Here is a 57,671-nt window from a genome sequence, read left to right as displayed (position 1 = left end):
CAACCACTTATGTGTTGTTTCAATCAAAAATGGAGATTCTCTGTGCCCTTAATGAACGAAACTTTTTTTGATGAGTCATTTGTGCTTCTCGTATAGTTAAAACTCTAAATAGTTCGGATATCATCGAATAACTAATAAATTAATTTATTACTAAAAAATGGAAATATGGTATTATATTTTATAAAATTAATTTGTTTATAAGGGATTTATGCATGTCAATTTCATTTCCAAGTTTTAATTTTTATTCTAATCAGCTTGCAGAAAAACTTCCCAATAGTTCGGGCAAAAGAAAAAAGCGCATTGAATTTTGCCCGGAGGATTCTTCCAACCGGTATTTAATTGCCTACGATAAAATTATTCGTGCAAATGTAACTCCTCAGCTGGATTTTTTTGCAAGAAAACGATTTTTTTTGATCCAAATATCTGATACGGAATACGCAAAAGTTAACAAAAATAGTTTTCTTAAGCGATTTGGAATTAGTAAAGAAACATTTAAAGAAAATAATTCTAAGGAAAAGTTAGCAAAATTAATTTCTTCCCAAATTGCGCAAGCAGAATCCATTCACCGCATATTTGGGCAGCTCTCTCCGAAGCAGATGAGCAAGCTCAAATCTGATTATGTGATGAAAGAGCTAAAGGACGATGCTGTGTTTTTGGGATGCGAAAAAAATGGCCTGCGTACAGGACATTGTTTATTAAAAACATCCACTGGAGAAAAATTTGAAGGCACTTATGTAGATGGTAAAGTTCACGGGAAAGCAAAAATGACTACTTCTCAGGGAGACACTTACGAGTATACTTATAAAAATGGTGCTAAACATGGAAAAATGAAAGCGACCTTGAAAAATGGAACTGTATTTGTTGGGGCGCATAAGGACGATGTTTTAGTGTATGCAATGATTTCTCAATACGAAAAAAAGGCTAAAGGTCATGTTGTGCGTCTAGTGGATGGCTCATATCAAATAACCACACCAGGGGGACTCTCAGGTATTTATAGAGGAACGCTTGATGTCTGGGGACGTTTTCAAACAGGCCATATAAACTTCGGAAATGGGGCTCGCTTTGAAGGCTCATTTAAAGACTTCGACTTTTTGAAAGGAGAGTTTTCACTTCCTTCAGGCGAAAGTTATAAAGGAGATTTTGATGGATCTGGAAACTATGCTGAAGGACTCATGACATTTGCTGATGGATCTTCTTTTGAGGGAAAGTTTTTCAATAATAAACCTTTCTTAGGGATCAAACAAATCCCAGATGGTCGGGTCCAGGATGGTCAGTTTAGAGGAGGTCTTTTTTTCCATGGAAAGCTCACAGATAATGGTGTTCTTGTTTTCGAGGGACGCTTTAACGAAAATGAGCAATTTGAGAAAGGAACCTATTACGCTACAGACAGAACGATTTATCAAGGTCTTTTTGAAGGCGAACACTATACTGAGGGGACTATTTCATATCCCGATGGAATCAAATTTATTGGAAAATTTAGTCATTCAGAGCCTATATCTGGGGAGATGTTATTTCCTCCTGAGCATCCGCAGTTTGTAAGATTTGAAGGAACCCTTGAAGATGGAAAAATGCAACAAGGAACGTTACTATTTAAAGACGGTTACAAATACGTAGGCCATATAACGGATGAAGTGTTTGATAGGTAACAATAGAAAAAATATGAACTTGAAAAAGGCAAAGAGTAAGATCTTTGCCTTTTCTATTTTTATGACCTGATAGTTTATATATATAATTATTGATATCATATATTTAAAGATGTATTACAAATAGGGAATAATAATGCATATTCTTCCATTGGATTTCAAAATCCTTCAAAATGCAGCAAAAGTGCCTGCGCCTGGAAAAAGTAAAAAGCGGATTGAATTTACTGATCTGAGCCATTCAAAAAGCTATTTAATCGCCTACGATTCGATTCTCAAAAGTAAGGATGCTTCTTCTCCCAAATTAGGCTATCTTTCTTCTAAACGATTTTTCTTGATTAAAGTATCCGATTCTGAATATGTAAAAGTGAACAAAAATAGTTTTTTAAAAAGATTTGGAATTAGCAAAAGAGAATTTTCAAAACAAAAAAAACTTCATCACGGAGACATAAATCCTGTTGTTGTTGCCCAGATTGAAAAGGCCAAATTGCTAGAAGAACATTTTGGTTATTTGACGCCTACCCAAAGGTCTAAAATTAGGCCCGATTATGTTATTGAAGAACATACAGATGGAAGTGTTTTTTTAGGGCATAAAAAAGATGGAGAACGTTCCGGCTATGGTTTTTTGAAATTACCAGATGGTAAAATGTTCGAAGGTCATTTTAAGGAAGGTCAATTCCATGGTAAGGGATTTATGAGTGATCCTAAAGGGGATAGATGCGCTTATACGTTTAAGAATGGTCAAAAGGAAGGAATAGCCAAAATAACTTTTGCAAATGGGAATATTTTTTTAGGAAAATTTAAAGCGGATCGTATGATTCAGGGGAAAATGACTCATATTCATGGAAAAAAACTGAAGGCTAAATTTACGATGTATTCACCCGCAGAAGGTGTTCTCGAGATTTCTAAAGCTGGCCGAATAGATCGCTTTAAAGGGACATTTGACGAATGGGGGTGTTTAAAAGAAGGCTCATTGATTCTTTTCGATGGAAGTGTATTTAATGGAAAGTTTGAAGGATGGGAACCACATGATGGGCATCTTAGGTATCCTCCAGGAAATTTATTTATTGAATACCAAGGGAGCTTACAGCCAGATGGAAAATACGACCGTGGAAAACTCACATTTCATGATGGGAGTATTTTTGAGGGTCTGTTCGAGCAAGGTCGCATAAAACAAGGTCATCTTATCTATGCAGATGGAAGGGAGTTTAGTGGGACCTATGACAGGCGGGGATATTGTGAAGGGCTTCTATATTTTCCAGATGGAAGGCTATTTGCGGGACAATGTAAAAATGGCGGAGCTCCTCTAAAGGGCTTTATGCAATTTCCTGAGGGACATCATTTGATCAGTTACAATGGAACTTTTCGTCATAACGAGAATTTTCTTATGGGCAAGGTCTCTTATCCAGATGGCAGCTGGTATGATGGGCTTTTTGATGAGCAAGGTGATTATAAGGATGGTATTGCTTTTTATAAGGTCAATGATGAAAGCCAAAATGGTATACGAGCACAAGGCGAGATGTTTTTTCCAGATGGGCGTGAACTTTTTGAATTCGATGGGACTTTTTATGAAGATGGCAGGATGAAAATGGGGAAACTGGTATTTGCAGATCATCGCACATTTATTGGCTTGTTGGATCAAGCGGGGAATATTATTCAGGGTAAGATGACTTATCCCGATGGTCGAGAACAGGAATTCTTGGATGAGTAAATGGCAAAGGTTTACTAAATTAATAATCATTTATTGGAATTAATTCATAATTATGTTATACTTATTGAATTAATTTGTTTAAATGGGAGATCCATATGTCAATTTCACCTCTTAATATTTCTTTCCATCAAAATACGTCTGCAGAGAAGCTTCTAAATAGCTCAGGTAAAAGTAAGAACCGAATTGAATTCACTGATGCGGGAGGTTCTACAAGATATTTTATCGCTTATGATTCAATTATCACGTCCAATGTGGCTAAGCCCCCAAAATTAGGATTTTTCGAGAAAAGAAGGTTTGTTTTATTAAAAACAAACGATAATGAATATGTAAAAATAAACAAAAATAGCTTGCTAAAACGATTTGGAGTTAGTAAACAGGCATTTGCTGCTCAGGAAAAACTATCAGGGGACCTAACTCAATTTATTTCTTCTCAAATTGCAAAAGTTGTAGCTATCGAAGAAACATTTGGCGTCCTTTCTCCCAGGCAAATAGCTAACCTCAAATCAGATTATGAAAAGTTGGAACTAAAAGATGGATCTGTATTTTTAGGACATCACAAAAATAAGGAACTACTTTCCGGGTATGGTTTTATAAAGGACCTTAATGGAGAGATATTTGAAGGGACCTTTAAAAGAGGGCTAGCCCATGGTAGAGGAAAATTAACAAGTCCGGGTGGGATTTACGAATATACTTTTAAAAATGATGATAAATATGGGAAGGCCAAAGCTACCTTAAACGATGGAAGTGTATTCGTTGCGAAATTTAAGAAAGACCGATTAATTCAAGCTGTAATGACTGCTCATAAAGGAAAAAAAGTCAAAAATGTGTTCCACGCTCGAGTTCAAAAAGACGGGGAAACGTATCACCTTCAAAATAAGGGATATAATGCCTTCTTTAAGGGGACATTTGATAAATGGGGACGTCCAATAGAAGGAGAAATTGTCTGTCCAAAAGATGGTCAGTTTAAGGGGAAATTTAAAGATTTAATGCCAGATAGGGGAGCTTTGCAATTCGTAAACGGCCCGATCCAAACATTCGCCGGTGAATTTGAAGATACTCAACCGAGAAGAGGAACATTATTTTTCAAGGATGGCTTTAACTATACAGGAGATATAACGAGTGAAGCTTTGGGAGGTAAAATAACCTTGTTAGATGGAGTTCGGTATGTAGCATGTTCCGATCAAGAAAAAAACTTTCAAGGAACTTTTGAGTATCTGAATGGATCTAAATTTACAGGAAGATTTGAACGTCAATATCCTTTAGAAGGTAAGATGCAATATCCTGAGGATCACGATATTGTGGAATTCGTGGGCACATTTGAAGGTGATATACCCAAACACGGAACAATCATTTTTAGAGATGGCTTAAAATTTACAGGTGAAATAACTGAAGAAATTCTCAATCGAAAAGTATAGAATTCTAAAAAGTGAAGAAAAGGCAAAGGATGATCACCTTTGCCTTTTTTAATTTCTTTTATTGGGGCTTCATCCAAGGAAAATACAAGACATCACGGATAGAGTGCTCATTTGTTAAAAGCATCACTAAACGGTCAATTCCAATACCAATCCCACCAGTTGGTGGCATACCTTGGTGAATAGCTTCGATGAACTCTTCATCAACAGGACTGGCTTCTTCATCCCCAGAATCTCTGCGTTTTGATTGTTCATCAAAAAGTTTTCTTTGCAGTTCCGGGTCATTCAGCTCGGAGTAGGCATTGCAAATTTCTCCTCCCAAAACAAAACTCTCAAATCTTTCAATTAATCCTTCTTCATTCGCTTTTGGTTTGCACAGAATAGCAGTCTCGATTGGGTGATCCGTTATATGATGGGGCTGAATCAAATGTTGCTCAACAAATGTTTCAAATAGTGCAGCGATCAGAAGACCTCTTGTGAGGGGGGTAATTTTTTTAGGATCACATGTTTCACTTGCCAAAAGCATTTCACGCATTTCTTGATCAGTAAGATCGTCAGGATTGATTTTGGCGTACTCGATTAAACTTTCTTTCATCGTGAGACGTTTCCAAGGAGCTTTAAAATCGATTTTAATCGGTTGTTGTGTCTCGAGTGAAAGTGCAGGTACTTCCGTTGTTCCGTAGAGGTGGAGGGCCATTTTCTCGAAAAGATTCTCACAGAAAACCATCATATCTTTGTAATCCCAATAAGAAGCATAGGCTTCCATTAATGTGAATTCTGGATTGTGGCTGCGGTCAATCCCTTCATTACGGAAAACTTTTCCAATTTCGTAAACGCGGTCTATTCCCCCGACAATCAATTTTTTCAAAGAAGGTTCTAACGAAATGCGCATGAACATTTCTTGATCGAGAGCGTTGAGTTTAGTCAAGAAAGGACGTGCTTCTGCACCTCCATACACACTTTGGAGGATGGGGGTTTCAACTTCAGTGAAGTGGGCATCATCAAGGAATTTCCGTACAAAACGGAGAATCTGTGTGCGCAGAAGGAATGTATTTTTTACGTGCTCATTGGCGATTAGATCAAGCCATCTTTTTCGGTATCTTTGTTCCTTGTCACTTAATCCAGCATGTTTATCAGGTAGAGGAAGGAGTGTTTTACAAAGCAGAGTCACACGTTTTGCAAAAATCGTGAGTTCCCCTTTATTCGTATGGAAAAGATTTCCTTCAATACCGATGATGTCGCCTAAGTCAATTTTCTTTTCAATAAATTTAAAGGGACTTAAAGCTTCTTCTCCCTGTGGTGTGTAACCAGTCACTTGGGTGAGATCGCGATTGAACATGATTTGTATACGTCCTGATGCATCTTGAATATGACCAAAAGCATTTTTTCCCATAGCTCTAAATAAAATTAAACGTCCAGCTACAGAGGCTGTTTGAGTAGATCCAGCAGCCGCATCCTCACTGTGACCAATTGCTGAATGGCCATAAGTGGTCTGGAGTTTTTGTGCTGTATCTTGAGGTTTATAGGAAGCTGGATAAGGATCAATTCCTAATTCTCGAATTTCTCCAAGCTTTCTTTTACGATTTTGATATTCTTCATGCTGGAGATACTCAGGTGTAATCGACATAATCTAACCAAATATTCAACGATTTTCTATGTTTTTAATGGATTCAGAGCTTTGATAATCATCTGATTTGACAAATTCAAGGCGTCCATAAGCATAGAGAGTAGAAGCAATAATAGCAATCATATAGATAACCCAGGTTAGGATAAAATATTGCGTTTGTCGAGTCGCATTTTTAAATTGCATAATCCAATGATGTCCCATAGTCCTTTCTCCCTATATCTTCAAGTAATCTAATTATGTCAGTCGAGATTAATTTGTGCCAAAACATTTTTTCATGCTTGCAGCTTATATCCCAGATCGTCTAATATCTTCCATTTAATAAATACATCAATCTGCACCGATAGCTCAATCGGATAGAGTACCCGGCTTCGAACCGGGTGGTTAGAGGTTCGACCCCTCTTCGGTGCGTTTTTTATTCCTGTTTCTACGTGACAGAAAAAATCTCAATTTTAGCACATACAGAAGAATCCTTCATCCATGCTATTGCTGAACGCTTAGGCAAGGGGCGTGTGCATGCTTCCCTAATTTATCAAGAATTTTTCCGCTCAGGCAGTTTAAATGCTGCACATCCTGCTTTTAATAATGCTCAAGAAATTCGCACTGCTATTCTAGAAAATGTGAGTGTTTCCCAACTTTCATTGGGAGATCGGAAAGAAGACGGAAAAACAGGAAAATTTTTGGGTAAAACCGCTGACGGTTTGGAAGTCGAATTTGTGCAAATCCCGATGCAGTCGGGTGGAACATTGTGCATTTCTTCGCAGGTCGGCTGTCAGATGGGATGTGCTTTTTGTGAAACTGGCAAAATGGGGCTTTTACGCAATTTAACAACTGAAGAGATTGTTTCACAAGTTTACCTTGCTAAACACCACAATCAATTTTCGTTTCGCAATCTTGTTTTTATGGGAATGGGTGAGCCCTTAGATAATTTTGATGCTGTGATGCAAGCAGTCCGCATATTTAATGATCCAAAAGGGTTTGGGTTTGGAAGACGGCGAATGACCATTTCAACAAGTGGATGTGTCGACGGAATTGATAAACTTGCAAATCTGGGTGGACAAGCACCTAATTTGGCCGTTTCAATTAATGCACCTACAGATGAATTACGCAATCGACTCATGCCCGTAAATCGCAAATACGATCTTCAAACACTATACGAAGCCATGCAGGGCTATTGTACAAAAACGGGACGGCAGATTTTAATTGCCTATGTCCTTTTGCAAGGACAGAACGATCAGATTGAGCATGCTCTTCAACTGTCGGAATATTTGAAAGGATTGAATGTTAAAATTAATTTAATTCCTTACAACCCACAAAGTCGCGATCGCTTTCAAGCTCCTGATTTAAATACGATTGAAGCTTTTACCCAATCTTTGCGTCAAAAGGGATATTACACTTTGCTGCGTTTGACAAAAGGGCAAGATATCATGGCAGCCTGTGGGCAGCTAGGGAATTTAAAGTTACGTAAGCAAATCTTTGAAAATCAAAAAAATGCTCTCATAACATTTCCTACAAATTCTCACTAAATATTGATTCTTAAAGGTTAAACACTGGAAAAGTCTTATCACGATCTGTCGATTACGGGCCTGTTGTATGATTTGCAGCAACAAAAACTGTTTGTGCAGGCGGAGTCAGAATCGAAAAATAAATTTTTACTAGAATTTAGCTCGGTTGAAGGTTGGGGGCTAAGCCCATTTGAAAATCAAAATATCCTCTTCGACTTATATGAATTTGATATAGATCGACTTCCAGAGCAGTTAAAAAATAACTGTCATATCCCCAGAGAATATCTAGAATGTATGAGATCTGACGAAAAAAAACTGTTTTATCTTGAGTCATCGGTTGGTATGAGTGGTTATGTCATAGCGACTAAGCTTTCGCATTTAGAGCAAGTTTTGGAGCCCATATTGATACAAAGACAACCCTTGTGTTAGGCAATATTACATATGAAAGTATCACAAGAAAATTGCATGAAATTAATCCTAAATAAATTTCCGGATTTTCTTCCTCTTTGGACTGCTTATAAAGCTGAGGAAGATGAATATTTTAAAACCTCTCTATGGGGGGAAATGAGTGAATTTTCTCTCTATATATGGACATTGCTTGGTGCTAAAACTTTGGATCCAGCACGGGTAAAAGAAATTTTCTGTTACATGGAAGAGCTTCTTGTGAATGGAGACGATGATGTGCAAAATGCCATATGCACCTGTTTTTTAGAGAACATTCTCAATGTAACTCCTGAACAAGTTGATCCTAAGCAATTTGTTTCCCATTTAGGTCCAGAATCGCGCAAGTATTGCCTTGCTTGGGATGCATTTACAGGGGTTAAAACGGAAGGTCTTGATAAGTTAGATGTCCATTAATGGGCTATTCCGTGTATAGTTCCTCCAAAAAATCTCTTATATCAGGATCCATTTCTGGATCTAAGTCATTAAACCACTCTCCTGTGGCTTCCCACCGCTCAAGATATTCTTTTTTATCTTGGTCTGTTAAGGACTTCCAGTGGGCTTGAAAAACAGTGTGCATATAAGATTCACCACCAAATCTCCAAAAAATATCTCCCGGTGGGATTCCTGGATAAACAATCCATGGAGGCCTGACTTCATTTGATGGATTTTCAAAATGATTTTTCATTAGTTTAACTTCTTGATTAGGATGAAAGCAGAGTCTTTTTGTGATAAGATATTAAGAGAGAGCAGGTAAGTGTGCAAGTTGTTTTTTTTATCCATTTGGATGGGGGCGGAGATTAGATAACATATGGCAAATCTTTGAAAATCAAAGAGGTCCTCTCATTTCATTTTTATTGAATTTTCTCCAACTTTCTATTTCTGATTAAAAAACGGTTACCTCTTTTCAATATTTGTTCTAAAGGGTAGACTTCTAAATAAAGAGAGTTGATGCGCACTTTAATCTTTTTTAACAGGAAAATCAAAGTAGAGGTTGCTTATGAATCGCAGCAAAGTGAAAATAGATGAATCAGTACAGCCATACAACATTACCGTAACAGGTCGACATGTCCTTGTAACTGAGGCAATGAAGAACTATGCGATCGAAAAAGTCTCTAAAATAGACCGTTTAAGCCATCGAATTATTGATGTGATAATTACAATGGATATTCAAAAACTTGAGCACCGCGTTGATATCGTTTTAAAAGTAGATCATATTAAGATTAAGAGTCATGCAGTTTGTGACGATATGTATGTATCTATTGATAAGGCGGTTGACAAGCTTGAACGGCAACTATTGAAATATAAAAGTCGAATTAGAGATCATCAAGCTAAAAAACTGACTGTTGTCGATATGAAAGTGAATGTTTATCAGGCACCAGGTCAAGAAGAATTGAGCGATGTTAACGAACAAATCGAAGATGAAAGTCAGCGTCGTCTAGAAGAAAATTATAAACCCCGTCATATTCTCTCTAGCGAAACAATTCCGTTAAAAATTTTGACGAATGAAGAAGCCATTATGAAAATGGAATTGTCCGGTGATGCATTTTTAATCTTCCGTTCAGAAAATGATATGAAATTAAAAGTCATTTATCGAAAAAGCGATCAAAATTACGGGATTATTGAACCGGAAGCTTAAGATTAATGGCATCGGAAAAAATTTATTGTCCTATTCGTCAAGAATGGGTTGCAGCTTTGCCTGAAGAATATGTCAGGCAGTCACTTATTACTAAAATGATTCGTCAATTAGGATTTCCTGTTGGATTGATGGGGGTTGAAAGAGAATTAAGTCTCATGCCCCATCTGTCTCAGGCGAAGACGATTCCCGATAGAAGAATAGACATTGTGTGTTTTGGGCAAGGCATCCATCCTGCGCATGCCTTGTATCCTCTACTAGTTATTGAGTGCAAGGCCGTGAATCTGAGCACAAAAGTTATCAACCAAGTCACTGGCTACAACCATTTTTTGGGAGCCTATTTCATTGCCGTAGCTAACCAACATGAGATTAAATTTGGTTGGCAGAATGCTTTGAAGAAAGAGTATGCCTTTATCGATTTTATTCCCACCTACCAAGATTTACTCAAGTCATGCCAAGGACTTCTCAATCCACCAAATAAATAACTCCGTCCTCAACATGAATGGGGATTTTGCGTGCATTTTCACCAGGCATATTTTCGCAGTAACCTGTTTGGATGTCAAATTGCCAACCATGCCATGGGCATGTGACGGCCCCATGTTCTATACAGCCTTCACCAAGCGGGCCCCCATATGTGGACACGCATTATCAAGGGCAAACACCTCACCATTTAATTTGAAAAGCGCAATTTGCAATCCTTCAGGTCCTTCTACGATGATGGATTTCCCCTCTGGTATGTCTGAAACCAAACCAAGTTTGGTGCAATCCTGATTAATGTTTTTTTTGATTGTCATAATAATGTAAAACTCATTTTAGGTATGTCTTTAAAATCATACCAATAATACGATTACGCTGCATTACCTTTGTTAAGTGAGTTAAAAACCATGATCACCTCCCACAATTCCTACTGAAGATTCTGTGAAATAGTAGGTTGTTGTATAAGGATTCGAGGATTGGACGGTTAGCCAGCCAATATGGTCTCCAAAAAAATCTTTTAAATCTACATGTTTGCTCAAGTCCAAAGTGAGAAATCCATTGGCAGGCAGATCGAGATGATAGACAAGTGTTTCGGGGTCCTTTTCGCGGAAAAACGTTAGAGTGAGCTTAGCGGTTTGCTCATATTCTACCTGAGGTGAAGAGTTCATGATCCACACGGTTGGGCGTGGTTGATCTGCCAGAAAGGGTAGCCATCTAAAAGTACTGGGTTTCCCTTCATATGCAGGATTAAAGGGTTGAAGATTCACGCAAATATTGCAAGGAAGTTGTTTTTGAGTTGAGCCAATATCCAATCCAATTTTTATACGTGAAGGAATAGGGTGATTAAGAATTTCATTTGCATATAGCCTAGCCGCTAGATTTTCTTGAGGCGCAATGTTTAATTCTTCGCATAAATCTTTAAGAGAAATTTTGATCAATTCAGAAGAGGGAGATAAAACTTCTGTGGTTGGATTTTTTGCACCCAACAAATGACCTTTTTCGTTATAAATCTCTATTCCGACAGAGAAGTGGGTAGGGGAATAAATCGGATAAAAATACACATTGGTAAAATGTTTGGTATCGGCACACACAGGAATCATCAAAGAGGCTGGGTGCCAACCGGATTTGGGAGTAAACCAATAGTCTGTTTTGGAGACTGCTTTTTCGCAATCATAATATGTATGTGTAATATTTAAAGCTTGAAAACGGTGGTTCCAATTTCCTGCAACCAATCTTGGAAAAGCCCAGTTCACCTTAAAATAAATTTTGGCTGTTCCAACATCCCCTTTTAAAAAATGCTTCAGATCGCACAATCGGGCTGGAAAGCAAAAAAAAGTTTGATAAGGAGCTAAAGAACCAAGTTCTAAGGTATGCGTTAATACTTCTTGGTCACGATTATAAAATTCCATAGTCACAGTGTTATTTTCGCAAGCTGCCGCCCCATTGATAAGGGTAAAAAAAGGCTCTTGATCATCTTTGGCGTAAATATTAAATCCGGATTCAGGGACAGCGGTTTGAGAATTATTGCGCAAGTCGTCAAAGTCGTTATATACCCTCTGGGCTGTATGCACGATTGTGCTAAATTGAGGGCCGTAGTAGTTGATATCAACCGCGGGATAGGGAAAAACAAGATTTTGGGTGGAAAAAAATTCAATTTCGAGGCTTCCCATAAAATCATCTGTAATGGATAAGCCTGCTAAAGCTAATTGATCGTGGAGCTCGATCCGATAGGTTTTGGACTCTGTAATGGACATCGTGGAGCGAGAAAGAACAGTCCCTTCTGTTGAACGTAATGTGATAACACAGGCGATTTCTTTAATATTTCGCTTCAGAATCCAATATCCCATAAACAAAATACGAGAAGATATTCCTTCAGCCTGAATGACTGGAAAAATTGCAGATGAGCGATAAACAGGCTTTGAGGGGATTGTGTTTTGAACGGCAGGTTTTGCCTGTTCGAGATGGGCATAATAGCTACGCATATGTTTATCTCCTTTCTTTAATTTTATTCTTTTTCCTTAGGAAATGCAAATATAGATCCCGCATTAAGAAATAAATTTAAGCAGGAAAATTGCAAAAAAATACATTTTCAACACAGCGTTATTTCACAGTCGCTGGCGATCGTGTTTGACTCCAAAGAAGAAGTAAAGTGCATTTGCTATCCTTGACCAACGTTTTCTTCTTTCTATCAAGGTGATGAATTCACTTTTAGATATACATCTCGTTATGCTTCTGCGTTTTAAAACATGGGCAATACATTCCATCTCTAAATTTTAAACCTTGATTAAGAATCTATCTTTCTTTTTAAAATAAGGATGTAATGCCTTTCTATAGAAAGGGTAAAATCAATAAAATTTAGGATTATTTATGCACGCATACGACGCTACTTCCTCCTCTACTGCCAATCCTTTAAAAGCCTTTTATCAAAGTGCTAAGAGGTTTTTTAGAAAGAATAATGATCGAATAGAAGAAGATACTCACTCAGTAAGTAAACGCTCTTTGGTTCCAAAAGAACAAGAAAATAAGCGTAAATATAGGACATCTAGTGCCATTTTTTTTGATAAAACTAACGAAACAGGTAATCCTGTTAAGGAAATCAGAGCGGTGAGTGTACGTTCGTTGAAACCAAAAAAAAATTCTCTCCAGAATCCTAGAGTCCATAGCACACCTTCTTTTGAGGAAGTCAGGAAGGAAAAAAATACTTTTTCAGGAGAAATAGAAACCGTTGAGAAAGACCTCTTGAATAACAGCGGTGCATTGCGAAATCGTAAATCGAAAGGTGTCAGAGTCGATTCTGATCAAGACAAGAAGGGCATAGAGCCTAGTCTAAAAGAAATGGAAATGGCTAGCGGGAAACCTTCTGGAAAGCGGATTCGCTCAGCAAGATTTAGTCATAGAACTTTGAGTGAATATTTCCCAGGAACCAAGAAAGAAGAAGAAACTCAACTAGATGGAGACGTTCGAACAGCTAGTGAAGGTGCTTTAGGGACGAGAAACCTGAGTCGAAAATTTAGAACATTGAGTGGCTATTTCCCGGGAATCAAAAAAGAAGTGGAATCTCAACAAGACGGAGAAACCCGAGCAGCTAGTGAAGGCGCTTTAAAGACCCGAATTCGATCAGCAAGATTGAGTCAAAGATTTAGAAGATCATTGAGTGGATATTTTCTTGAGGTCAAGAAAGAAGAAGAGGAGCCCCTTTTTTTTGAAGATGATAACTCAAGGAAAGAATATGAAATTTTTAAAACTTATGGATTGCAAGAAAAGCTCAAGTGTTTAGAAAAAATTTTTGATGAAGAAAAAAGCAAGCCAGCAAAATTGCGGTTCTTGTCTTCAAATTTTCGAGCTCAGTACGTCAACGTATCGATGGGACTATCGCCAAGAAATTCTCATGAAAAATTAAACGCCGCCTACAGAGAATTTCTCTTAAAAAAAGAGAACAATCGAAAGCCGCTTTAAAATAAAATACGCTCTTCTTCAAGCCCTGCTAGTTTGCTTGCCAATGTTTTCGTAGTTATGTATCCTCCGAGGGTTAACTATCGAAAATCCAATCAAATGAAAGCAGGGCTTGTTATGAGTATTGAAAGTAGTCTTCCAGATTTTTATTTCCATCTTAAAGAAAATAAACCTCTCCTATTCTCAGGAAAACGTTGGCAGGCTCCCCATGTTATTATCCGTTATTTATTACCCTTCTTAGTCGCTTCAAAAGCAAACATTGGCTTAAAGCTTTTGCATGCCATTGATCGATTCGAATTGCAAGGTAAGTGGAGACAACCGAAAGAGAAAACAATTAATGATATGCAGATGTATATTGAATGTGTTCAATTAGTCGTTAAACAACTTAATCGTTTGAATCCTAAAGAAAAAGAGCTTCGAGAGGAGCTTAAAATGCGTGTGGATATCTTGAAAGAACGCTTAGGGCAAGGAAAAAAAATTGATGAAACACGTGCGAATGCTTGGTACAAAAAATTAGAGGGAAGAGTTGAAGAATGGGCAAAAAATCGATGGAATACTCAAGAAAAAGATTTAACAGCCTCCCAAAAAGCACAAATTGAAAAGCTGAGACAGCATCCTTTATTAATGAAAAGGATTTTGCATTGCGATGCCCTATTTCAACGATTTGTGCACTGGAATTTAACTTATCAATGCGGTGGAGAAGACAGCATAGAAATTTTCCAAAGTCTTCCAGGATTAACGCATAAATTGATGAAAAGTGAACTCCATCGCCCTATTGGTTACCACGGAGGACTAAAACTTGAAAAAGATAAAACTGTATCGTTAAGGGCATTGCTTGAAAATCACAAAGGTAAATTGGAGCAAGGGAAAGTGAATCTCTTGTCGCCAAAAGAGAAATATCGATTTAAAAATGGGTATGAATGCTCAACAGCTGAGATTCTCAGAAATTTTTCAAAGTTTTATTGTCGCGGAAACATTCGTGAAACACATTTTGTTTACGAAGGTGATGGAATACAAAATTTCAATCCTTATCAGCATGGCAGCTGGAATCCTGAGAGCAAAGATTGGAAAAAAATTGACTTAACAGATGCTCATTATTACGAACATTTGCCAAAGTTTTACAAAAAATATGACAAGGAAGCGCTTGAAGAGAACTATCATACGACGATAAAGGCTGGCGAATGGTTGGTCGTTTTAGAAGCAGGAAGAGATTCCAATAAAGTGGAACCAGGAAATTCGCATGCCTGGATTAAAATTTTTAAACCTACAGATGATGATCAAATGGAGCTTTTGATGGCTTTTAGCCAGGCAGCTAAAGCGAATACGAATTCAATTTTGAAACAATTAAAAATTTTTATGGGGACAGTGCTGGCTGGAATTTGTATGCATGAACCACGCATTTATGACCAAGAGCAGCAATTTGGGGGACAAGGATTCAGTATTCCAGAAGAAAAAGCGGATGTTTTATTAGATTCCGTTAGACAGATCTTGCAAAAGGCAGAAAAAGAGCAGCTCTATTATCAAGTTGTGGGAAATAATTGTTTCCAGTTTGCTGTTGACTTTACCCGAAATATAGTTGGAAAGAGCCATTTTCAAAAAAAATGTAAGGAGGAAGATCTTAAAATTTCAGCATTGGACTTTCCATTTAAAATTATTCAACCCGCGCAAGCATATCTGAAAGGTCAGTCCCGTCTAATTCAAAAATTTTTCTTGGATTTTTTTGCGTCGCTTTTCGGATGCCATCGTGTATTAGAAATACGAGCTGGAAATGAGGTGCAAAAAATTTCAGTCGCTTCTCATTCCACATTTGCAAAAAATGGGGAGGTTTATGCCCCTCATCGTTTCATCGAATTAAAGCAAGGTTCCTTTATTTGATTTTAACACTCTTATTCTGAGTGTGTTTGCAAATATAGAGGGGGTTTGATATGGTGAAATTAAATATTTTAATTAGCTTTTCACCCCCACAGCCGGCTTCCCATGAAAAAAGAAGATCCTTTAGACAAAATGCTCAGTCAATTTACCCAGCTATTGGAATTAATTGAGGAGACCAAAAATAAAAAAGTCGTTGATGATTTGCCTCCTGATCTTGAAGATCGATTAAAAAGACTTGAAGTCGGGATCAATCTCCTTAAAAAAATCAATGAACAGGCAATGAGAGAATCTGGTATTACTGAAGAAACTCTCTTAGAAATGCAAAATAATCCTCCTCCGCGACATTCAAAAGAAGGCATCACCCTTGAACGTGCTAAAAAACTGCGTGGAGTTGTGCAAGAGATTGAACAATCTTATAAAATAGCGTATCAAATTGCTAAGCGTCGTGAAGAAATTTATGGAAGGAAAAAAGGCGCTAAGAATATTGCAAAAAATCGCCAAAAAAAATTCAAACGTCTCGGTGGTGACAAAGACTGGGTTCCACTTTAACTAGAGGTATAGATCAATGACAACGCGTGATCCGATTTTTCAAAAAAACCTGGGAAGATGGGCAAAATTTTCTCCAGAAAAAGCAAAACGCTTAAAAGACTATACTCAACGCTCCATGTCGATTGTGGCTAATCCAAATCAAGAATTAAATGCACTTTTTCCCGTCGGGGAAAAAATGGTTCCTTTGCACTCTACGGAAGATGCCAAGAAAGAAGCCGCGGATTGGTTTAAGTCATTGGAATTAGAAGATGAGACGGTCTTATATGTCTATGGTGTTGGATTAGGCTATTACTATCAGGCCGCTCGCGAATGGCTAAGAAATAACGACCAACACTACCTTGTATTTTTTGAAGACAGTTTAGAGGTTTTGCATCGATTATTTGAAACAGACCTTGGAACCCAGTTATTGAGCGACAAGCAGGTCTTTTTATTTTATTTTGACAGAGTAGATGAAGAGGATGAAGAGATCGATAAGCTCTTTACCACGCTTTCATTTCTGGAATATAAAATTTCTGCCCTTGAAAGCTATGAAACCGTGCGAAAACCCATCTACCAACAACTTAGAGCTAAAATTCGGTACTACATCAATTTCAAAGAATGCAGCGCCATTGAGTATATGAATTTTGGGCAGTTTTTCTTTCGGAATTTTTATAAAAATATTTTGTCGTTGCCGGATTCGCACTTAGGAAATGGACTTTTTGATCAATTTAAGGGAGTCCCAGCCATTATTTGTGGAGCAGGCCCTTCTTTGGAAAAAAATGGGGATTTAATTGCCGGATTAAAAGATAAGGCTCTGATTCTTGCCGGAGGGACAGCCGTCAATACCTTGAATGCCAAAGGAATTTTGCCTCATTTTGGGGTACAAATCGATCCTAACTGGTATCAAATGACACGCCTCATTATGAACCAATGTTATGAAGTTCCTTTTTTCTATCGAAATCGTTTTTATCATAATGCGTTTAAACTCATTCATGGAGATCGCCTCTATATTACTGGTAGTGGCGGATATGAGATTGCCAATTGGTTTGAAAAGCATTTAGGCATCGATGAAACACAAAATGTTTCGGAAGGACACAATGTCGTCAACTTCAGCCTTGCCATTGCCACAGCTTTGGGCTGTAATCCTATTATTTTTGTGGGACTGGATTTGGCCTATACCGAAGATAAATCTTATGCAGGGGGTGTAATTAGCCATCCTTTACATGATCGTAAGCAGCACTTCCAGACAAAAAACAGTATGGATGAGCTTATGGTTCGAGACGATATCAATGGAGAGCCTGTTCATACTCTTTGGAAATGGATTGCAGAATCTGTGTGGTTTGCAAGATTTGGATTGAGTAATCCCAATCTTACGTTGATTAATGCCACAGAGGGTGGTATTGGCTTACCGGGGATTCCTAATAAGACTTTAAAAGAAGTTTCGGAAGAATACCTTCAAAATCAGTATGATCTCTCAAACTGGATTCAAGGGGAAATTCAAGAGCATCCGATGCCTCCAACGGTCACGCGTGAAAACATTGAAAAAGTTATTAATGAAATGCGTGACAGTTTAGAAAAATGTCTTTGGTATTGCCAGGCTTTAAGTTTGGAATTCAACAGTCAGGCTGAGAAAATCAAAAATAACGAAGAGGTTAATCTCGATTTTCAAGATGACAAAATGATCGCTAATTTGCAGGCTTTGAATGAAGAGCCTGGCTATATCCACTTACTCCGTGTATTTAGCGATATGTACTTGCAAGCTTTTACCAAAAAAATTGAGCTTATTCGAATTCAAAGTGCAGAGGATGAACGAAAAGCCAATTTAAAAAAGGCCGAGCTTAATACGATGCGCTACCAATTTTTAGCTGAAACGGCGCGCGTGAATCTTTCACTGATTAAAAAAACCTTTGAAAGAATCTTAAGAAATTCCTCAAGAGACATTAAGGAACCCGGAGAGCCAGCTTTAAGTAAAGATTTTTCTGGTGATGTCTATACTTTTGAGAAGGGAGTCATCAAGATCGTAGATTTGGAATTAAAGCTAAATATCGAAGAAAAATTACCTGATGGGAGCTATCAAACGCAGAAAGTGGAATATCCAAATGGCCAGGTAAAAAAAGAATGGACTTGGAGAAATCATCTTTTGGAAGGCCCTTCCTCTTTTTACAGTGAAACGGGCGCACTATTAGGTCGAGATTGGTATGTGAAGGGAAAAAAACAAGGGAAATCCAAATGGTTCTATGCCACAGGTGCTTTACATAGCATACAGCGTTTTAAAGATGGTTTAGAAGAAGGGACTCAGGAATACTTTTATCCGAATGGGCAACTCAAAACGCACTTAGATTACCGGCAAGGTAAGTTGCACGGCGATGTAAAGCTCTATTTCTCAAATGGTCAGCTTAAGCGAGAGCTGCATTATGAGAATGGTAAGCGCAATGGGGTCGAAAGAATGTGGGCTCCGGATGGAAAGCTTGAGATTGAAGCGCATTTTCAAAATGATCAACCTGTCGGAATTTCGCGTGAATGGCGTGAAGATGGTCAACTGTCCAAAGAATATGCCTATGATGAGAACTCCAAAAAGTTGTACGCCAAGCAGTGGGATAGCAAAGGAGTTGAAATCGCCTCGCAAAAAATCAATCGCATGGATTATTTCGACCAAGTTGCCATCCAAACAGATGTTCTTACGCAATCGTTAGATAATGTTTTACAGCAACTCAATCGCTTTGTTCCCATTGTCAGCCAAGACAAAACAGTTGGATTAAAAGATGAAAGTGCGAAAGATATTCAACACGATCTAGAAGTTGTTCAAAAAGAAATGGAGCATCTGAAGAAAGTCGGACAAGATATGCTGGCTGAATCAGGCATAAATGTGGAAGGAGAAAAGGAGCAAATTTGGAAAACACCTTCTTCTAAAAAGGAAGTTGAAAAAATGCTAGATGAAGCCACCTCGAGAATGGGTGAAGAGATGGGAGAGCTTATGCAGCTTCTTCATGAAACCACTTCTCTGATAGCACATAAATTTAAAGAAGCTGCAGAAAAGAAAGAAAAAGAAGACAAAAAGTAACCTTTTAGGAAGTCAATAACATCAATTGCGTTAAATGCAATTGATGTTATTGAGTGGATCTTTATGCAACTGACTCTTTTTGAAAAAAATCTCGCCCTCTTCGCCGATACCCATCCTGAGGAAGCTCTCAGACTTAAAGATCTATCTTTAGCAGAAATCGAATTACGCCCTACCTGGGCCGGAGAAAGCAATCTCTACAATCAGGAAAATCACTTTTTTTATCATTCCAAACAAAATGCAAAGTGGGAAGCCAAAAAATGGTTTGAGAGCTTGAATTTAGAAGGTGTTCAGGCTTTATTTGTTATTGGTGTAGGTTTGGGATACTATTACTTGCCTCTTATGGATTGGCTTAAAAGGGATCCTGCTCGATTCGTTATTTTCATAGAAGATGATTTACGCGTATTTGGAAGGTTGCTTGAAACTGAAATTGGCACAGCTATCTTGACTCATCCACAAGTTGTTTTAAAATACTTTGAGACACCTACTGAAAGGGGATGGGGAGCTTTTCGAAGCCGGTTTAATTGGGTTTTTGAGGCATTTGCTTCTGCGACAGTGACAATTTCTGGCCTAAAAGAATATGCCGAAAATCGGAGAGCATTTTGCTTAGAGGTTAGCAATCAAATTTTGATGAATCTTGCCGAAAAAAAAGAGTTTTTAGACTATTTTCGGTTGGAAACACAGAAACAAGTTTTCACTAACTTTTATTACAACGCGCCCTACGTCAGTGAAGTTGGATGGGCACATGCGCTATACGGGCAATTCAAAAATGTGCCTGCGATAATTTGTGGAGCTGGTCCTTCACTTTCTAAGCATTTTGAACGTTTAAAACAGATGCATGATCAGGCAATCATTTTTGGAGCTGGTTCTGCTTTAAACGCGCTCACAACAAATGGGATTACGGCTCATTTTGGAGCGGGAGTTGATCCAACGGAGATTCAAGAAAATCGCATGCGCACCAATCATGCTTTTGGCGTGCCTTTTTTTTATCGGATGCGTTTTAATGCAGGAGCTTTTCAAGAATTACCTGGCCCCGCTTTGTATGTGGCATCTGGTAGTGATTATTACAGTACAGATTGGTTTGAAAGGCAGTGGGGGATTCATTCCCCAAAACAAATCGAGGCAGGTACCAGCACAACTCATTTCTGCCTGAAAATTGCCGAAGCCTTAGGATGTAATCCGATTATTCTCGTAGGAATGGATTTAGCTTATACACAAGGTAAACAATATGCGGAGGGTGTTCTAGTGCACCCAAGTTCGGGAAACAAAGAACGAGAGCAAATTTCTCGACTCAAACAGGAACAATGGGTCAAGGTCAAAGGGATTAAGGAGTCAGAGGTAAATACGACCTGGAATTGGATTCAGGAGGCGGCACTCTATACCGAGTTTCTGTTAGAAAATCCAAAGATACAATTAATCAATGCTACAGAAGGGGGGATGTCCATTTGGCAGATTCCTAATGAAAGTTTTGCCGATGTTTATTCCAAGCGATTAACCAATCAGCTCAATTTAGAGGGCCGTATCCAAACTCTTGTTCAAAATAGCCTGAAACAGCCTATTGATATAGACAAAGTTCTTACTTCGCTGAAAATATGGTCAGAGTATTTAAGACAGGCCATTAATTGTTGTCAGGATATCTTAAGTATTTTAAATGCAATGCGAGATGCAGTACTTTTTCAGAAATCTTCTTGGGATGAATTGCACACTCAATTTGATGCATGTCTATTTCAGCTTAAAAACGAGCTTGTTTACAAGGAATTTTTCCATAAAATCGATGAGATTTTTACCAAACTTAGTTTGCGCGAAGAGTACCTTAACCAAAAGCGCGCAGATACTGAGAATAAAAAAGGAAAAAAACTCAAGTTTGTTCAGTTAAGAATCAAACGATATACATTTTTACTAGACCACCTCCAAATTCATCTGGAAGGCTGCTTAAAAGGGATAGAGTCTTTTTTAGATAATCAAAGGATCCTTCAAAAAAAAGAGCCCCATTCTTATACTTCCCAGCTGCATGATCATTCTCACTATGAGGTGAAAGAGGGGATTTTACGCCTGGAAGATCCTGAGCTTAATCTCTTCATTCATGAAATTTTTGAGGCAAAGGAAGTGGTTTTTTCAAAAGAGACCTGGAAAGATGTGTCATATTATCAAGGGGCTCTTTTGCATGGACCTTCGCGTATTTATGACTCTTCTGGAATACTTTTTAGCGAAACATGGTATGTGCATGGTGTGAAGCAAGGAAAAGCGAAAGATTATGACTTATCTGGACAACTTTGTCGACAAAGGGGCTATAAAAATGGGCTATTGCATGGTCTTCAACTTGAATTTTATCTTCCAGGCATATTGAAAAGCCAGCTTATGTATGTTGAGGGAAAGCTTGAAGGCGAGGCCTTGTTTTTTCACAACAATGGAAGATTGCGCAGAAGATCAGAATTTCAAAATGGAAAAGCCAATGGCATAGAACAGTATTGGGATGCAGCTGGAAAGCTCATCATTGAATCGACCTATCGCCAGGGGATCTCAACAGGTATGTCGCAGAGGTGGTATAGCAATGGACAATTAGCCCGTTTGGTTGTCTATGGAGATCAGGGAGAGCCTGTGGAAATAAAAGAATGGGATGAGAAGGGATACGTGAAAACATGACACAAATGATGGAAGCTCTTAGACGTTTTGCCGAAGATTGTGCACAGACACATTTCCAAAGGCTTCCACACGAAATCATCATTGAAAGAGCTGTCGATTTTGTGGAGAAAACGGAAGTTCAGCCACGAGTTTTTAGAATTAAAAATCTGCATAGCAATCTGCTTTTTGTGGTGAAGTTTTACCCATCCGAACGTTTTGATATCACGATGATTGAGCACTTAGCTGCGGCTGGAGGAATGCTGGGTCAATTGAAATTGCAAAAAAGCGTTATTAATTTACCTTTTGCTATCAGTCAATGTATCGAAGGTCAAACCATGTATTACCTCATCGCGTTTCCTGCTGCTGAAGGGCATTCTCTTTGGTTTTATCTTGAAAATGGGGATGCAGATATTTTACATGTAGCCATGCAAAAAATGGCCCTATCGCTTGCAGAGTTGCATTTAAAAGCGCTTAATGTTGCGGGAGAAATATCTTCCACATATGCATTGCAAGAGGAACATGCTTTGCGATTTTTTCAAAAAATGATGAAAAACTCTCCAGAAGTGCTTCCTTTAGACGTGGCGACCATTACAAAACGGTTCCATCAGTTACGTATAGAGATGTTAGCCTTTCCCTCTCCTACAGGATGGATTCATGGAGATGCGATGATTCACCACTTCTTTTATGCAATTGAAACGGATAAAATGACTCTCATTGATTTTGATCGTTTTATTTTTGCCATTCTCACGGATAAAAAAATGGGAGGGCCGATTGCTTATGATTATGCCTTTGTGATCAATTCCTTGTGGCAATTAGGCATTTATGCAGGAATTGATCAAAAAGTATTGCAGAGACTTGAGAAAGATTTTACAGGAACTTATCAAGCCCATATGGGAAATTTCTTTCCTTCCGAGCAATCAATCCGTTACTATTCCTTTATTTATTGTTTAAAAAAAGCCTGTTTAACCTCCAAACGACTGGCGCATTTTAGTCACGAAAATTCGACTTTTATTAAATTGAATCATATGCTCCAACATCTTGTGAATAAATTATGAATTTATATCAAAACATTGAACTCTGGTCTCAGACAGAGCCTCGTATTGCGCGCTTACTTGCCTATCAAGAGCCACAGAATGTGGAATTTTGTGAGTCTCAAAATGGACAGCTCAATTTAAAGAGAGGGGAGCTCCATTACCATTCACCTCTGAACCCTCTTGAAGAAGCTAAAGGATGGTTTTCAACAATCAATCAAAAAGATGTACGCGTATTGTATGTCTACGGTGTGGGTTTGGGCTATTATTATGAAGCTGCTAAAGAATGGCTTCATCTTGATCCGCATCGACATTTGGTTTTTCTTGAAGATGATCTAGAAGTTATTTATCGGCTTTTGGAAACAGAGGGAGGTACGGCTCTTCTTGAAGATCCACAAGTCACATTGCATTATTTTGAAGAATTAACAGAAAAGTCGGAAGTTTTGGATGCCCTCTATTGGAATTTTGTGCTGGCTAGATTGCAAGTTTCAGCTTTGTTGCTTTATCAAAATGCGCGCCAGGAAAAGTATATAGAATTGCATCACAAAATTGTCTATGATGCCACGGTCAAAGATGCTTTGGTTGAAGAATATCTTTTATATGGGGCAGGCTTTTTTAAGAATTTTTATCCAAACATGCTGATGCTTCCGGAATCTTATTATGGTAATTGTTTTTTCGGCAAATTCAATCAAGTACCCGCCATTATTTGCGGGGCAGGGCCTTCTTTAAAGCATTCTTTGGAAGCATTGAAAGGGCTTTCTGATCGTGCCTTGATTTTTGCTGGTGGATCGGCACTCAATGCGCTGGATGCTGCGGAAATTACTCCACATTTGGGTGCAGGGATTGATCCCAATGCTGAACAATATGAGCGGTTAAATCGACACCAAGGTTATGAAGTCCCTTTTTTCTACCGCAATCGTTTATTTTACGGAGCTTTTCAGCAAATTCATGGTCCTCGGTTATACATCACAGGGTCGGGAGGCTATGATATTTCAGAATGGTTTGAAGAAAAATTTGGATTAGACACCACCTTTTTTGATGAAGGACATAATGTGGTCAATTTTTCTACTCAAATTGCACATGCCATGGGATGCAATCCCATCATCTTCGTTGGAATGGATTTAGCTTATACAGATCTACAAGCATATGCAGATGGAGTGTTAAAAGATGCCCAAGTGACTCCACAACAAATTGTCGAAACAGAAGATTTTGATAATGCCGCCTTTTTGAAAAAAGACATTTTTGGAAAACCCATTTACACGATGTGGAAATGGGTAGCGGAGTCTGATTGGATTGCAAGTTTTGCCGAAGAGCACCCCGAAACGGCCTTCTTTAATGCAACTGAAGGAGGACTTGGTTTTGAGGGCATTCAAAATCAGTCTTTGGCTTATATTGCAGAGAAGTATTTGAAAACAAGATATAATCTAAAAGATCGTATTTTTGGTGAAATTCAAAACAGTCAAATGCCTCAAGTCACAGAGCTGGCTGTGCGGGAGGCAATCGAGGAAATACAAACCAGTTTAAGAAATTGTGTGGAGCATTTAGACATATTAATTCAAGATGCCCAAGAACTAAGTGAAAAAATCGAGAAAGGGCATGAGGTTCCCCACCAGATGCAAAGCGGGCGAGCAGCCCTCGCCGAAACCGATTTGGCCGAAGAACCAGCTTATGAATATATTTTGGCTATTTTTAATGAGGTCTATTCTCGCATGCTCAATCATGAAGTGCGTTTGCTCAAGCTTTCCAAGGAGAACGAATGGAAGAAAAAGCAACAGGTTCTTCATATTTCAATGAAAAAACTTACGTTTTTGAAAGATGTGGCAAGCGCAAACCTAGAACTGATGTGCATGGGATTCAAAGAAGCGAATCGGAAGGCGGAATAATGGAGAACTATCAATTTAATGAAACGGAATTAGTAATTCAGGATTCTGAATTGCAGTTAGATATTAAAGTCGAATTTCGTCCTGTTTTAATTCCCAAGAATCCAGTTCCTGGACAATACGTGCAAACGCATACCATACAGATGGATCTCAGTGGTGGATTTTATTTGGAAAAAGACCAGGTGCGAGATGGACAAGCTCTTCTTTTATATCCTGACGGAAAAAGTAAGATGGAGTGTTACTATCTAAAGGGCTTTTTACATGGACCCTCAAGTTTTTTTTCTGAGACTGGTCAGCTTTTAGCAAAAAGTTGGTTTTATGAAGGAAAGCAAGAGGGTAAAAGTTTTTGGTATTATCCTTCAGGTCAACTTTACAGCATTCAGCGCTACCGAAGAGGGCAATGGCATTTGTTACAGGAATATTATTATGAGTCAGGAAAGCTGAAATCCAGCATTCATTATCAAAATGGTCATCTAGATGGGGAAGTGCGTCTTTACTTTTCTGATGGAACTTTGAAAAGGACAAGACAATTTTCTCAAGGAAAAAAACTTGATTAAATACATTAACAAATTGCCAAAGATTTTTTTATTGAAAGTTAATGAACTACTATGTTTTAATTAGTTCAAATTAATTTAGACCTATTTATTGGTTGGTGTCTCTTATGAAAAGCTTCTAATCGATTAGCAATCTATTGCTATTTTTATACTTGCAGTTTTAGCTGTTTTTTCATAAGAGGTTGAATTCAAAATATCTCACTTCTTATTTTTCTTAATCTTTAGAAATTCAAATGGACATTTTGAATATGACACACCAACATATCGTTTATTCCTCCGGAAATATAAAAGAAGTTTGGAAGACTTCTTTACCTCTCATGTTTTCGTGGCTTTCCGTAGTTTTAATGACCTTCGTTGATAGGCTTTACCTCGCCCATTATTCAACCGATGCGTTAAATAGTACGGTGACTTCTGGTACAATTGCGATGGCTTTTACTTATGGACTCCAAACCCTTTGTGAAATGGGTGGCGTTTTGGTCGCTCAATATAATGGAGCCCAACGCTACGACCAGATTGGAAAAGTCATTTGGCAGGTTCTTTGGATTACGCTTGGCTCCTTCGTCTTTTTCATTCCACTTTCCTTTTTTGGGGGGGATATTTTATTTGGCAATTCTAGTCAGGGGGCTCTTGAAAAAGAATACTTTTCTAAGCTTGTTTTATTCGGGCCTGCTCTAGGGTTGATTGGATCCATTTCTGGTTTTTATATTGGACGAGGATTTACCGCTGTCATCACGAAAGTTGTGATTGTAGGAAATATTTCCAATATCTTTTTAGACCCTTTATTTATTTTTGGATGGGGGGATTTTCAAGGAATGGGTGTCAAGGGAGCTGCTTTAGCGACAGGAATCAGCTGGATTGCCCAAGGTTTAATTTTATTGGGGTGTTTCTTAAGAGCAAGTAACCAAAAAATATTTAACGCTTTTGCTTGGAGAATCGATTTTAAACTTCTCTGGGACTGTATTAAAATCGGATTGCCCACAACATTATTTATCGTTCTTGAAATTGGCGGATGGGGTGTTTTTTATATCATGATGCGCGATGCAAGCCCAACACACATCCTCGTTGCAGGTATTTGCCAAAGCATTCTCATTTTATTTGTCTTTGTGGGGTGTGGGGTTCAAAAAGGGATTGCTTCGATTGCAGGTAATTTAATTGGGGCTAAAAAAACGGAACATTTAAATCAACTGATGCGATCTGGAGTATGCATCATTTCTGGTTATTTTTTGTTTACTTGTATTCCATTAATTTTATTTCCAGACTTCATTATTAGCTGCTTCTTACATAATCCTGAAAGTCTTGAAGGGGCAAGTCAATTGGCTGATTTAGAAAGCCTTAGGCCTTTACTCCGTTTTGGCTTGGTTTGCACATGCATTTATTTGTACCTCGAAGATTTACGCATGGTTTTTTCGGGTATCCTTTCCGGTGCTGGGGACACATTCTTTTTAATGGTATCAGGTGTTATTGCAGTTTGGTTGTTTTTATTGCTTCCTTCTTATGTGGGGATCGTACAAAACCACGTGTCTGTCGAGATGGCAATGGGAATTTGGGTTTTTTATAGTTTTACCGCTTTGCTTATTCCGTTATATCGTTTTTATTATGGGAATTGGAGAGAGCGCAAAGTGATAGAAGCTGCCTAGTGTTCTTTTAAAAGGTTGCTGGTTCTTTTTCTAGCGGCTTTTTTTCAATTCCCTAATAATAACTTGTTAGAGAATTATATCTATTTCATCATTAATGATTTTAATTTAGCTGTCCGAAAACGGCTAGTTCTATTTGATGCAACGCATTATAATAAAAGAATGGAACAAGAAAATTACCAATTATATCGAGCCTACTTAGCGAGAGATCCTCGTTTTGATGGCGTATTTTTCATGGGCGTCACATCGACAGGCATTTATTGTCGACCGATTTGCACAGCAAAAACACCCAAAGAGGAAAATTGTCGTTTTTTTAGAACAGCAGAAGCTGCTGAAAAAGCAGGCTTTCGACCTTGTTTACGATGTCGGCCTGAAATGGCTCCAGGCCATGCTCCAATTGATGAGGCGCAACGAATCGCTAATCTGATCGTTTATCATCTTGAAGAAAGCATGCTTGAGGAAGAGCACGGATTGGAAGAGGTTGCTGCTTTTTTTCACCTAAGTTCTCGGCACATTCGACGTATCATTCAAAAAGAATATGGCGTTTCTCCTATGGAGCTGGTTTTAACACGCCGCTTATTGCTAGCCAAACAATTAATGACTGACACATCCCTGTCAATTACCGAAATTGCCTTTGCAAGTGGATTTTCAAGCATTAGACGTTTTAATGATGCTTTTCAAATTCGCTATAAAATGAATCCTTCCCAATTGCGCAGGGCCATCGAGGAGAGGCCTGAAATGGCGGGTGTGGATACGTTGATTCTGCAATTGACCTATCGTCCTCCCTATGATTGGAAAGGGGTGATCAATTTTTTGCGTGTTCGTTTGATGAAAGGGGTAGAGCACATTGAGGGTGATCGGTATTTGCGTACAATTCAGCTTGGAAAAAATAAAGGCTGGATTCAAATCTCTCATGCGGAAGAAAAACAATCTCTGATTTTTGAACTTTCGCATTCCCTCTTGCCCATTTTACCGGCTTTGTTAGGAAGAATACGTAGTGTCTTTGATCTGAATGCCCGCCCAGACGTGATTTCTACACATCTGAGGCAGGATAAATGGCTAACCGAAGCAGTTAATGTTAATCCAGGCTTACGCGTTCCCGGGGCATTTGATGGATTTGAATTAGCTGTTCGCACAATTCTTGGACAGCAAATCACCGTCAAAGCAGCCACGACTTTAGCTGGACGCCTAGTTCAAGCTTTTGGCGAAAAAATTCAGACACCTTATCCTGAATTAAAACATCTCTCCCCAACTCCTCAGCGGCTTGCCATCGCCACTGTTGATGAGCTTGCCAGCCTTGGGATCATTCAATCTCGTAGTAAAAGTATTATTCACTTGGCGGAAGAAGTTGTATCTGGGCGTTTGCAACTGGATGCGGATGTGCATCCTGAAAAAACGATGCAAAAGCTTGTCCAAATCCCCGGAATTGGAAAATGGACGGCACACTATATTGCGATGCGTGCCCTACACTGGCCAGATGCTTTTCCAAAAGAAGACATTGTCTTGCGCAAATGCTTAGGAAACGTCACAGCTTCTCAAGCAGAAATCCTATCTCAGTCTTGGAGACCTTGGCGCAGTTATGCCGTTTTGCATTTATGGCAAAATTCTTCTATCTAAACTTCTGAAAATTAAATTTACTGCGTTGCTTAAAAAAATCAAAAGAAATATCAATAGCTTTGGTACTTTCGATAGAGTGAATATTCCACACCTAAATAATTGGGGTTTCTTGTGAGTTTTAAACGTCCTTCATGGATGTATCTTTGCTTCTTTTGCTTTATTTTTCAGATAAACGCTTTTGAATTAAATGATTTAAGGCTGGGGGTGAGCTACCAGACTGGAAGATTTATCCGTATTGATCGAGATTATTTGGATTTTAACGTGTTTTTGCCTGTGGAAATCAAAGATTTGGATGTTTTTATTGATTTGGACGGATATCGATTTAATGATGGTAAATGGGGCGCTAGTACTGGTATCGGGATTCGAAAAGAGTTATCTGATGGGTGTGTACTGGGTTTAAATGCATACTATGACTATCTGAGAGGGCGGGGAAGATTCAGTTTTCATCAGGTGGGAGTCGGATTTGAAATGCTTAGCGATTGTTTTGATGTTAGAATCAATGGCTATTTACCTGTTTCTGAAAAAGTACATTCGCATCAATGTCTTTCTTTTCACTATTCTGGAACGGATTTTCATGCCAGCCGCTGTAAATTAGAATATGCTTATAGAGGATTGGATGCTGAGATAGGGAAACCTTTATTAACGTATTATGATTTTGACTTATATGGTGCAGCGGGCCCTTACTATTTTTATCGGCGAAATTTCAAGCATTTTTGCGGAGGATACGCGCGCCTCGAAGTGGATTGGAAATCTATTTTATCTGTTGGTGTGCAAGCAAGTTATGACAAGTTTAATGCAATACGGCTACAAGGGATTTTTGCGGTTTCAATTCCTTTAGATTTTTGTAAAATAGGTGCGATCTGCGAAGACTCGTCCCTTTTCTTGCAAAATGTGAGGCGTAATGGGGTGATATTAACAGATCACTGTTGGGATTGGGAATGGAATTGGTAAAAGAAACGGATTATTCAATTAAAAAGCCAGGCTGAGGATTTCAGCCTGGCTTTTTTCTGATTAGGAAGAGTGAGGCGCTTTTTTGCCTTCACGTGAGCGATAAGGAGCTCCGGATCCAGATGAGCGTGATGGGGGACGACGACCTCTATCACGGAATCGATTGTTAGAATCTCTTGAAAATCCACCTCTTTTTCTCTTTTGATGAGAAGAGCCACCTGATCTTTCAATATCTTGGGGGTGAATCCCAATATGCTCAGGACCTTCGACTTTTTTATAGTCTAGTAACAATGAAAGAAGGTTTACGCTAATTTCTTCGAGAGACATTTCTTTTTGTAATTCTGTCAAAAGGGCATGTGCTTCTTGATCAAAATGACGTTGTTGAACTTTCTTCAAAAACTTCTCTGCAAATTTGCGTTTAACGTCTTGAAGAGTTGGAATGGATTGATACTCAATGTTTCCACCGTGTTCACGGAAAATGTGTTTTAATCCGCTTACTTCACGAGGATTCAAAAGTGTAATTGCAATCCCTTTATTTCCGGCACGTCCTGTACGGCCAATGCGGTGAACATAGCTTTCTGTTTCGTATGGAAGATGGTAGTTATATACGTGAGTGACGTCTAAAACGTTTAAACCGCGTGCAGCAACGTCTGTGGCAGCCAATATTTGAAACTCATTCTGTCTAAAGCCATCAATAACACGCTGACGTTGAGGTTGTTCCATATCTCCATGCAATCCTCTTGCACCATAACCACGGCTTGTTAAGAAAGAAGAGACGCGGTCAACATCTTTTTTAGTTCTGCAGAAAATAATCGATTTAGCTTCTTCTTGCGCATCAAGTAAACGCACGAGAGCATCATCTCTTTCTGATTCATGAATCACATAGCAGATTTGCTGAATGTTTTGGCTAGCTGTCTCTTTTTTTGTGATTTTAATGAACTCTGGTTCACGCAAGAATGTCTTTGCTAACTTCTGAATAGGAAGTGGCATTGTTGCGGAGAATAAAAGTGTTTGTCTTTCTTTTGGCAAGAATGTGAAGATTTCTTGAATGTCTTCTAAGAAACCCATATTCAACATTTCGTCAGCTTCGTCAAGAACGACGATAGGAGGAGAAAAGTGACTTAAGCGTCTGGATTTAAGAAGATCTAAAAGTCTTCCGGGTGTTGCTACAACGACTTGAGCTCCCCGTTCAATTCCATCAATTTGACGTTGGATAGATTGTCCGCCATAAACAGCGATTGTGCGGATGCCACAATATTTGCCTAAGCGATAAAGTTCATCACTCACTTGCACTGCAAGTTCACGTGTAGGAGTAATGACGAGAAGACCGACGCCAGCTGCTTTGTCTAAGCGATTTAGGGAAGGAAGGCCAAAAGCGGCTGTTTTTCCTGTTCCTGTCTGCGCTTGAGCAACGACATCTTGTCCATTGAGAATAATGGGGATAACTTTTTCTTGAATTGGGCTAGGTTGCGTGAATTTAGCTTCTGCAATAGCTTTCAACAAGGAATCATTGAGGCCAAAATCGGTAAAAAGAAGTGTCGATTGAGGGGTTTCTGAAGATGTTGTGTCATTCATTTTGTAACCATTTTTCCTTTTAGGTGGTTTTTTACGAGGCGTAATATCTCCTCCTCGCAAAAGGAGTTGCGCTTCCTGTTTGAACCTCTTGAGATCAAGGGACATCTGGACTGACCCGTTTAATTAACGAGTTTCTTGTGAGAATTACGATTTATTTAGATGCAAGAACTAATCATACAAGGTTCTTTAATTTTTTTAAATACATTTCTTGTGTTTTATTATTAAAAAATTAATTAAATCAATCGTTTAATTGATGAATTAAATTTCTGAATTTGAGCAGAGGTTATCTAGAGGATAGCTAAAATCCAATTTGAAAAATCATGGTTGCCAAGGGAGCAAGCTGAATACTAACTCCAACTTTTTTTCCGTGTGAGTCAACGTGAATATGTGGATTGAGATTATGCTTTCCCGATCCCCCATATTTTTCATGATCTGTATTAAAGCATTCTGTTATCCAGCTGATGTTTTGTAGGTGGATAAAGTAATCGGAATGATAGGCCGGTGTAAAATTATGTATGCACAGCAGCGCGCCTTGGCTACTTTTACGCAAATAACAAATCACGCTATTTTTCGTATCATTAAAGTCGACCCATTCAAAGCCGGTATGGTCGAGATCTTTTTCCCATAATTCTCGCGAAGAAAGATAAAAGTGGTTGAGCTCTTTTACCATTGTTTGGATTCCTTGATGAGAAGGGTACCGAAGGAGATCCCATTCGACTTCCTTTTTGCAAGACCATTCGTTCCATTGACCGATTTCGGCACCCATGAAAAATAACTTTTTGCCGGGTTGACACATGGTATAACTGAATAATAGACGTAAATTGGCAAATTTTTGCCAAAGATCGCCGGGCATTTTCCCCAGCAGGCTATTTTTTCCATGTACCACTTCATCATGAGATAAAACCAAAACAAATTTTTCAGTGAACGCGTATAAAAGCCCAAAAGTGAGGTCATGGTGATGGTGACTTCTGAAAAGCATGTCTTTAGAAAAGTAGCGAAGAGTATCATTCATCCATCCCATATTCCACTTGAAATCAAAGCCGAGTCCATTTTGTTCAACGGGATAGGTGACTGCAGGGAAAGCGGTGGATTCTTCAGCGATGGTATAAACACCAGGGAAAAATTTATGAACAATAGAATTTAAGTGTTTGAGAAATTCGATGGCGTCGAGATTTTCTTTTCCACCGTATTGGTTTGGAATCCATTGTTGCGGTTCGCGTCCATAATCTAAATAAAGCATGGAGGCCACGGCATCAACGCGTAGTCCATCAACGTGCATTTTGTCGAACCAAAATAGGGCATTAGCAATTAAGAAATTAGATACTTCATGTCGGCCAAAATTGAATATGTGGGTGTGCCAGTGGGGATGAAAGCCTTGTCGAGGATCGGCATGCTCATAGAGAGAGGTGCCATCAAAATTTCCCAGAGAAAAATCATCGGTTGGAAAATGGCCTGGGACCCAATCGAGAATGACACCGATTTGATGCATGTGGAGATGATTGACAAACCATTGAAAGTCTTCTGGTGTTCCAAAACGGCTTGTCACAGCATAAAAGCCGGAGACTTGATATCCCCAGGATTCATCTAAGGGGTGTTCTTGAATGGGCAAAAGTTCGACATGCGTATAACCCATTTCTTGGCAATAACGCGCGAGTTCAACAGCTAATTCTCGATAATTGAGAAAATAGCCATTTTTTGTTTTCCATGATCCCAAATGGACTTCATACACATTGAGGGGTTTTGGATCATTTCTTTTCAGAATGCGTTGTTCCATCCATTGTTGATCTTCCCATTGAAAGCGATCCACATCGGTAACCATAGAGGCTGTTGCGGGACGTAACTCACTCCTAAAAGCAAAAGGATCCGCTTTAATTTTCAGCTCTCCGGATTGAGTACGTATTTCGAATTTATACTTTTCTCCTTCTCCAATTCCAGGGATAAAAATCTCCCAAATTCCTGATTGACCCAAAACGCGCATCGGATTGGTTCGACCATCCCAATGATTAAAGTCTCCTACAACAGATACAGAGCGGGCAGATGGTGCCCACACCGCAAATTTGGTACCTTTATGTCCTTGATGCTCGGCCAAACGAGCGCCCATAATTTGGTAGAGTTTATAGTGAACTCCTTTGCTAAAAAGGTATTGATCCACTTCGCCAATGGTTGGTGCAAAAGTGTAGGGATCGCTGCCGCTTAATCCATTTTGGTGAAAGACTTCATAATCTGTTTGTTGGAGTGTATTTGGCACTTTTAATTCAAAAAGACCAGCTTGGTGGATCTGTACGGCTGGAATGATTTGATCTTGAATTTTTAAATGGATTTCCTTTGCACCTGGTCTCCACAATCGAATGACTTGTTGATCCTCTGAAGCTTGGTGTAGTCCTAAAAATTGGTGGGGATCAAAGGCTTCTCCAGCAAGTAATGAATCAAATTGAGTGTGGGTAAGGGGAGATGTGTGCGTTTCCATACTTTTTCCATTTGCTTAGCTTAAGTCGCAGATTAGCTTATCTCTGAAAATTATCAAAGAGATAAAGTTGATCTTGCTGGACATCAAGAGGAGCGTGGCAGGAAATGAAGGTTCCTTTTTCAGCATGAAAAGTGCGCAATCGCATTCTTTTTAATTCGCTCTGCAATGAAAAGTGCAGTGTTTGTGTTGCGTTAGCATGTAAGATCACACGACGTAAAGTTTTTTTACTCCATTCAAAATGAAGCTCGCCGATCCCTTCACAGTGCCACTGAACAGCTCTTCCACTGTGAAACTCCGGGGGTAGGGCGGGCAGTAAAGAAAGGGTGTTTTGTTCAACCTTTAAAAAAAGAGAGCGAATGAACTGAGCTCCCTTGGTCAAAATCTGAAGGGGAGAAATGTTGGCAGAAACGGGCGGCAGCTTAAACCCTTGGTGTTCAGAATCGATCGAACGGGGAGAGAGAATGCCTTCCAATCCGGCAGCAAAAAGAGGGTAAAATGCTTCCAGAATTTTTTCAGGGGGATGTTGATGAACCGCATTTTCGCAATTCAGCAATAAAGAAGGGGTTTGGTCTTCGTTTAGATTCAGTGAAGGAAGTAAAGAAGCGAGTCGAAACCAATGGGGAAAAATTTCAGTAAAATTTGCCCGTCTTTTAACCAAATCCCAGTCCTGTGCTTTATGATTGCCAAGTGAGAGTCTTTCTAAAGAAGAAGCCTGATTAACTTGATCTGGGCAATTGAATGTGATCTTATTTGTTTCCGATTGGCAATCAAATGAAGGGGAAAATTTTAATTCAAAGCCTCTTGTCTGAATGATTTGAATCGAATCATTCTCAATAAAGATATGATATTCAAAGTACCCTTCGATGGCGTGTCCCCAAACTTTTATTTCTCCCTTTTCCAAATCTTGCTGAACTGTAAAATCTTCCACAGGACCTGTTAAATGTAAATTTACATGCCCGATCGATTGGGGGGAAGCACTTGCGAGAGAATCAATTTGTATGCAAGTTGGAAAAATATGAAATCGCAAGGAGGTGCGAGGAAGTAGGCAATAGGTGCCAGGAAGGTGTGAAAAAGGGCGTAAACGTTCAGCAATAGAAATTTTCATGTGATTAGACTTTGCGTACAAATTTTCCAATAAGGCCTTGTGGTGTGTTTTCAACTAAATCAACTTCGATAAGCTCATTTGATTGAAAATCCCCTGTGATCCAAACATTCAAAAAGTTTTCGGTGTGGCCAGATATTTCGCCGGGACGAGAAATGTGGCCAGATTCAGTTAGAACAGTCATTCTTTGACCAACGAAACGTTCTCGTAATAAGTAAGCTTGATGTTCAGCAGAACGCAACAGTTCCTGTTTACGTTTTTTAATGACATCTGGAGGAACTTTATTAGGCATAAGGGCTGCACGTGTGCGTTTACGTTCGCTATAGGGAAACATGTGTACTTTAGCAAATTGCACTTCCTGCATGATTTCCATAGTTTCTGCAAAATCTGTTTCAGTCTCACCCGGAAAGCCGACAATGATATCCGTTGTAAAAGTAAAGTTGGGGTTTGCTTGACGAAGGCGATCAATCGTATTTAAAAAGATTTGTCGTGTGTATTTGCGATTCATACGCTTTAAAACAACATTAGAACCTGATTGCAGAACAATATGCATAGAATGACATGTTTTAGCTCCGTTTAAAACAGCATCTGCCAGTTCATCATCAATTTCGTCGGGGTCAATTGAGGAGATACGCAAGCGTTTTAGGCCAGGAACTTGATCGACGGCTCTGACAAGATCAACTAAGCGATGAGGAGGCATTCCTTCGGCTGGGTTTCCATCAAAATCGCCAATATTAATTCCTGTTAAAACAATCTCTTTAAACCCATTGGAAATGAGGTCCTTGACTTCATCGATAATTTCAGGAATGGTACGAGAACGAGAGCGCCCTCTCACGTAAGGGATAATGCAATAAGTGCAGAATTCATTGCAGCCATCTTGAACTTTCACGAAGGCTCTTGTGTGGGCATCAAAATTTTTGATTGAAAATTCAGGAACATCTTCCTCGGGAAAGAGGGTTTGAACGAGCTGATCTTTCTCTTTGTTAAGAACGACGTGTTCAACACCTTTAATAGAGGCAAAGATTTGAGCATTTTGCTCAGCTGCACAGCCGGTCACTACAATTTTTGCTTGTGGATTCTCTTTCGACAATTGTCGGACATCATGTTTGCTTTGTAAATCAGCTGTTTCAGTTACTGTGCATGTATTGACGATGCAGACATCTGCTTCTTCGTCTTCTCTTGCGGGGCGATATCCTAGCGCAATTAATTGATCTTGATAGGCTTGCGATTCATATTGATTCGTTCGGCAACCTAAAGTTGCGATCTTAAATGTTTTTTGGGGAAGAGAGGATTCGTTCATTAAACTAAAATTAATTAAATTAAAAAGATTGTAGCATAGCAGAGATGAATTGAGGACGCAAGCAAAATTAAAAGATCTGGCTATCTCCTAATATCTCGGTAAATAAAGGAAATTATTTTTATGACTTAGTAAACATTGAGATCAGCAAAAAGTGTCACGCTTTAATTTATAAAAATATTTGTGTGTGTAATGCGTGTTAAGATTAGTTTATTAGCATTGATGTTTTTTGTGTTTGTTGTTATTTTTTTGAAAAAATATGCCAAAGCATGATTATACAATTTTTCTCATTTAACAACTTAATTAAGCACTTTTAATCAACTTTATTTTAACTATTTCTATGAATCCTTTCATTCCAGCTGTGCAAGCTCTTTTTGATGCTGCTCAATTTACCAAAATACCGCCTGTACATGAATACTCAAATATTCCCGACAGTCATCAGGAATCTACCGTTGTTCCTAAAGATCATTATCACGATTTTGAACCTTGCGAACTTCCGGCCGATCAAATGATCGCGATTTTTAAAAGCTTGGGTAGAATTGACATGTATGGATGGGTTACTTATGCATATCATACAGATTTTAATTACGCAGATTTGGTTCTTGAAACGAATGAACTAAAAGCTCTTTTTGATCAGCTGAATTGTCAAATACAAGTGCGTGGGCTAGATTTTAAAAAATTTACTATGACTACACTGTTTGGTCACATTGTTCAAAACTTAGAAGCTCATGAAATCCAGATTTCCTATATAGGAAGCGGGGTAAAAAAGAAGATACTTGGAGAAGCTTACTTTGTAAAAATCTTAAGACTTTTTACAAAAGACCCATTAATAAATTTGGATGAAGACACACTATCTGAACTTCAAAAGAAAGACTGTGATGATGACTATCAATTTATTTTTATAAACCAGAAAAACAAAAATATTTTAAAAGCATCTACTAGAGAAGTTGTAAACTTTCTACAAACTCAAGTGAAAGATGCCCGGTATAAAGAGTGGGTTCAAAGCAGGAGCTTAAAGCATTTTCATGTTGTCGACTCCCAATTTTCATTAATTTCTTGGGTGAACAAATACGATGTTTCAAATTCCGGGATTTCAAAGGAAGTTGATTGTGATCTGTCGTTTGTTCTTATTCCAGATGCCTGTTTTTTAGAATCTGAATTAAAAATATCGCTTAATCATTTTTTAAGAGATGGAGTAATCAAAAAGCTTAAACAAAGCCGATTCATTTGTCCGAGTGGAGGTCATTATATCCGAAATGGTGAAACGATTTCAGATGATGGTTTACAAGGACTTTTTGATTTTTATACAAAAATTTTGCACATTCACGATTTAGAAAAATTGAATAAACACAGCTTTTCCAAACTCATTTCCCTGATTTCGATGGGAAGGCGAGATTACGGTTTCGGTGTCAAATATTCACAACAAGATGCGAAAGGGAGAAAAAGTTTATCGTGGCAAATTGTCGATCGGTTTATCAAGGGAAAAACAGAAGAGATCACACTTACAAATGCCCTTCAAATTTCACATTATTTGAAAAACCATTGTCCAGGGGATGAGAAAATGGCCATTGCAATGGCTAGTAATGCTTGTCTGTGTCTTAGCGAACACGTTTCCGGAAAAACTTTAAATACCTTTTATAAAAGCATTCTTTCCCATCCTTGTCACCAAGATTCTTTTTCGGCCTTTTCTTTGATTGATGAGGGTGTACGATTGGGAATTTCTTTTCTTGATGTGATGCAAATTCATCAGTGCTTTGCCTTGCTGGCTCTCGGTGTTAAAAATCCGCAGTTTCAAAATCCTATGATGAAGGTTTTTTTAACTAAGTATGAAGGGATTCCTGCTATTAAGATCCAAGAAGGCATCAAATCGATATTTGTTCGATTTGATCCAATAAAGGGTTACAAAATCTGCTTAGAACTCTTATCAAAAGAGGAAAAAATCGATCGCTATTTGGAAAACGTTTTTCGAGTTTATTTGCCGAAGAATTATTTTGTTCCTTCACAAGGCTCCCAGCTTTCTAGCTATGTCAAGCACATGGAAATCTTATTAATTCCTTTATTAGACGAAATCTGTAAACAAGCATCTGCTAAAAGTGCATTTGAAATGATCCTAAATTACAACTTATTAGCAGCATGCCAAACATGCAATCCGACAGCCGCTGATCTTCAAACACTTATCAAGTGGTTTCCAACCGTGCATCAGTTGAGTCATGAAGAGGGGAAACAGTTTTTAGAATTTCAACTTGAAAATATCTTGGCTTACTCAGCAATTGAGCCGTGGGCAAATCTCTCTACAAAACTTTTTGGAAATTTACATGCTCAAGAAAACTATTTCTCTGCTTGGATTGAAACTTTAGCTTCAATCGGCGATCAACGTCCTAAACGTCTTGCTGTAGACGTTTGGAATCTAGACAGATCGAAGATAAATTCGATGCATTTAACCCGGCTACTAATGCCCTCTAACATCCATTTAGCTTTAGAAGTCTTTAGAGATGTTCATCTTTCGACCTGGAAAGAAGTCGATAATTGCTTGAAATTGTTTTTAGAGATGTCTTTGATTTTAAAAGAGCATTCTCCTCAAATGATTTACGATTTTTTAAAGTCGGCTGAACCTCTCTTTGAAAATGAAAAATTACTAACTTGTCTGCCTCCTCTTAGAAAATCTTTCGATGACATTTTAATTTTTTTCATCAACATCCTTTTTAATTCAGGTTATAAGGTATATGTGCACTCGCTACTATGCTTACTGACAAAGAAAAAAATATTAAACGCCTCTGAAAATAATCTATGGGGAAGTCTGTTAAGAGAACTGATCACACACGCAGAGATAGAGGAAAGCCTGGCATTGTGGGATAAAGGGAAAACTTTTCAAATTTGGCAACTTGAAGATCGATTATGTTTTGCTGAATATTTGCTTAAAGCAGAGTCAAGTGTCAGTGAAGAAGAAAAGAAAAGGTCTATCGATTACGGAACCAAAATTTTGAATAAGGCATGTAAACTCCCTCAATCAGATCTTACTTTTGAGCATATCAAAAGACTTGTTTTAGCTATTATCACGGATGATAGAGGCGTTGTTGTTGCTAAACAGGTGTCTGAATCCTATTCTTCTTACTTGAATCATAAGGAATTACTCTCCATTCAGTTAAACGCAATCATGGAGGATATCAATGCCTCTCAGTATTTAGGATCTGCTGAAGGTATTTTAAAAGTATTACCTCTTATGAGAAAAGACAAACAAGCCGGCAAACATGTTTTAGAGTTTTTCTTTTCTAAAGTCCTTGCTTCTCACTCCTTTTTTCAGAAGGGAGGATTGTTAGATGCGATTTGCAAAATTCTAGCTAGCGTTGATTTCAACGATCTTTTGCAGAAGGAGACTAACAAAAAAAATGTATGGATTTTTAATTGTCTTCAAAAAACTGCAATGAGTCGTACTCCAAACCACTTCGCAGAAATGCTCAAGGCTTTTTTCGATGAGGTTTTAGAAGAAGATACAATTTGTAAATATCCTATAGAAGTTGAATATTGCATAAAAATGCTTCTTAGCTGCAAGCTAAAGGATAAATCTTTAGAGCCTATCTTTAAAGTATTTAATATTCAGCTGATTGTTTTTAGTTTGTCATTAGAAGAGAAGCAAACTTTTTTTGACCTTGTGCAGCTTTTGGGCTCTTATGAGAGTTTCCGCGAAATAGGAAGTCAAAAAAAAGCGTACTTAGAAAAAGAAGCATTAACTCTATTAAAGATCCCTTGTCTTGCTCGAGAAGAGGTTTTAGGTTTTCATCATTTATGGAAAGAGATTGTCGCAAATCATTCAAAAATCGTCCTCGATTTTGATGTTGTTGAACGTCTGATATCCCATCTTTTACAATACTCTCAAAAAGCTTTTGCTGTTCATTGGATTATTTATTTAGCTCGTCGCTCTCTATCTCATAGCCAAATGAAAATTGTGTGTGAATGGAGTCGCAGTTTACTATGGAGTAATGACAAATATTTTCATGATATTTTTAATTGTTTTTATGACGTAGGATGCAAGGATGAAAATGGAAATTTCATCTGGAAATTATTGATAGACGAATGTCTCGAAAAAAATCAATTCCAGCTTGTTTTTGACATCATTAGCCGAAAAGAGAACATCATCCAACAAATAGGAAGGGGTGTCGAGGAATTATTAAAACATCTTATGCATATGCCAGCGCCCATTCAACATGCTCAATTGACCGCATATGTTTTATTGATTTCACAGACTGAAGTTAAAAATCCCCTGTACTGGCAAGATTTAATTAAAAAAATCGCTCTTTGTGAATCTCCTAATATAAACGGCCAATTTGTCTCTTTATTTAAGAAAAAAGTTCTCTACGAGAATATTTTAAAAGAATTTCCAGTGGAAAAATGGTCCTGTTTAAATGACTGCATGCCACTCATTTTGAAAGATAAAGATTTTTCTCCTGAAGAATGGCTAAAAGATACTGGGCTCACTTCTTTTTTTGATGGTAGTTTAGAAATTGTAAAAAGTGAATTTTATGGTAGATTTCTTAAATTAATTTCTGAAAAAGATGAGGTTGTTTCTCATGATAAATCTTCCTTTCCAAATTTTCCTCCAGAATCAATTGAAGAGCTCATTAATCATGGTGAACAACACATGTTTATACAAGGATGTCAGGCTCTCCAAAGGAGATTTTTAGGAGAGGCAACTACTGCGGATGAGGGAAATCTTATTCTTGCACTAGATCGTAGTTCATCCATTGAGAATTTTAAAGTTCATAAGGTGATTGTCGAAATTGGAAAAGCTTTGGATGCTTACCTGAAGCAACCGAAAGCGACTCTTATTTATGATGTGATGGAAACTTGCTTTAAGCATAACCACCAAAAAATCAAAAGCAAGCTTATTAATTTAGAAATACAATTTTTTTCTTTGTATCGCAAAGATGTTTACCATTTTTTATTAAATTGTATAAAGATGAATTCTTTTATCCCATTCTTAAAGTATTTCTTTCGCTCCCCTGTTTTAGAAAAATTTCTGAGCCGGGCCCAAATCAATGAACTTAATTGCAATTTGATACTTGGACAACTTAAGAATAATCCTTGCAAAACATCGTTACACTTCTTATATGATAATTTTTCGAAATTTAATAATGCTTTTTTAAAAAGAAATGCTTTAAAAGCATTTGCCCGCATCCTTTTTGATAAGGATTCTTTTATTAGTAAAGAAAAGCAATTTTGGCGCTATTTGGATGCTTTTTTTATTTTATGGATTAGACAATCGGAAAAGCACGAGAAATACCTGCATAAATGGGAAAAGCTGCCAAATCATCTCAAAAGCGAAAAAATTTTCTTATCACTATTGAATTCAGATGAACAACTTCTGAAAAAACACCTCCAGGAGCCTATTCCAAGAGTCTCCGATCCCTTAATCTTTGAACGCATTTTTGATTTTGCAGATATTTTATTTTCTGATTCGACTTTAATGAAAACGAATTTAGAGAAAAATTACATTCTTATTTTAGCCGTATTAAAGCCTATTTTTAATGGGCTCGTGCGTATGGGTTCAATAGGGTATCCATCAGAAAAAGAAACTAAATATTTTGACATGATGAATGCTTTAACAAGTCAATATATCTACTTAAATGAATTTTTAGGAGGCAAGATTGATTTAGCAACCATGTTCAAAGTAGAGGAAACGGCACCGATTGCACAGCAATCTTATGTAATGTTTCATTTTTATTCTTGTTATGAGTGGCCCCAAGGATTGAGTTTAGCAAATTCCAAAAAAATAGAAATCATCCGGGATATTTTCCGCGTACTTGCAAAGGCCTCTGATTCTCGCCATCACAAAAAAGCTCTAGATCTCTTCATCCATCTTAGAACGTTTTATCTTAACGATTTGTTTGAAGAATATTTTTTAAATTTTCAACTCCTATTCAATAAAATGTTTGGGGCTCAATTGCAGGAGTTAGTTAAACATTTTGTTAAAGATCTGAAAGCATGCATGCAAAATTCTAAATATCCTTATTCTATGAAAGCGAATCTTGTGGAAAACACGGTTTTTCTTTTAGTCTCACGTTCTAATACACATGTTAAAGGGATTAAATTGTTTGGGAAATATGCAGATATTTTGAAACCCCAAGGATTGCTAAAAATGCAATCTTATTTTAATCAACTTGAAAATCCATCAGAAAACAAAAAAGAATTGAATATATTGGATAAAAAGACACTCTGCATTACGTTCTTATATCATGCTTTAGATTGGCCCAAAGCCTCTTTATTTGAACTTTCTGAAATAGAGAAAACTGAGGTGATGAAAGAAACAATTCTTTTAAAAATAAAAAAATCTGATTTTCAAGGTTCCCTAAGGCTATTAATCAACTTATGTAAGACTTTATCAAAAGGTAGCGGACAAAATCTTTTAGATTGTTTGGCTTTGCTGTTAAATGCGGTCAAGAGAAATGAAGACATGGATTTATTCATAAACGTTCCAGAAGCGTTTTATAAAATAAATCAAAAAATTTCCATAGATGCCTTTGAGATGATTTTTAAATATTTTGAAAAGAACCAGTTTTTGACTAAAAGCGAAATGCTACTCAAAAAAGCTTTAGGTGCAAAAGTTTTCACAGGGAATTATTCGTTTTTCTATGAAAAAATGCGAATCTTCGGAGAACGAGTGCTTATCGATTTCACTGCGAACAAATCACCAAATTTTGTGGGAGCTTTTTTCCCTTTGTTGTTTATTGAAACGATTCACAATAGAGGAAATGATTTCACGCCTGATGAGGAAATACTTAGATTGGTTGAAATTAACTACTGGCAAAAAACTATTGGAAAAGCTTTTTCACCTGAAAGTGAAATGATCGCAGAAAGAAAATTTATCGAAGTCACTAATGAAATTGAGAAGATAAAGGGGTTGGTTGGTTCTCCTGATTTCGAAAGAGCTATTTCGTTGATCGAGTATCAATTGCTAGAAAATTTAGTTTCGTTAGCAGAGGGGGGAAATGATAAATCCTTTAGAATCTCTCTTGCTTCTCTTGACTATGTTCAAGAGATGATTGCTCTGATTCCACTAAAGGAGCGCAATATGCATGGGTACAAGTTATTATTGAATTGCTACGAAATTCTTTGGAAAAAATGGGAAAGTTACAGTTCTTTTACTCAGGATTACCAAGGAACAAAAGTAAAGTTCTTTAATGCCATGAAGTCTACTTTAATCGAATCTGAGCTTTATTTCAAAAAATGCTTTCAAACAGATTCGGGAAAAAGTTACTTTGCAAAAATTTGCTTGGGGATTTCTTATGCATTTTTAAATGAAGGTGACAAGCTAGATGTGAGCCAATTAAATGCCAATGTGGATGTATTTTATTCGGATTTTATGAAGTTAATCATTGATGTATCCGGAGGGCGACGTGCGGCTCATACGGATAGAGAGAAGATTCCTGAAATATGTGTTTTTGAGAATCATATGCTAGAATTTTATGATCTTTTAGACCGCTTTTTGCGGAACTTTTCAAGAATCACAATACTGCCTGGTTATGAAATAGCTGTTTTGAAATATTTTTTAACGTTCATTGTGAAATCTATGGCATTCAGGAAAACGACTGAAGAAAAACTGAGGTGTCACGAACTCATTAAAAATTGGCTAAATATTTTCAAGGATAGAAACAAATTACAAGAAGGTAAAAATCTTCTTCAAAATGAATTGGGTGTAGAAGTCATTCTTAAAAAAGGACAAGTCAAGGAGATTAAGGAGCGTTGTGCGTAGTATGTAAAAAATGAACGGAGAGCACCCTGTTACCATATATGATTATTGGGAAAAGGCATGAGAATCTGTTAGTTGTAAAAAATTCTTTCTTTGCAAAAATAAGATCAAATTCTCTACAAATAAAGGATGTGACATTACATGGAGCATCCTTTATGACAGTACCTTCTTTATCTTCTCTCGAATTGGATTATCAAGCCAAGTTTTCTTCTCTATTGCAATTTGAGGAAGCTTCTCCCCCGGAATCTCTTTTTGTGGAGGATAGTTCACAAGTGCAGGATAATGGTTCGATTTCGGTCAAGCTGGCCAGACGATTCAGGGAATGGAACACTCTTTTGGATGAAAAATATGAAAAGCGTTTTGAGCCCGAAATTTTTTCAAAATTAGAGGCATTGGCTAAGGCTCTATTTAATTCGCCCACCTCCTCACTTCTGTTAAAAAAATTAGAAGAAAGAGAAAAAACGGAAAGTTTACGTAAAGAGCTGTCACATTTTGATGAAATTGTCAGTCGTATAATCAATTTTTCCCAAGAAAAAAAATCGGAAATGTATTTTGCGGGGGTAGTGCAAAGAAGCGTGAATGAAACCCTGCCTTTTATGATGCATATTTACACGTATAGTCAGGAAGAGCAAAAGGCGTTTGCCGAGCATGCCAATGCCTTGCAGGTCAAACAAATCATAAGGGAATGCTTGAAAGAGCATTCAGAAGATATCGGTTTTTTTTGCTTATCCGTGCCGGAAAGAATTTGGTGGACGCTATTTAATCAACTCACAAAAGAGGAATTGGTTGCTTTTACCGCAGAGCTCAAACAGATATTGAAAATTGAAAACCGAATCAGCATCTTTATTCAGCATCAAAAAAAAGCGTTTGAGGCAGATTTGGCGACGATTAAAGAAAAGGTAGATGTTTTATTTGAACATCTCGCAGATGAATTGGAGAGCCGTCAAATTGAGCAGACCGATCTGAGAGAAATTGAGGCCTTAGTTCTTCATGTCAAGGAAACTCTTAAAGCCTTACACGCTGTTATTGAATTATTGGAAGGGATTCCGGGTGACTGGGGAGAATTTTCAGATTTTAAAAACGATTATAAAATATTGCAATGTCGCTTAGAAAAAAATGAGTGCAGTCTTGCAGCTGAGCATTCGCTTTACCAGATGGTTTATAATCGGGTATTTCATTTAGATAAAACGACCTTAGAAAGTTCGGTGGGAACGATTTTGCTCTTCTGGGAAATAAGCGATACGGAATATGAAGGCGGGCAAGGGATACTGGAAAAGTTGAAAAATAAGGGTTTAAAAACGATTGCCGATTTGAAAAAAAATCAGATTCTCAATAGCCAGATGTTAAAAGAGTATCTAGCACATTGACAAGATAAAACCCAACAGCTCCAGAAAGCTGTTGGGTTTTTGAGAAAATCATCCTTCATAAAATACTTCGGATACTTTTTCAAATTCTTCAAATGCTTTTTGCATGCCCAATCGAATATCTTCGTTATCTGAGATGAGATAAGATTGACCTTCAGGGTCTTCTACTAGCATGGAGATGGTTTTATCTTGGTTTTTCCATAACACGAACTCGTTTTTTTTACAGTTCGCTCTTGCCTCTTCTTCACTAGCAAAAAAGTAGCCTTCATCATTTAGGAATTGACGAAAGCCTGCTTCTGTTTTCAGGTCATTCACTTTTTCTGCCGTTGAATTCCCAAACATATGGTCGGTATTCCTTTTATCAATTTTTAAGCAAACTAAATAGGAACCATCCGGATTTTGTATTGCTGCAACATGCCCGACGTGATTTTTGTTTTTACTGATCATATCATCGTTTCTTTTTAAGTTTTCGATATCAGCTTCTTCTAATTTTTCAGGGATGAGATTTTTTTCTATAAGCTCAAAAAGCGTTTCGTTTTCGGAAGGGGTTAATGTAAAATTTGCAAATCCGTACTTAGTTTTTACGACCATCTCGTAATCAGTGTCATTATCTGTTTTTAAGATGGCATACGCTCTATTTTTCTGAGGCATTTTTTTCTGGAGTTCTTCTCTTGAAGTAAAAGCCATTTTATTATTTAAAAGAATTTCAAATTGATTTTCAGGAGCTGCTAAGCGATTAATTTTTGTCTGAGCGTTTTCATCTAAGTCAATGGATTTGGAGGTAATTATAGGACTTTCATAAGCAGGGATGCTCAATGCAAATATTAATGTATTTAATTCTTTTTGCCACATGACGTGCGTTCCTATAGGCGCCTTTTTTAAGGCGTCCAAAGCCTGATCTTTATTATTTTTAAAATGTGGAGATTTTGAAAGTTCATTTAAAAAGGGAGAAGTTGCTGGCATCGAAGCATATGAATTCTCAAAATTTGTCAAAATATTTCTGGATTTAGCGATTTGGTGCTTTTTAATTAAATTGCTAATCCAGTTTTTTAAAAAAAGAATTTTTGGCGTATTTTTTTTCTTATTCTCACAGGAATCCACGATTATTTTAAAATAAGAGGCGAGTTGCTTACGTTTTTGAATTTCGACATTTTGATTCTCTAAAATTGTTTTTACATAAGCTGAGATTTTTCTGAGTGATGATCGCTTGGATTTTTTTTCAAACTGAAAATTTCCACTTTTAGGATCCACTTTGAGATATTGGTGGTTTGTTGTCTTATAAGAATTTGTGACGGCTCTAAAAAAATATAATGTGTCTTGAATCGATGTCATATAATTCCTTATTAATACATTTTGACGTTAGAATACCTTAACATAATTAAAATTTTCATGCTTAGTTTTTTTATAAAACCATGTATTTTTGCTTGAGAATACGTTCTTAACTAATCTATATGGATGGTACTGCACGGAGGTTTATTAACGAAGGAAGGTATGGCCCTGGCTGCTTTCAATAAAAATTATGTATCATAAAACTCATTAAACACGCGTTGAATACCCGTTCGGATATCTTCATGCTCTAGGATGATATAAGGTTTGTGTTCGAGAGAGTTAGTCAAAACTAAACGGGGCCACATGGAGATTGTTTTATCCTTATTCTCCCATAAAACAAACTCGAGATCTTTATTTTTAGCTTTGTAATATGCTTTAGCGTCTTCCTCATTGTCAAAAAAATAGCCTTTTTCGTGCAAAAATAGACGAAAACCAGCTTCAGTTTTGAGTCGTGTTACATTTTGTTCCGTATCCTTAACAAGAAGGTAATCGTTACTTGCATCCATTTTTATGCGAGCTTCCCACTGTCCGTCTTCAAGCATTTTTATTTTTGCGTATCCGATGTGATTTTTGTGATTTGCAACATAAATATCATTAGCTTTTTGGGCTTCAGCTTTTTCTAGCCTCGCGGGTGTTAGATTTTTTTCAATCTGCTGAAACAGGCTCTCATCTTCGGAATTTTTTAAATTGAACTGTACGAACCCATCTTGAGTTTTGACGATCATGATATAATCAACATCATAACCCTTGGTTTTGAATACGCTATAACATCCAGTTTCTAGAGGAAGATTTTCATGCATTTGGAGAGTTGTCGGATAAGCTATGCCATTTGTTTCAAGAATTTTAAATTGATTTTGCGGTGTAGTCAAACGCTCGATTTCAGCTGGTGAATTTGCATTTAAAGGCACTGGCTGGGATATGACTAAGCCGTGCTTTGACGAGGGAATTCGGAATGCGAGCATCAAATTCTTGCTATTTTGCTGCCAAACAGCATATGTCCCAATTGGAGCTTTTTGTAAAAAGTCTACAGCTTGTTCGCTATTATCTTTAAAGTAAGGCGCTAAAATTTCTTTAGCTTTCTTCTTTTTAATTCTTGTGTAAGAAGGATCAAAGGTTCTCAAAATTTTATAGGATTTTTCCAATTCGTACTTTTTGATTAAATTCCTAATCCATTTTTTCAAAAAAAGAATTTTGGGCGTACTTTTTTTCTTATTCTCAAAGGATTCCACGATTTTTTTGAAATGAACAGCTAACTGCTTACGATCTTCTAATTTGATATCTGAATTTTCTAGAATTTTTTTTGCGTATGCCGAAATTTTTCTGAGAGACGATCTTTCAGATTTATTTTGCACAGTCCAAAGCTCTCCCAGCTTATCTACTTTGAGGTATGTATGGTCAGAGTAGGCTGCTTCCCTAAAAAAATTTATAATAGGTGTCATATTATCTCTCAAAATACTTTTATTTATTAATATACTATATTTTTAGATTTTTAGTATATGCGCTAGTTTTCTTTTTTATTAACCATCCAACCAGAAAATTTTTCTAAAAAATGGACAAAACTAAAGAGATGTTCAGGCGGGAAATGATATTTATCTTCCGCATTGATTAAAATTTTTTTAAAGCAGTTTAGCCAAACTTGTCTGGCCTGTTCATCTATCGCAAAGGGGAGATGTCGTTTTCGCATCATCGGGGCCCCATACATCTGTTGATAGAGAGGGGGACCTCCAAGCAAAAAAACAAAGAATGCGGCGGATTTTTTCGAAGCTTCCTGCATATTTTCTGGAAAAAGTGGGCGAATACTTGATTTTTCCAATTCCGCATAAAAATCTTCAAGCATTTTGAAAATACATTCTTGGCCCATCTTGGTATAAATTTCAGGATTTAAGCGGATATCTTGGGGAGGACCTTCTGGGGGAATATATGGATGAGAATGAGTCATAATAGAACCTATTTTTGAATTTGATCGCAAATCATAACATAATGGGCCCTTTGAAAAATAGATATTGCGGAAAAAATATCCAGACTCCTACTTTCTTGGAAAAAGGAATTAATTTTCTAATTCAAGGAGAAAATATGCATCAAGAAGCTGTGTCTTATCAAGTAGGTGGCTTCAAAATGAAAGGTTATCTAGCTTATGATAATGCAAGCGCAGCCAAGAGGCCTGCGATTGTGATTGCACATGCTTGGAAAGGGCTAGGAGAATTTGAATGTGAAAAAGCCAGGCAGCTGGCTAACCTAGGATATGTTGCTTTTGCAGCGGATGTTTTTGGAGGGGGTAAAACTGCGGAGTCGGATGAGGAAGCTGGAGCTTTAATGTTACCTCTTTTTATTGACCGTAAAACATTGCGTGAAAGAATTCGAGCTGCAGTAGAGGCTGTTAAGCAATATGCTGTGGTAGATCCTGATAAAGTAGGCGCGATCGGGTTTTGTTTTGGTGGTCTAACTGTTATTGAACTCCTCAGAAGTGGGGCTGATATTGTTGGAGCTGTAAGCTTTCACGGTGTATTAGGAGATACTTTAGGAGGAAATAAAGCCCATATTGAGCCTTTGGCAAAAGAAATTAAAGGGGCTTTATTAATTCTGCATGGATATGAAGATCCTTTGGTTCCTCCTGGACATATTGTTGCGATTCAGAAAGAATTGAATGATGCTAACGTCGATTGGCAAATGGACATCTATGGACACACTTCCCATGCTTTTACAAATCCGGCTTTAAAGGATTATGAGCAAGGGCTTGTCTACAATGAAAAGTCTAGTCAACGCGCATGGAGGTCTATGCGCAATTTTTTTGAAGAAATATTTTAAATCAAATAGGTGTTCTAATGAATATTCACGCCTCGATTACTTGGATATACGCACTTTTGGTGCTAATCGGAGGAATTATTGGATATATAAAAGCTCAAAGCTTAGTCTCTTTTTTTATGGCGGCGGGATTTGCCATTTTATTGGGAATCGCTGGTTGGCTCATGTGGAAAAGTAGAAGAGAAGGTTATTATTTGGCGATTGCTTTAATCACATTTTTAGGTCTCTTCTTTTTATATAGATTTTCCCTTTCCATGAAATTCATGCCCGCAGGCTTTATGGTCCTCTTAAGCCTTGCAACGGGAGCGGCGTTTGCTTTTTTAAAAGAGAGTGGAGACTAAAAAAAAATGAAGGTGTTATGCTTAATTGGTTGAAAAATTTTTTTTCGTCTGACACCTTCGTTTTTTTTCTCAATTTTTTTAAAAAACCGCATCAAATCGGGGCCGTTGTCCCTAGCTCAGATCAACTTGCCAAAGCCATGACTAAATATGTAGGAAAATGTGAAGGGCAAGAAGCTTTCCATTATCTTGAAGCCGGCGCTGGGACGGGTGTTTTTACAGATGTTATTCTGGAGAAAATGCGTCCACAGGATCATTTAGATATTGTGGAAGTCGATGCTGTTTTTTGCGAGTTGCTTGAGAAAAAATATGCTCATAAATCGAATGTGCATATTTGCAATTGCTCGATTCTTGATTGGCACAAAGATGCTTTTTATGATGTGATCATTTCTGGATTGCCCCTGAATGCTTTTGATCCGTCTATTGTGGAGGCTGTTCTTTTGCAATACCAAGTTTTAACTAAAAAAAGTGGAATCGTTACTTATTTTGAGTATCAAGGAATTCCAGAAATTAAAAAAATTTTAGTCGGATCTAAAACAAGGGAAAATTTTTTAAAAACGTCCAAGCTAATTTCTAACTTTTCTAAATCCTATGAATTCTGTCATGTGCATGTTTGGAGAAATTTTCCCCCAGCAATTGTGCATTATTTTAAAATTCACTAGAAATTCAGTTTGTTTTCTCTAAAAAGACCTTTTAGTTTAAGAGTAGCCTGCCCAAGCCGCCCTTTGTACATGATAAATGTTGGGTCAAAATCAGCTTTCTTGGTGCACACAAATTTCTGAGAATTCAATTCACTTCTTGCATGCGTGTTATTGAGGTCTGCTTGAATATCAAATGGAATTTGATATTCATCAAAAATAGCTTGCCAGATTTCTACCTGTTTCTTGCGTACCTCTTCCGAGCGTCTTCCGTCATTAAAATCGGCTAACAGTGTGCCGCCCGTTTTAAGAATACGGGCTGCGTTAACAAAAAGACGCATGTCTTGTAAAATGGTCGTTGGAAATATCCGTTCTACATAAATATCGTCTACACTCTCATCGGGGAAGTAAGCCATCTCTTTTAGATTGTCTATTGCTGCTTTATAATCAAGACGTAGATCTGGATTAATATCGATCGTATAGGGGTGATACGGCTTGTTTTCAGTCCCCCGGAAATAACGCTGTTCTGTAAGCTTTTGTGTCGCTTGTCTAGCTTCAAGCTGTGTTCCACGACCGACAATGAGATCGACAGGTTCTCCTCGATCTTCCCTCTCCTGGCGATAAGCAGAAAATGAGAGATAGATGGGTCTACTTGGGACCGGTTCCTCTATAGGGGAAAGGGAAGAAGCTTGAGGCTCCTGCCGTGGCTCTACAGATGTACTCATGGTGGAGCTTAATATAGCTTGGGTGGTATTGGTTATTTCCTTCTCCCGCATGCCTTGAATCGCTCTTTTTACAGCGAATTGTTTATAATCGAGGTGTACAATTTTTGATAAAGACGCCAAAGCTCTTTCAAAGATATTGAGGGAGGCAATCGCAGATTCTGTACCACTTTTAACAAAGCAAATGCGCGAATAATGGTACCATTTTCCTTTTTGAATGGTTGTTTCCAATTCAGGATCGATATTTTCTCTATTTTCAACTAATTTTAGTATTTTCATTTTACAACTTTCGTCTTCGATGTTTTATTTCTTATGCAAATGTAAAATATTAAATGTTGAAATTTCCTTACTTACTTCTTAAAAGCGGAATGATAAGAAAAGTCGATGCTTAATCGCAAAATGCTTCAGATGAGTACTGTCTTGGTCGATTAAAAAGTATTAGGTAAAAGAGTGCCTCAATCTCTTAAGACACTCTTAAAAAGTTATTGAGCACTTCCTGCAGGGACAGGTGGCTGTTGTGGCTGTGTTTGTTGGCTCTGAATTTGAGCGCTTTCATCTCTTAAATGCTGTTTTTCACGCTCTGTAAGTGACTGAAGTTCAGCTAAATCGCTCATGGTAATATTATCTTTGCGCATTAAGCTAAGGAGTTTTTCTCGAACTAGGGGACTTTGGATGGCAGGTGTATTTTTAAAATTGGCGTAAAGGACCTTTTTAACGTCTAGCATGATGATAGCTTGCTCGAGCTCTACTTTAGTCGCCCACATAGGCGCTTCTGTCCGGCTATAAGCTCTATCTTGAACTTCTTGAAGATGTTTTTGATCTTTTGCTATCAGATCTTCGATCTGCTTATAAAAATTTTGTTCATCGGCTTGAGCTTGTACGGAAGAAATATTTGCTGCGCGGAGTGTAGATGGGTTAAATAGTACACAGGAAGCCGCAATCGCAAAAAGGGGAAAAATGTGTCGAGTTTTTATCATAAAAACCTCCCTTAATTGTAAATATTTAAAATTGGACCATAAATTTATTCTACATTTTTTTTCGATTTTTTTTAACAAGAATAGATCAAGATCTCTGCTGGATTTAATATGAATAAAAAGTGTATCCTTAAACACCAATTCATTCATTATTTTAATAGAGGTGCACATGAACAGCGCTTCAGTTCGAGGATCGTGGGGATCACGAATTGGTTTTATTTTTGCGGTAGCAGGCTCTGCTGTAGGTTTAGCGAATATTTGGAGATTTCCTTATCTCGTCGGTAAACATGGTGGAGCTGCCTTTATTTTTGTTTATATTTTAAGCTTGTTGTTGATTGGATTTCCTGTTTTTATTGCGGAAATTTTGATTGGGCGTGCCACGCAAACGAGCCCCAGCGGTGCATTCGAGAAATTAGGTAGATCGAAAATCTGGTCATGGCCTGGGAAAATGACTGTGTTAACCGGCTTTATTGTGAGTTCGTTTTATAGTGCTGTTGCCGGATGGATTTTTGGATATTTCATTGAAGCTGTAAAAGGAAATTTATCTTCTTTTGCCTCAACTGAGGCTGTTGCACTTCACCACACTTCCCTCATGCAAAACCCTTTGTGGGGAGTTTCCTTTCATTTCTTTTTTATTTTGATTTGCAGCACGGTTCTCTATCTAGGTGTTAGAGGAGGAATTGAAAGATGGAATAAGTTTTTAATGCCGCTTCTCTTTGTTGTCTTGATTCTTCTTGTTCTAAAAGGACTGACTTTACCGAACGCACAAGATGGATTACGTTTCCTATTCAGTCCCGATTGGAGTTTACTCACTCCTGCTGTTCTTTTGACAGCTCTTGGACAGGCGTTTTTTACTCTTAGTGTCGGGCAAGGGACGATGGTGACTTATGGAAGTTATCTTTCAAAAGAGGAGAATATTGTCAAAAGTTGTGTTCCTATTTTATTGATGGATACTTTTGTCTCGATTATAGCGGCGATGGTCATTTTTACAATTGCGTTTTCCGCGGGTGTTGAGCCGAGCTCTGGGCCTGCGTTGCTTTTCCATACCTTGCCTTGGGTGTTAAGTCAAATCCCAGGAGGATATTTGATGAGTGTGTTATTCTTTTTGATTGTGGTTTTGGCTGCTTTGACATCCGAAATTTCAGCAATGGAGCCTACAATTGCATATCTTATTGATGAAAAAGGATGGAACCGTCATCTTGCTGTTTGGGCATGTGGAATTGGTGCATTTCTTCTCGGTATTCCAAGTGCATTGTCGTATAGTTTATTAAAAAATACGACATTCTTTGGTTTGCCCTTTGTTGATTTTATTGAATCCATCTGTGGACATATTTTAATTCCTGCAGGTGGGTTTTTTGCACTCATTCTCTTGCTCGGACGTTGGGGGGTGTGGAATGCTTTAAGTGAGCTAAAAGTGGGATCTCATGAGTTTTTTAAGCGTTATCCCTGGATTTTATCGTACTTTTGGTTTTGCTTTAAAGTTTCGGCTCCTATTTTAATGGCGATTATTTTTTTGAATTCATTGCTGATGTTCTTTTAAGATGACAACAAAAAACTATATCGAATCTTCGTTTTGCCAGGAAGATACTACTTTTGAGGTCCCTCTAAGACCGCAAGCGCTAGACGATTTTGCAGGTCAGGATTCTATTCGAGAAAGGTTGGAAGTGTTGATTGGTGCGGCAAAACAAAGAGGCGAAGCACTCAGCCATTGTTTGTTTAGCGGTCCTCCCGGGCTCGGGAAGACAACGTTAGCAAATATTTTAGCTAAGGCAATGGGAACGAATATTGTTGTGACATCTGGACCACTTATTGAAAAAGCGGGAGATTTGGCAGGTGTTTTGACGAATCTCAAAGAAGGGGATATTCTCTTTATCGATGAGCTGCATCGTTTACAACCAGCCATAGAAGAGTATTTGTACCCGCCTATGGAGGATTTTGTCCTGGATTTGATGATTGATAAAGGACCAAATGCACGTAGCATCCAAATCAAATTGCCACGCTTTACTTTGGTTGGAGCAACTACGCGCGTCGGTTTATTAACATCTCCCATGCGTTCTAGATTTGCATTTTCATGCCGCTTAGATTATTATGAACCTAAAGTTCTAGAGCAAATATTGGGTCGTACTGCGCAAATTTTGCATATGACAATCGATCAGAAAGGGTTAGCGGAAATCGCACAACGCGCTAGAGGCACACCTCGCATAGCGAACCATCTTTTAAGATGGGTGCGAGATTATGCACAAATGCGTGCAAATAACATCATTACGCAGCCGATTGTGATCAAAGCCTTAGAAATGTTGGCAATTGATCAAATTGGATTTGACGAAATGGATAAAAAAATTTTAGAAGTTTTAATTGATGATTACAATGGTGGGCCAGTGGGATTGAATACACTTGCAGTTGCCATTGGAGAAGAAAAAAATACAATAGAGGAAGTGCACGAGCCTTATTTAATCATGAAAGGGTTTATCAAACGTACACCCAAAGGCCGTGTTGCAACAGAATCTGCCTACAAACACTTAGGAAAATTAAAAAAGGGAAGGACGGAGAAGTGATGAAGATCATGCGTAATCTGCTTTTACTTGCAAGCCTGTCATTTTCCATTACTGCGCAAGCAGGAATATGGGAAACTGTTACAGAAATTTTATGGAAACAAAGTCCCCCAGCTCCTCCTGCGGTAAATGTCTTGGTCATTCATGACCAACCCAGCATAATGCTCGAGGTAAAAGGGAAATATCAATTGTACGATCCACATGACGAATCGCATATCAGCACACGTTTTTTAGGAAAACGTAAGCCGATTGAAGCGATGTCTGGCGGATTAAGATGGGGAGAAGAATTCCCTGGTATTCACCAATTAAAAGTTGTTCCAGATCAATTGACAACGATATTGTCAGTAGATGGAACAGATTATCCAGGGTCTTTACTTGTTTACGATATTGGTGGAACTGTGAGTGTCGTCAACCAGATTCCTCTAGAAAAATATTTAGAAGTGATACTGGAGCCTCAATTCGTGGAACCTCTGCCAGAGGAAGCGCTCGCTGCAGTTGCTATTATTGCACGGACACATGCTTACTATCTGACAGAAAATCCCAAAAATCCTTATTGGACAGTTGAAGGAAGTCGCGTTGGCTACCAAGGGAATGTTCAGATTCGTTCAGACAGTCCGATGGCAAAGGCTATTAAGGCTACCCGTGGCATGATTTTAAGTCGGACAGGTACTTATGAAAAGGTGTTAACACCTTTTGCTGCTCAGTGGGGTTCTGGATCTGGTGGAAAAGCGTCAGGACAACAAAACTCCATTTTTTCACGCATTACACTCTTTGAGGCTGAAGAAATGGCTCGCAAAGGAGATAATGCTGCGCAAATCTTAGCGAAAGCATTTCCTAATGCCACAATTGAGTTAATTAAATAGATATTTTATAGGGCATTTGGTTTCCCAAATGCCCTTTAGGCCCCAGAAACAGAATCTTATGACTAATAGCCCTTATCATCTTTCCTCTTATCATTTTGATCTTCCCCAAGAATTAATCGCTCAACATCCCTGCACACCTCGAGATCATTCTCGCTTAATGGTCGTTGATAGAGGTTCTGGAATATTAAGTGAGATCCCTTTTTATGAATTGGCCGATTTCCTGCAGAAAGGAGATAGCCTTATTTTTAATAACACAAAGGTCATTCCTGCTCGGTTATTGGGGAAACGGCTTACTGGTGGTCAGGCTGAAGTTTTTCTTAAGGCTCAAAGAAGCGACGGTACTTGGGAGGTTTTGGTAAAGCCAGGAAAACAACTGGGTCTTGGATCCAAGGTTATTTTTAGTGAAACATTTTCTTGTGAAATTGTAGACGTTCTTCCTGAAGGCGCTCGATGTGTTCGTTTCTTCCATGAGGGGGATTTTAATCAAGTGCTAGAGCAGCATGGCAAAATTCCTTTACCTAAATACATCAAGAGGGAACCTGATGTTAAAGAAGATGGGGAACGCTATCAAACGGTATATGCAGCTCATCCAGGTGCTGTTGCGGCTCCTACTGCGGGATTGCACTTTACGCAACCATTACTCAATCGAATAACATCAAAAGGTGTTGAAAGAATCGAAGTGACTTTGCATGTGGGGCTAGGTACTTTTCTTCCGATAAAGGTTGAAGATATTCGCGATCATCAAATGCACGACGAGTCTTTTTTTATTAGTGTGCAAGCTGCCCAACAATTAAATAATCCTTCCTCTGGGCGCCAAATTTGCATCGGGACCACCAGTTGTCGTGCATTGGAATCTGCTGCTGGGCATTCATCTATAATCCAGCCAGGAGAATATTCCACGGATATCTTTATTTCTCCTGGGTACCAGTTTCGCAAAATGCAAGCTTTGTTGACGAATTTCCACCTACCCTGTTCCAGCTTGCTCGTCTTAGTAAGCACTTTTGCTGGTCACGAGCTTATCCGCGAAGCCTATCAAAAAGCTGTTAAAGAAAAATTCCGTTTTTATTCTTATGGCGATGCAATGCTCGTTCTTTAAATAGGGCTAACTTTCTATATCAATCACGGCTTTGACAAAGGCTGTGCCATTTTTTACAATAGTATGAGCGTCTTGAGCTGTATCTAGGGTAAAGTGACGAGGGTTCTTAGCTTAACGTTTCAGCCAATTGAGAGGCTTGACGGAGAATGTCTCCATAATGGGAGCATCCTTTGCCTGTCAACAAGGGGAAAGGGACGAATATTCCTGAAAAAGTGTCCTCATGCAAAGAAAGTTCCCTTCTATTGGTTGTGCAATCTCGGCATTGCGAAATTTACCTGTTCAATTTAATCAATAATGTCAAAATATTTTTTTTGAGTAATTCGAATGCTATAAATCAGAAAACCCATTGATAAGATCATGTTATTTCTTGCCAATTTGCTTTTACTCTTAACTCATTATGGCGCTCAAAAGCTACTCTAAAGCAAATTTCTTGCATAATTTTCAAAATATGTGTTAGCGTGAGTGTATTTCCAACGGAGGTAAATATGACAAGCCAAATAGGTAGTTCAAGTTCAACGAATGCTATTATTAACAATGGCCTGAATGGGATTGCATCAGCGGGGTTATTTGTTATTGAAAAAAGTGGAAATCTACTAGCTCCAGCAACTGTTGGATATATAGGAGGACGGTTTGTTGGCGTTGGTAATGTCGGATTGATTCAAGGGGTATATTCGGGAATCTACCATTCTATGATTTATAATCCAATTAAACGTTATGTAGATAGAAATACAGGAGAAGGCCCCGATCAAATCCATCCTAAAACTTGTAATTTTTTGATGTTTGTTAGTCTTATTGCAGAGACAGCGTTGCCCATTATTCTGGCTTCTTACAGTAGCCAGATTGTGAATAATGCGATCTCTACTTTACCTAAAGGTGGCATAGTTAGATGGCTTCTCGAATCAACAGTGAAGCGTGAGTACACATTTCTAACTGGAATTGGTGTAAGTATTGCCCCTATATTAGTTCAGCATGGGCTTTCTTGGTTGAATGAAGCAAACGAAACGAGTAAAAGAAGATAAATTCGCATGCAATTATTCGACTTTTAGAGTCGAACAATGTCGTCACTTTCATTAGACTTCTTTCGAAATTCCTTACGGCAACTCCAAATTGTGTATCCCCGCGATCAGGTTAAATCTTAAGCCAAACCGTTTTCTTCGATTCCTAT

General features: G+C 38.0%; 41 protein-coding genes, 1 tRNA gene and 1 pseudogene. 29 read left to right on the top strand and 14 right to left on the bottom strand.

All coding sequences use genetic code 11. The features are described 5' to 3' along the window. Positions 1–212 precede the first annotated feature (212 nt). The 3 genes from AOM43_RS04255 (at position 213) to AOM43_RS04245 (ending at position 4,766) form a co-directional block, all read left to right on the top strand. Entirely contained in the window at positions 213–1,646 is a 1,434-nt protein-coding gene (locus tag AOM43_RS04255) for an MORN repeat-containing protein (RefSeq protein WP_059359204.1), read from the top strand. 133 nt (positions 1,647–1,779) lie between these two features. Then, the gene (locus AOM43_RS04250) at positions 1,780–3,351 is read left to right on the top strand and encodes an MORN repeat-containing protein (protein ID WP_059359202.1); all 1,572 of its coding nucleotides are present in this window, start codon (positions 1,780–1,782) and stop codon (positions 3,349–3,351) included. 95 nt (positions 3,352–3,446) lie between these two features. Beyond that, a complete protein-coding gene (locus AOM43_RS04245; protein WP_059359200.1) occupies positions 3,447–4,766 on the top strand; it encodes an MORN repeat-containing protein in 1,320 nt (439 codons plus the stop codon). A gap of 58 nt (positions 4,767–4,824) precedes the next feature. Here the strand turns inward: AOM43_RS04245 and lysS are convergent, their stop codons facing one another. Together lysS and AOM43_RS04235 are read right to left on the bottom strand one after the other, a co-directional pair. Next, positions 4,825–6,390, bottom strand: coding sequence for a lysine--tRNA ligase (gene lysS / locus AOM43_RS04240; protein ID WP_006341034.1), 1,566 nt, complete (start codon positions 6,388–6,390; stop codon positions 4,825–4,827). Positions 6,391–6,405: 15 nt separating this feature from the next. Further along, positions 6,406–6,591, bottom strand: a complete 186-nt coding sequence (locus AOM43_RS04235) for a hypothetical protein (RefSeq protein WP_006341033.1) — start codon at positions 6,589–6,591, stop codon at positions 6,406–6,408. A 133-nt stretch (positions 6,592–6,724) separates the two neighbouring features. On the opposite strand from AOM43_RS04235, the gene AOM43_RS04230 reads away from it, so the two are divergent. The 3 genes from AOM43_RS04230 (at position 6,725) to AOM43_RS04215 (ending at position 8,750) form a co-directional block, all read left to right on the top strand. Continuing rightward, positions 6,725–6,798, top strand: a tRNA-Arg gene (locus AOM43_RS04230). A gap of 20 nt (positions 6,799–6,818) precedes the next feature. Next, complete coding sequence (gene rlmN / locus AOM43_RS04225; protein WP_006341032.1) at positions 6,819–7,913, top strand: dual-specificity RNA methyltransferase RlmN; 1,095 nt, start codon at positions 6,819–6,821, stop codon at positions 7,911–7,913. A 444-nt stretch (positions 7,914–8,357) separates the two neighbouring features. Continuing rightward, the gene (locus AOM43_RS04215; protein ID WP_226987390.1) at positions 8,358–8,750 is read left to right on the top strand and encodes a DUF7674 family protein; all 393 of its coding nucleotides are present in this window, start codon (positions 8,358–8,360) and stop codon (positions 8,748–8,750) included. 4 nt (positions 8,751–8,754) lie between these two features. On the opposite strand, the gene AOM43_RS04210 is transcribed toward AOM43_RS04215, so the two are convergent. Further along, positions 8,755–9,021 carry a hypothetical protein gene (locus AOM43_RS04210; RefSeq protein WP_006341029.1) on the bottom strand — a complete coding sequence of 89 codons (267 nt, stop codon included), beginning with the start codon at positions 9,019–9,021 and terminating at the stop codon, positions 8,755–8,757. A 312-nt stretch (positions 9,022–9,333) separates the two neighbouring features. On the opposite strand from AOM43_RS04210, the gene hpf reads away from it, so the two are divergent. Together hpf and AOM43_RS04200 are read left to right on the top strand one after the other, a co-directional pair. After that, positions 9,334–9,972, top strand: a complete 639-nt coding sequence (hpf, locus tag AOM43_RS04205) for a ribosome hibernation-promoting factor, HPF/YfiA family (protein WP_006341027.1) — start codon at positions 9,334–9,336, stop codon at positions 9,970–9,972. A 5-nt stretch (positions 9,973–9,977) separates the two neighbouring features. Continuing rightward, complete coding sequence (locus AOM43_RS04200) at positions 9,978–10,454, top strand: type I restriction enzyme HsdR N-terminal domain-containing protein (RefSeq protein WP_059359193.1); 477 nt, start codon at positions 9,978–9,980, stop codon at positions 10,452–10,454. Here AOM43_RS04200 and AOM43_RS04195 read toward each other — a convergent pair. Continuing rightward, positions 10,435–10,763 (bottom strand): annotated as a pseudogene (locus tag AOM43_RS04195) (Rieske (2Fe-2S) protein). The gene AOM43_RS04200 and the pseudogene AOM43_RS04195 overlap by 20 nt on opposite strands. Positions 10,764–10,844: 81 nt before the next feature. Further along, positions 10,845–12,428 (bottom strand): hypothetical protein, encoded by a 1,584-nt coding sequence (locus tag AOM43_RS04190; protein WP_013925119.1) that lies wholly within the window; start codon positions 12,426–12,428, stop codon positions 10,845–10,847. 385 nt (positions 12,429–12,813) lie between these two features. Here AOM43_RS04190 and AOM43_RS04185 point away from each other — a divergent pair, with 385 nt between their 5' ends. From AOM43_RS04185 to AOM43_RS04135, 11 genes are all read left to right on the top strand, one after another. Beyond that, entirely contained in the window at positions 12,814–13,902 is a 1,089-nt protein-coding gene (locus AOM43_RS04185; protein WP_059359191.1) for a hypothetical protein, read from the top strand. Between the two features lie 114 nt (positions 13,903–14,016). After that, positions 14,017–15,774, top strand: a complete 1,758-nt coding sequence (locus AOM43_RS04180) for a hypothetical protein (RefSeq protein WP_226987389.1) — start codon at positions 14,017–14,019, stop codon at positions 15,772–15,774. Positions 15,775–15,876: 102 nt separating this feature from the next. Beyond that, positions 15,877–16,320 (top strand): hypothetical protein, encoded by a 444-nt coding sequence (locus tag AOM43_RS04175; protein ID WP_006341021.1) that lies wholly within the window; start codon positions 15,877–15,879, stop codon positions 16,318–16,320. Between the two features lie 16 nt (positions 16,321–16,336). Then, positions 16,337–19,360, top strand: a complete 3,024-nt coding sequence (locus AOM43_RS04170; protein WP_013925116.1) for a 6-hydroxymethylpterin diphosphokinase MptE-like protein — start codon at positions 16,337–16,339, stop codon at positions 19,358–19,360. A gap of 63 nt (positions 19,361–19,423) precedes the next feature. Continuing rightward, positions 19,424–22,000 carry a 6-hydroxymethylpterin diphosphokinase MptE-like protein gene (locus tag AOM43_RS04165; protein WP_059359187.1) on the top strand — a complete coding sequence of 859 codons (2,577 nt, stop codon included), beginning with the start codon at positions 19,424–19,426 and terminating at the stop codon, positions 21,998–22,000. Beyond that, a complete protein-coding gene (locus AOM43_RS04160) occupies positions 21,997–23,034 on the top strand; it encodes a phosphotransferase (RefSeq protein WP_059359184.1) in 1,038 nt (345 codons plus the stop codon). Before AOM43_RS04165 ends, AOM43_RS04160 begins: the two co-directional genes overlap by 4 nt. Beyond that, on the top strand, positions 23,031–24,893 hold the full coding sequence (locus AOM43_RS04155; RefSeq protein WP_059359182.1) for a motility associated factor glycosyltransferase family protein: 1,863 nt from the start codon (positions 23,031–23,033) through the stop codon (positions 24,891–24,893). Before AOM43_RS04160 ends, AOM43_RS04155 begins: the two co-directional genes overlap by 4 nt. Further along, positions 24,893–25,447 (top strand): toxin-antitoxin system YwqK family antitoxin, encoded by a 555-nt coding sequence (locus AOM43_RS04150; protein ID WP_013925115.1) that lies wholly within the window; start codon positions 24,893–24,895, stop codon positions 25,445–25,447. Before AOM43_RS04155 ends, AOM43_RS04150 begins: the two co-directional genes overlap by 1 nt. A 245-nt stretch (positions 25,448–25,692) precedes the next feature. Then, entirely contained in the window at positions 25,693–27,081 is a 1,389-nt protein-coding gene (locus tag AOM43_RS04145) for an MATE family efflux transporter (RefSeq protein ID WP_226987388.1), read from the top strand. 159 nt (positions 27,082–27,240) lie between these two features. Next, positions 27,241–28,695, top strand: coding sequence for a DNA-3-methyladenine glycosylase 2 family protein (locus AOM43_RS04140; protein ID WP_226987387.1), 1,455 nt, complete (start codon positions 27,241–27,243; stop codon positions 28,693–28,695). Positions 28,696–28,806: 111 nt separating this feature from the next. Further along, positions 28,807–29,646, top strand: coding sequence for an inverse autotransporter beta domain-containing protein (locus AOM43_RS04135; protein ID WP_226987386.1), 840 nt, complete (start codon positions 28,807–28,809; stop codon positions 29,644–29,646). Positions 29,647–29,706: 60 nt separating this feature from the next. Here AOM43_RS04135 and AOM43_RS04130 read toward each other — a convergent pair whose 3' ends face one another. The 4 genes from AOM43_RS04130 to mtaB all read right to left on the bottom strand — a co-directional run bounded on the left by AOM43_RS04130 (position 29,707) and on the right by mtaB (position 36,087). Beyond that, the gene (locus AOM43_RS04130) at positions 29,707–31,323 is read right to left on the bottom strand and encodes a DEAD/DEAH box helicase (protein ID WP_006341012.1); all 1,617 of its coding nucleotides are present in this window, start codon (positions 31,321–31,323) and stop codon (positions 29,707–29,709) included. Positions 31,324–31,516: 193 nt separating this feature from the next. Then, positions 31,517–33,685 carry a 1,4-alpha-glucan branching protein GlgB gene (gene glgB, locus AOM43_RS04125; RefSeq protein ID WP_059359177.1) on the bottom strand — a complete coding sequence of 723 codons (2,169 nt, stop codon included), beginning with the start codon at positions 33,683–33,685 and terminating at the stop codon, positions 31,517–31,519. A gap of 37 nt (positions 33,686–33,722) precedes the next feature. Next, positions 33,723–34,790 (bottom strand): hypothetical protein, encoded by a 1,068-nt coding sequence (locus AOM43_RS04120; protein WP_059359175.1) that lies wholly within the window; start codon positions 34,788–34,790, stop codon positions 33,723–33,725. Positions 34,791–34,794: 4 nt separating this feature from the next. Beyond that, on the bottom strand, positions 34,795–36,087 hold the full coding sequence (gene mtaB, locus AOM43_RS04115; protein WP_059359173.1) for a tRNA (N(6)-L-threonylcarbamoyladenosine(37)-C(2))-methylthiotransferase MtaB: 1,293 nt from the start codon (positions 36,085–36,087) through the stop codon (positions 34,795–34,797). 337 nt (positions 36,088–36,424) lie between these two features. Between mtaB and AOM43_RS04110 the strand changes: the two genes are divergently transcribed. Further along, on the top strand, positions 36,425–43,831 hold the full coding sequence (locus tag AOM43_RS04110; RefSeq protein ID WP_059359170.1) for a hypothetical protein: 7,407 nt from the start codon (positions 36,425–36,427) through the stop codon (positions 43,829–43,831). Positions 43,832–43,983: 152 nt separating this feature from the next. Beyond that, entirely contained in the window at positions 43,984–45,195 is a 1,212-nt protein-coding gene (locus AOM43_RS04105; RefSeq protein WP_059359167.1) for a hypothetical protein, read from the top strand. A 48-nt stretch (positions 45,196–45,243) separates the two neighbouring features. Here AOM43_RS04105 and AOM43_RS04100 read toward each other — a convergent pair whose 3' ends face one another. The 3 genes from AOM43_RS04100 to AOM43_RS04090 all read right to left on the bottom strand — a co-directional run bounded on the left by AOM43_RS04100 (position 45,244) and on the right by AOM43_RS04090 (position 48,460). Then, a complete protein-coding gene (locus AOM43_RS04100) occupies positions 45,244–46,524 on the bottom strand; it encodes a hypothetical protein (RefSeq protein ID WP_059359165.1) in 1,281 nt (426 codons plus the stop codon). A 185-nt stretch (positions 46,525–46,709) separates the two neighbouring features. Further along, a complete protein-coding gene (locus AOM43_RS04095) occupies positions 46,710–47,960 on the bottom strand; it encodes a hypothetical protein (RefSeq protein WP_013925106.1) in 1,251 nt (416 codons plus the stop codon). A 62-nt stretch (positions 47,961–48,022) separates the two neighbouring features. Then, complete coding sequence (locus AOM43_RS04090) at positions 48,023–48,460, bottom strand: globin domain-containing protein (protein WP_059359163.1); 438 nt, start codon at positions 48,458–48,460, stop codon at positions 48,023–48,025. Between the two features lie 134 nt (positions 48,461–48,594). Between AOM43_RS04090 and AOM43_RS04085 the strand changes: the two genes are divergently transcribed. Genes AOM43_RS04085 through AOM43_RS04075 form a run of 3 tightly spaced genes read left to right on the top strand, consistent with a single transcriptional unit; the run spans position 48,595 to position 50,323 of the window. Further along, positions 48,595–49,326, top strand: a complete 732-nt coding sequence (locus AOM43_RS04085) for a dienelactone hydrolase family protein (RefSeq protein ID WP_226987384.1) — start codon at positions 48,595–48,597, stop codon at positions 49,324–49,326. Positions 49,327–49,343: 17 nt separating this feature from the next. Continuing rightward, a complete protein-coding gene (locus tag AOM43_RS04080) occupies positions 49,344–49,664 on the top strand; it encodes a TMEM14 family protein (protein ID WP_013925104.1) in 321 nt (106 codons plus the stop codon). Between the two features lie 17 nt (positions 49,665–49,681). Then, the gene (locus tag AOM43_RS04075; protein WP_013925103.1) at positions 49,682–50,323 is read left to right on the top strand and encodes a class I SAM-dependent methyltransferase; all 642 of its coding nucleotides are present in this window, start codon (positions 49,682–49,684) and stop codon (positions 50,321–50,323) included. Here AOM43_RS04075 and AOM43_RS04070 read toward each other — a convergent pair. Together AOM43_RS04070 and AOM43_RS04065 are read right to left on the bottom strand one after the other, a co-directional pair. Further along, complete coding sequence (locus AOM43_RS04070; RefSeq protein ID WP_059359161.1) at positions 50,320–51,300, bottom strand: class I SAM-dependent methyltransferase; 981 nt, start codon at positions 51,298–51,300, stop codon at positions 50,320–50,322. The two genes, AOM43_RS04075 and AOM43_RS04070, sit on opposite strands and share 4 nt — an antisense overlap. A gap of 203 nt (positions 51,301–51,503) precedes the next feature. Then, complete coding sequence (locus AOM43_RS04065; RefSeq protein ID WP_006339827.1) at positions 51,504–51,998, bottom strand: hypothetical protein; 495 nt, start codon at positions 51,996–51,998, stop codon at positions 51,504–51,506. A 166-nt stretch (positions 51,999–52,164) separates the two neighbouring features. On the opposite strand from AOM43_RS04065, the gene AOM43_RS04060 reads away from it, so the two are divergent. The 5 genes from AOM43_RS04060 to AOM43_RS04040 all read left to right on the top strand — a co-directional run bounded on the left by AOM43_RS04060 (position 52,165) and on the right by AOM43_RS04040 (position 57,525). Further along, a complete protein-coding gene (locus tag AOM43_RS04060) occupies positions 52,165–53,535 on the top strand; it encodes a sodium-dependent transporter (RefSeq protein WP_013925100.1) in 1,371 nt (456 codons plus the stop codon). Between the two features lies 1 nt (position 53,536). Beyond that, positions 53,537–54,550: a Holliday junction branch migration DNA helicase RuvB gene (gene ruvB / locus AOM43_RS04055; RefSeq protein WP_059359159.1), complete on the top strand. Its 1,014-nt coding sequence runs from the start codon at positions 53,537–53,539 to the stop codon at positions 54,548–54,550. After that, positions 54,550–55,410 (top strand): SpoIID/LytB domain-containing protein, encoded by an 861-nt coding sequence (locus AOM43_RS04050; RefSeq protein WP_013925099.1) that lies wholly within the window; start codon positions 54,550–54,552, stop codon positions 55,408–55,410. Before ruvB ends, AOM43_RS04050 begins: the two co-directional genes overlap by 1 nt. A gap of 58 nt (positions 55,411–55,468) precedes the next feature. Beyond that, a complete protein-coding gene (gene queA, locus AOM43_RS04045; protein ID WP_059359157.1) occupies positions 55,469–56,506 on the top strand; it encodes a tRNA preQ1(34) S-adenosylmethionine ribosyltransferase-isomerase QueA in 1,038 nt (345 codons plus the stop codon). A gap of 485 nt (positions 56,507–56,991) precedes the next feature. Then, positions 56,992–57,525 carry a hypothetical protein gene (locus AOM43_RS04040; protein WP_013925097.1) on the top strand — a complete coding sequence of 178 codons (534 nt, stop codon included), beginning with the start codon at positions 56,992–56,994 and terminating at the stop codon, positions 57,523–57,525. Positions 57,526–57,671 lie beyond the last annotated feature (146 nt).

It is taken from the genome of Parachlamydia acanthamoebae (assembly GCF_000875975.1).
In the GTDB taxonomy this organism is placed as follows: domain Bacteria; phylum Chlamydiota; class Chlamydiia; order Chlamydiales; family Parachlamydiaceae; genus Parachlamydia; species Parachlamydia acanthamoebae.
The sequence above is the reverse complement of the archived record's forward strand: the minus strand, read 5'-3'. Positions and strand labels throughout refer to the sequence as shown.

Coding starts and splice junctions, on each gene's coding strand:
- AOM43_RS04210 (WP_006341029.1), bottom strand. CDS start 9,021: ATGAAAAATCATTTTGAAAATCCATCAAATGAAGTCAGGCCTCCATGG.
- AOM43_RS04130 (WP_006341012.1), bottom strand. CDS start 31,323: ATGTCCCTTGATCTCAAGAGGTTCAAACAGGAAGCGCAACTCCTTTTG.
- AOM43_RS04175 (WP_006341021.1), top strand. CDS start 15,877: ATGAAAAAAGAAGATCCTTTAGACAAAATGCTCAGTCAATTTACCCAG.
- AOM43_RS04065 (WP_006339827.1), bottom strand. CDS start 51,998: ATGATAAAAACTCGACACATTTTTCCCCTTTTTGCGATTGCGGCTTCC.
- AOM43_RS04050 (WP_013925099.1), top strand. CDS start 54,550: ATGAAGATCATGCGTAATCTGCTTTTACTTGCAAGCCTGTCATTTTCC.
- AOM43_RS04100 (WP_059359165.1), bottom strand. CDS start 46,524: ATGACATCGATTCAAGACACATTATATTTTTTTAGAGCCGTCACAAAT.
- AOM43_RS04165 (WP_059359187.1), top strand. CDS start 19,424: ATGCAACTGACTCTTTTTGAAAAAAATCTCGCCCTCTTCGCCGATACC.
- AOM43_RS04245 (WP_059359200.1), top strand. CDS start 3,447: ATGTCAATTTCACCTCTTAATATTTCTTTCCATCAAAATACGTCTGCA.
- AOM43_RS04180 (WP_226987389.1), top strand. CDS start 14,017: ATGAGTATTGAAAGTAGTCTTCCAGATTTTTATTTCCATCTTAAAGAA.
- AOM43_RS04085 (WP_226987384.1), top strand. CDS start 48,595: ATGCATCAAGAAGCTGTGTCTTATCAAGTAGGTGGCTTCAAAATGAAA.
- AOM43_RS04255 (WP_059359204.1), top strand. CDS start 213: ATGTCAATTTCATTTCCAAGTTTTAATTTTTATTCTAATCAGCTTGCA.
- glgB (WP_059359177.1), bottom strand. CDS start 33,685: ATGGAAACGCACACATCTCCCCTTACCCACACTCAATTTGATTCATTA.
- AOM43_RS04235 (WP_006341033.1), bottom strand. CDS start 6,591: ATGGGACATCATTGGATTATGCAATTTAAAAATGCGACTCGACAAACG.
- AOM43_RS04060 (WP_013925100.1), top strand. CDS start 52,165: ATGAACAGCGCTTCAGTTCGAGGATCGTGGGGATCACGAATTGGTTTT.
- AOM43_RS04040 (WP_013925097.1), top strand. CDS start 56,992: ATGACAAGCCAAATAGGTAGTTCAAGTTCAACGAATGCTATTATTAAC.
- AOM43_RS04090 (WP_059359163.1), bottom strand. CDS start 48,460: ATGACTCATTCTCATCCATATATTCCCCCAGAAGGTCCTCCCCAAGAT.
- AOM43_RS04250 (WP_059359202.1), top strand. CDS start 1,780: ATGCATATTCTTCCATTGGATTTCAAAATCCTTCAAAATGCAGCAAAA.
- lysS (WP_006341034.1), bottom strand. CDS start 6,390: ATGTCGATTACACCTGAGTATCTCCAGCATGAAGAATATCAAAATCGT.
- AOM43_RS04105 (WP_059359167.1), top strand. CDS start 43,984: ATGACAGTACCTTCTTTATCTTCTCTCGAATTGGATTATCAAGCCAAG.
- AOM43_RS04110 (WP_059359170.1), top strand. CDS start 36,425: ATGAATCCTTTCATTCCAGCTGTGCAAGCTCTTTTTGATGCTGCTCAA.
- AOM43_RS04075 (WP_013925103.1), top strand. CDS start 49,682: ATGCTTAATTGGTTGAAAAATTTTTTTTCGTCTGACACCTTCGTTTTT.
- AOM43_RS04140 (WP_226987387.1), top strand. CDS start 27,241: ATGGAACAAGAAAATTACCAATTATATCGAGCCTACTTAGCGAGAGAT.
- AOM43_RS04190 (WP_013925119.1), bottom strand. CDS start 12,428: ATGCGTAGCTATTATGCCCATCTCGAACAGGCAAAACCTGCCGTTCAA.
- AOM43_RS04170 (WP_013925116.1), top strand. CDS start 16,337: ATGACAACGCGTGATCCGATTTTTCAAAAAAACCTGGGAAGATGGGCA.
- AOM43_RS04120 (WP_059359175.1), bottom strand. CDS start 34,790: ATGAAAATTTCTATTGCTGAACGTTTACGCCCTTTTTCACACCTTCCT.
- AOM43_RS04160 (WP_059359184.1), top strand. CDS start 21,997: ATGACACAAATGATGGAAGCTCTTAGACGTTTTGCCGAAGATTGTGCA.
- AOM43_RS04155 (WP_059359182.1), top strand. CDS start 23,031: ATGAATTTATATCAAAACATTGAACTCTGGTCTCAGACAGAGCCTCGT.
- AOM43_RS04095 (WP_013925106.1), bottom strand. CDS start 47,960: ATGACACCTATTATAAATTTTTTTAGGGAAGCAGCCTACTCTGACCAT.
- queA (WP_059359157.1), top strand. CDS start 55,469: ATGACTAATAGCCCTTATCATCTTTCCTCTTATCATTTTGATCTTCCC.
- AOM43_RS04150 (WP_013925115.1), top strand. CDS start 24,893: ATGGAGAACTATCAATTTAATGAAACGGAATTAGTAATTCAGGATTCT.
- AOM43_RS04185 (WP_059359191.1), top strand. CDS start 12,814: ATGCACGCATACGACGCTACTTCCTCCTCTACTGCCAATCCTTTAAAA.
- AOM43_RS04080 (WP_013925104.1), top strand. CDS start 49,344: ATGAATATTCACGCCTCGATTACTTGGATATACGCACTTTTGGTGCTA.
- hpf (WP_006341027.1), top strand. CDS start 9,334: ATGAATCGCAGCAAAGTGAAAATAGATGAATCAGTACAGCCATACAAC.
- AOM43_RS04070 (WP_059359161.1), bottom strand. CDS start 51,300: ATGAAAATACTAAAATTAGTTGAAAATAGAGAAAATATCGATCCTGAA.
- AOM43_RS04200 (WP_059359193.1), top strand. CDS start 9,978: ATGGCATCGGAAAAAATTTATTGTCCTATTCGTCAAGAATGGGTTGCA.
- AOM43_RS04215 (WP_226987390.1), top strand. CDS start 8,358: ATGAAATTAATCCTAAATAAATTTCCGGATTTTCTTCCTCTTTGGACT.
- mtaB (WP_059359173.1), bottom strand. CDS start 36,087: ATGAACGAATCCTCTCTTCCCCAAAAAACATTTAAGATCGCAACTTTA.
- AOM43_RS04145 (WP_226987388.1), top strand. CDS start 25,693: ATGACACACCAACATATCGTTTATTCCTCCGGAAATATAAAAGAAGTT.
- ruvB (WP_059359159.1), top strand. CDS start 53,537: ATGACAACAAAAAACTATATCGAATCTTCGTTTTGCCAGGAAGATACT.